Origin of the sequence: Hyphococcus aureus, assembly GCF_042643165.1 — a bacterium.
GTDB lineage: Bacteria > Pseudomonadota > Alphaproteobacteria > Caulobacterales > Parvularculaceae > Hyphococcus > Hyphococcus aureus.
Genome location: NZ_JBHRSH010000001.1, coordinates 1,793,138 through 1,849,519, shown reverse-complemented (window position 1 = coordinate 1,849,519; position 56,382 = coordinate 1,793,138). Strand labels below are relative to the sequence as shown.

The window sequence follows — 56,382 nt, the reverse complement described above, 5'->3', positions numbered from 1 at the left end:
GCGTTTCCCCGAGGATCAGCGCCGCCATGGCTTCCGCCGCCGCTGGGGCGTGGAGAACTCCGTTTCGATAATGGCCAAGGGCGAGATAACGCCCGTTTTTATCTTGGCCCATGATCGGGGCACCGTCGGGCGTGCCGGGCCGCAACCCCGCCCAACGCTCCAGCTCTGCGGCCATCCCTAGCGCCGGGACGGCGCGAGCCGCATTGGCCCGAAGACCTGCGACCGCCGCCGGAGAAACCGAATGATGATCGAACGGGCCAATCTCTTCTGTCGCGCCAATCACCAGCCTGCCCTCCGCCTTGGGACAGAGATAAGCCCCCGGCGCGCGCAAGACACGGGTGATGACGCTCTCGCTCGCAATCGCTGTCGCCTCACCCTTCACCGGATAGACGAGCCCCCTTGATGTCAGACCGCCAACGGCGCCCGTTGCGAGCACTTTTCTGTTCGCTTCGTAGATATCGCCTTCCGCAGTCACAAATTGCCGGATCGTTTCACCATCGCCGAGCGAGAGCACCCGCCCCTGAATTATTTCCACGCCACGCCGATTAAGCGATACCTTCAGCGCCGCCATCACCCGGCGCGGATCGACTTGTGTGTCTTTTGGCGCATGGAGCGCGGCGGCGATATCAGCCGAAAGCGCTGGCTCCAGTTCCCGCGCCTCATCGCCCGAAATCATTTCAACGTCGCCGCCCAGCCTCTTGACCTGCGCCGCCTGCTCGGCGAGCGCCGCCGTCTGCTCGTCGCGATAGGAAAGACCCAGGGCGCCGTCGCTGCGATAATCGACAAAAACGCCCGTCTCTTGTTCCAGCGCCGCTGCGTAGTCAGCCCACATGGCGAGGCTGCGTGCGCCGAGATGATAAACCGCTTCTGCAGGGCCGCCGAACTCTTCGCCATATTCAAAGGACGGGGCAAGCATCCCGGCGGCGGCCCGCGTCGCCTGGGGGACATCGGCGCCGGCGTCAAAGACAGCGAGTTTGGCGCCTCGGTCGCAAAGCGCGCGGGCGAGGGTCAGGCCGATCACGCCACCGCCAATAATCGCAATGTCAAAACCCTTGGCTGTCATCTTGTCCTTGTGGGCGCTGCGCGTCCGGTTGTCATCCCGCGCTTGTGCGCTATTTCTTCGCGGGCGGCTCCATCCCTTCGGGAAGCGGAAAAGCAATAAGCCGCGTCTTTTCCCGTGAGCCGGCGGAAGATCCGAAGAAATAATTGACGACCGCCGCCGTCATGGTGGCGAGCGCGCCGAGCATGATCGAAAATTCAGTTTCGGCGCCCGCCGGTAATTTTTTCGCAACCATAATGCCAAGCACGGCGAAGAACCCGAGAATGACAACGGCGCCCAACACCGAAGGTGTCCAATCGTTCATCTTGATCTGGCGTTCGCGCGCGCTTGACCGATCCGCCGCCGCAATGCGCAATTCCTCTAAGCCCGCTTGGCGCAAGGCGATCTGAAAATCCTGTTCGGCTTTTTTGATCGCCAATATCTGTTCAGGCGTCGCGGTTACAAGCGCTTCGGCGAGCGCGTCTTCGTCAACGGCGCCGTCCCCGAAAATGGCGCGCGACAATTGTTCAACAGCCGCGCCCGCAAGCGGACCGCCCAGTGCGCGGGCAAGCCCCGGCGCCGCGCGCGCAATCGCACGTTTGATCTTTCCTCTCGGTTTCGATGTTTTGTTCTCGTCTGACGGCTTGTCCATTTGCGCCTCTTTGAAAATTAAATTCGCGCAAAGTCTAAGGCCGAAAAAAAACCCGTGAAAAATTATCCACCACCAAAGTTTTCGTGGTACACTGGAGCAGCACCGGCTACCCCCCTGTTACGCATTCGAGAATGCATTCCCGTTTAAGGCGAAAAATCCGCCGTATGCGGTCTATTCTTGCGAAAAATTCAATTTGCAATTGTTCCCGGATCAATTCATCTTCTCGGCAAATGATTCGGCGCCCGTGCAAAGCCCCATAACAGCGCTGAATCGCAACGGCGGTCAAAAAAATCCCTATGGCGTTCGCAGGTGCGGCGGCTCTCCTTGCCGCTTTATTTTTGATTCTTGGAAAGTCCCGAGGCGCAGTGCTGAAGGCGGTGGATGCGGGCGCGCGGGCGCCGGCCCTCCTTCTAGCGGTTGGCGCCGCTGGCTCTCTCCTCTGGCGCTTTTCCGGCGGCCCCTTCGCGCCGTCCGAATGGACCGCCGCCGGGGCGGACGCTCTGCTCGCGGCGCTCGCCTTCGCCGCCGCCGCCCAATTCCGGATCACCCGGCTCGCCAGCGTCTGCCCGGCCTCCTTCCGGCTGACCATTGGCGGCGCCCCCCTGTTCCTGATCGTCTGCGGATTGGCGGCATTCATTCTGGCGCCGCAGCTCTCCTTCAGCGCCGCTTTCCTGCTGGCGGGCGCGCTGACCCTCAACGGCGCGGCCTTCGACCGCCGGGCCGTGACCGGGGCGCCGGCGCCTCAGACCATCAAGGCCGCCGTCCGGCTTGAGAGCGCGGCGATCCTTGCGCTCGGCCTCCCCGTCGCTGTCATGCTCGAAGCCGTCGCCACCGCCGCGCCTCAAGGCATGCCCATTGCGACGCCTTTGTTCGAAGCCTCACGCAGTTTCCTGATTGCTTTTGCGCTGGGCGGCGCCTCAGGCCTTGCCGCAGCTTTTTATGGCAACAAGCTGAAAATAAAGAAAAAAGCCGCCGAACTTGCGATCCTGTCCGGCGTTGTTTCCTTCCTCATCGCGCCGCTGATCGGCGGGCACCCGGTGCTGGCCGCCGCCGCCGCCGGTCTCCTCTGGGGGGAACAGACGACAGCGCTTTCCGTCACAAGGGTCCGCCTTCGGCGCATGGCCGAGCGGGTCGTGGCGCCGCTGGCCTATATCGCTTTCGGCGTAGCGCTCGCGCCCCGGGTGTTTCAGGCGGACCTCCTGACTATCCTCTTCGCCGCCGCCGCCGTGACCATCATGCGGGCCGGCCCCCGCCTCGCCGCGCTGAAGAAAACCAGCCTCCCGCGCGAGAGCCAGATGTTCCTCGCCTGGTTCGGCGGCGCGCCCGGCGCAGCCTCGGCCCTGTTCCTGATTTCCCTGTTCGACGCCCCGTCGATCATGGCGCAGGACGCAATCCTGACCGTCGGCGCCGTCGCCGTCACTTTCGGCGTCTTCGCCGCGCGCCTGACCTCGCGCCCGCTCGTGAAGCTATTCCTGAAACAGTCGGCGCTGGCGAAAAGGCGGGCGAGGTTCGCGGACTAAGCCGCGAACACGGCTCTCACCACTCGAAGGTCTCCAGATGCGCCCGAAGATGAAACACCGTCGGGAATTTTTTGAGGATCAAGTCCGAGCGGTTGCCCATGCAGATGTCGCGGACCGCGGGAGGCTGTTTCTTGTAATGCTCGCGCCCGCCGACAATGTCATAGAGCAGCCGCGCCAGGCATAGAATATCGGCGCGACGCTCCACCGCCGGGGTGCGGCCCCAGTCGTGGAAATCGATCGTGCGCAGGCGAAAGAAGACGCCGTTGCGCTCCACGAAAATGTTGCCCTTGTGCAAATCGCCGTGGAACTCTTTTCGGGCGTGGATTTCTTCAATACCGACCGTCAGGGCGTAGATCAGGTTCAGCGCCTCGAAGGCCGGCATCCGTCCGCCGCGATAGGTTTTAAGCAAATCCTCAAGCAAGGCGCCCTCGAAATATTCCGAGATCATGCAGTAGATGAAGCGATCATTGATCCACACCTCTTCGGCGTGGAGATATTTGACGACGATATCGCAATCCCTCAACGCATCGAGCTTGCGGGCGTGGCGAATGAAGACAGGCCCGCTCTTTTCCTTGCTCTCGAAATAAAGCTTCGCCGCGCGAGTGAGCCCAGTCGATTTTTCGCGGATCTTGTAGACTTCGCCTTCCGAGCCGGCGCCGATCCGCTCCATCACCTCATAGCGCCAGGTCAGCCGGTCGCCTTTGGAAAGGCCGAAACTGTTTTTCTTGGTCATGGCGGCGAAAGTCGCATTTTTTGCGCCCGGCGAAAAGCGGGTTTCCGGGCGCTTTTCCGAGCGGCCTAAAAGCTTTTGCGGATCGCGATTTCCCAGCTGCGCGGCGGGCCGACAAAGACATTATAGCCGATGAAGCCATAGCCCGAGACGGCGTAATCCTTGTTGAGGAGATTGCGGCCCCGAAGCGCAAGCTCCAGACCATTGCCAAAGACCAGCGCAGCCTCGGCGTCCGCGATCGTATAGGCTTCCTGCCGGCGCTCCGCGAGGCCTTCGGCGTCGAGATAAAATGCGCTTTGATATTTGGCGTTGGCCTGCAAAGCGAGGCCGACGCCGGCGCCAAGTTCTCGAACATAGCGTGCAAAACCTGTCGCCGACACGTCGGACGCGAAGGGCAAGGGATTGCCGTCAAACAGCGCCGCATTGCCGCCAATATCCGTCGTCTGGCTGATTTCGGTTTCAAGCAGCGTCACCGCCCCGCCAAGAGTGAACGCCTTTGACGCCGCCCAGTCAAAACCGCCTTCAACGCCATAGGCCTTCGCCTTGTCGAGATTGGAGAGCGAATTGGACGTGATCGACCCGCCGCCCGGCAGAGCGAAATTCACGAAGATGCGCGCCTGCGGCGCGTCATAGTCCTGATAGAACGCGGCGGCGCGCAAGGAGAGGCCAGGCGCCGGCTCGCCCTTATAGCCAAGCTCATAGGCGTTGACGGTCTCGGCGCGGAAAAGGCCTTCATCGCGAAAATGCGCGGCGTTGTTTTGCACCTCGCCATTGAAGCCCCCGCTCTTATATCCGTTGGAAAATGATGCGTAGATCATCGCCGCATCGGAGAACCGATAGGAAAGCGCAGCATTACCGCTGAAGCGATTCTCCTTGATGCGGTTTTCGCCGATTGCAGGGCCGAGGCCATCACGGTTGTTGAAGGCGACGACGCCGTCATCAAAAATATGAACGCCCTGCCCTTCACCCTTGATATTTTCGTAGGTGTAGCGCGCGCCAAGGGTCAGCGTCAGTGTATCAGTGAGATTGATATCATTATAGGTGAAGATCGCAGCGGTTTTGCGGGTCTGATCGATATCGTTGACCAGCGTCGTCGCGACGCCCGCCGAAGCCGGGCTCGGCCCAACGCGGCCCGGCGCGCCCACATAACGGCATGTTCCAAGACGCGTCGCAGGATCGAGCTCACCGCACCAGATCAGATATTCCTGTTCGAAATCCTCGCCCGCCGCCGAAACGCCAATCAGGCTGTGGCCAAGCGACCAGTCGCCTTGCAGGCGGATCTCTTCGCTCCATTGCAGGAACTCCCGGTCATAATGGAGATTGGCGTTAAGCGTCGGATCGCCGAAAGGCGCCGGCGCGCCGTCAAAATCGAAACCGTAATCCTGACCGTAGCCTTCAATCGCCGTCAGGGAGAAAAGCTCCCAATCGCCGACTGGCGCCGCCGCTTCGATCGAAGCGCCGTAAAATTCATTGTCGGTGTCCTGCACACCGTCTGCGCCGACGGAGATTTCATGTTCGCCGAGATCAAGATTGAGATTTCTCGGCGCAGCGTTGACGCCATTATCTTCTTCATAATGCGCGCGTAAAAGAAAACGCGCGCCCTCACCTTGCCATTGCAAAGATCCGCGCAAACCGAATTCGTCGCGTTCGCCGCCGGCGCGCGATGGCGCCGCAATATTAGGGTTGGTCTGAATGTTTTCGAGCGCTGCATCCTGTTTCAGATAGCGCCCGGCGATGCGGCCGGAAAAACCACCGCCTAGCGAACCGCCGAGTGCGCCCGACGCATCGAGCCGGTCAAACCGGCCATAGGACCAGCCAAGATAACCAGACGTTTCTTCGCTTGGCGCCGCGGAAATGAAATTGACCGCCCCCGATGACGCATTGCGCCCATACAGAGAACCCTGCGGACCTTTCAACACTTCAATCCGTTCAAGATCGTAAAGCAAAGGCCCTGTCTGCACATTGGTGGCTAAGAAAACCCCGTCCATGTAAACAGCCGCCGCTGTCGGCGTCAGCGCCTGATGGTCAACGGCGCCGATGCCACGAATTTGAAATGCGATCTGATTGCCATTGGCGACCGCAGCCTGAACCCCTGACAAAAGCTGCGTGATTTCCTCAGCGCTGTTGAAGCCATTCGCCTTGTCTATTTGGGCGCCGCCGATGACGTCGACGCTCGCCGCAATATCGCTCAGGCTTTGCGCGCGCTTTGATGCGGTCACGGTGATGATATCGGCTTCAGCAAAGGCCGGCTGGAACGCGCCAGGCGCCGAAATCGCCAAAAAAAGAGGTAGACTGATTAGTTTTCTACGCAACGTCAAAACCGTTTCAAACTGCGGGATGAAGGCCTATCCGCATCCCCTCGCCATGTCCATTGCAGAAATTCTGATGACACAGGAAACGGAAGGCTTACGCTCCAGAACAATCAAATGTGATCGCAAACATGTTGCTGTTGCATACGATTAACTGCGCCGCGCGAGTTCTTCCCGCAACGCAGCGATCTCTCTCAGGATCGCACGCTGATTTTCCAGCACGTCATCGACTACAGGCTCTGAATCCTCCTCGACGACGCGCACGACAATCGCGACGAAGAGGTTGAGCATCGTGAAGGTGGCGATCATCACAAAGGTCAGAAAAAATATCCATGACCGCTCATGGGTTTCGGCGACCTGCGAAGCGATATCCGGCCAGCCTTCCAGGGTCATCACCTGAAACAGGGTGTACATGGCCTGAAACACATCGCCGAAAAGTTCCGGATGGTCGGGCCCGTAAAGATTGGCGGCGATCACCGCGAAGACATAAACGATCAGCGCCAAAACGACCCCGACCGACGCGATACCGGGAATCGAATCCAAGAGCGCTGAGACCACCACCCGCATGCGCGGGATGACCGTGATCACCCTCAAGACCCGCAAAACCCGGAAAGCCCGAAGCGCCGCAAGCCCTGACGTCGCGGCGCCGATCGAAATGGCCACAATCAGGAAATCGAAGAGGTTCCAGCCATTGCGGAAATAAGCGCCGCGCCACGCGATGATTCTCATCCCGATTTCCACAACAAAGGCGTAGACGATGATGCGGTCGATGATTTTAAGGAGCGGGGCGCCCTCAAAGGCGGAAAAAGTCTCCGCACCCAGAATGACGGCGTTGATGATGATCAGGCTCAAAACCACCGCCTGAAAAGCCGAACTTTCCACAAAACGCTGTAAGGACGTTCGTTTCGGTTCCGTCATCCGTCTGCAGGCCTTTAATCGCACCAATTGGGGAAAACCCGGTCAGCTTCCCTCATGTCCTTGCTAGGCGGATTCTGCGCCAGCCGGAAAGCGCTGGAACAGCAAGGCCCTTCTCTCAGGCTTCGGGTTGCGCAATCATTGCTAAAAGGAAAGCCGCCGATCTTCCGGCAATTGGCCGCAAATGATTGGCTGGCTTCACAAAATCAGCTATGCGGGGCGTTTGCGGCGCATTTGGGGCGAGCCCCCGTGAGGTGAGCGAAGACGTGAGCGATCTCGACAAAGACCATGAAAACCCCGAAGGCGATGAGACGGGCGAGAGCGCCCGGCGCATGCGCTTCAAGGGCATAGTCGAGGCGGAGGGCCGCGACCCCGCAACAGACGGCGATGGCGGGCTGATTTATTTCACGTCCAACGAGCAGCGATGGAACGCGCGCAGCCGCCAGATCTGGCACGCCGCGCGCATGACGGCGGTGTTCGTCTTCTTCTCAACCCTTGTGGGTCTGCCGCTCGGCAACTGGTTCGCTCATAAACAATTGACGGCGTTGACTGGCGTTGACCGGCCATGGAACCCGCTCAGCGCTTTTGAAGTTGAGACAGTGCTGTTCGCCTTCATCATTCCGGCGCTGGTGTTGTTCATTGGCTACGCCGTTTCGAGACTGATGGAGATGATCCGCGCCGCCGAAGCGATCGCCGTCGCGGCGCAGCGCTTCGTGACGCCGGACGTCACGGCCGCGCAGAATATCGAAACCGTCGGCGCCGTGGTGCAGACACATGTAAACGCCCTCAATCAGGGATTGGACGGCGCCCTCTCCCGCCTCGCCTCGGTGGAGGCGATGATCCGCCAGCATGTGGAAGCGATCGAAATCGCCGGCGAGGCTATTGAAGCCAGGGCGACTGGCGCGGCGGGCCGTGTCGCCGATGAACGCTCGCGGCTGATGGAGCTCACCGAAAGCCTCAACGCCCATGCCGACAGTTTTGCCGCAGCGATTGCGGAAAAAGCGACAGCGGCGATCTCGTCGCTTGAGTCAGCGGAATCGACCTCGCTTCAAGCCGAACAGGATTTCGACGAACGCCTGCATCGTCTTGAGACGGCTGCGGAGCGCGCTTTCAATTCCTTTGAGTCTTTGCGTGACGCGCTGAGCGATGTGGATGAATCCATGCGCGCCTCGGCAGCGTCAGTCGATCAGTCCGCGGAAGAAACCCGCGGCGCGACCGAGCGAGCCAAAGCCGCCGCCGACGCCGCTGCGGAATCGGCCGCCCGCAACGCCGCCAATATCGGCGCGGCTGCGCGCGCCGCCGTGGAGCAAGCGAAAAAAGCAGCTGATGACGCCGTTGAGGCGGCGCGGGCTGAGGCCGAGCGCACAGCAACCGGCGCCGTCGATGCAACGAACGAAGAAGCCATGCGTGTGCAGGATGCGACGTCGAAGGCGCTGAAAGACATCTCCGGCTCCACCGCTGACGCGCTCGCCGCCGCGGCGGAAGGCGCCGCGAAGGCGACCCGCGCCGCCGAAGACGTCACCGAAGCCGCGCGCCGCACCGGCGAAGCGGCGGAAAAAGCATCCAATGATGTCACCGCCGCCAGCGAACGCGCACGCAAATCCTCGGAAGACGCTATGAAATTCTCGGAAACCGAAGCCGCGCGCATCGAAGAACGCAACCAGGCCCTCGCCGAGGCGCGCGCGGCGCTGGAAACGGAAAATGCGCGGCTTGAATCCCTGATCGACGAACAAAGAAAACGCGCCGATCGTCTGGCTGAGGCCATCGCATCGCAAACCGACCGCCTGTCGCGCCTCGCCGAAGCCCAATTGCGCGAACAGGAAGCGGCGGCGCGCCTTGCCGAAGCGCAAAATGAAATGCAGGCCCGCGCCGACCGTCAGGCGGCCGAAAAGAAAAAGGCCGCAGAAGAAGACCGCAAGGCGACGGCCGACAAAGAAAAAGACGACGTTGAGAAGCAGGCGCAAGAGACTCTCGATCTGACGCCCGCTGCAAAGCGCAAGGAGCCGCCCCTCACCGCAAAACCAGCGGAAGCGGCCCCGCAACAGACCACGAATAAGTCCAATGGCGGCGGCGCCGCGCGTCTTGATGAACTGGCGCGTGATATCGCCGAACGCCGCCCAAGCAAGCAGGCGCAGCCGAAAGACCAGCCGCTGACGCTCGGCAAGGACGCCGTCTCGCCGCCGGGCAAGCGCCTGAAAAGCGATGTATCGTGGAAAGAAATACTCGACGCCGCCGATGACAGCGCGCCGCTCGAACTCGGCAAGGCGGCAAAAAAGCAGACCGAAGCGGAAGACGCCGCGCAGCGCGCCGCCGACAATGCCATCCGGATCATTGCCAGCCTGCAGGATTTCACGCAGGAACTCGAAACACGTCTTTACGGGGATCCGCCGCCTGCGCTTCAGGAGCGGTTCGATCGCGGCGATCGCAATGTCTACGCCAATCGCCTTCTGCGCCTGAATGAAGCCGATGTGAAACGCCGCATTCGCTCCGAATCCGGCCGCGACCGTAATTTCGAAAACGGCGTTCATGACTTCCTGCAAGGGTTTGAGCAATTGCTGGAAGACGCCACTACGTCAGAGACCGCCGATGAGGAGTTGGAAGAATACCTCTCCTCACCGCTTGGCCGGGTCTATCTGTTAATTGGCGCGACTGTGGGGTATTTTGCCTGATGCCGAACGCCGCTCCAGCTGTGAGGGCGGAGAAATGGCGGCGCATAAATGAAACCTGTTCCGGTTTGGGTGTAAATCATGCGCGAAAAACTTCACCGCATTAGACTGCCACGCAATATGAGCTTCATCTGGAAAGCGGTCGTGTTGTTTATTGCAGGCATTGTGGCGATCGAATTGCTTTATCTTCGCCATGAACAACAGCGCAGCGCCGAACTACGAGATCTCCTCACCGAGACTTACTCGATCAGCTTGGAGCTGGAAAACGAGATCGGCTATGGCGGCCTGATCCATAATTTCAAAAACTACCTCCTTCGACCGGCTGAAGAGCGCTACTACATAGCCGCACGGAGCAACGCAGAGAATGCCACTACGCTCATCGACAACCTTGAAGAAAACGCGCAATCGCTCGGCCTGTCGCTAACGCTGACCGATACGCGTAAAATGATCGCAGCCTATCGCGACAGGCTGGAGACAATCTCCTCAATGGCTGAGGACGGCGACACCGCAAGAGATATGGATAACGCCGTACGTTACACAGATGATTTCGCACTCGCAGAAATCAACAAAACGATGAACACTGTCAGCGGCGTAGTTATTGACCGTCTTACGAACCTCGCCAAGACGAGTTACCTGCAATTGCAGGTGATCTTCGCCTTGATCGCATTTGGCGTTATATATTTCAGCGTGACGCTGAATGGATTGATTGGTCAAGCAACAACAATCAGCTACAAAAACAAGGCTCTGCATAAGAGCAACGCTGACCTTTCCCGCTCGAACCTTGCTTTACAACAATTTGCCGGGCTTGCTTCGCACGATCTTAAGTCACCAGTGAGACGCATCGCGTTGCTTGCCGATATGGCCAGACAACATATGAAAGAGCCTCAAACAGTCGAAGGCTATATTCTCCAGATCAAGGGCGTCGCCGAAAGGATGAATGTCCTGGTTTCGAGTCTCCTCGATTTCACCAAAACGGGATTTCGCGCACCCCGTCTCCAGCATGTCGATGTGAACGCCATCCTATGCGAAACGATCTCCGATATGTCCGAACAGATAGAAGCAAAAATGCCGACATTATCATCAAGGAAACGCCCGCTATAAAGGCCGACCCTGAATTGATACGTAGAGTGTTCGCCAATTTGATCGCCAATAGCCTGAAATATTCAAAGCCCGACAATGCGCCGGTCGTCACGATTTCATCGGAACGCCAAGCGGAAAAAGTCACCTTCTCGATTGCGGATAATGGAATCGGTATCGAAGCACGACACGCAGAGAAAATTTTTGAGCCAATGCAGCGCTTACATGATCACGATAGTGAATATGACGGCGTTGGCATCGGCCTGCCGCTCGTCAAGGCAATCATCGAAAGTCACGGCGGCGCCATTTGGCTTGACAAAGACTATGCGGAAGGCGCTAGGTTCTGCTTTTCGGTCCCCACTGATGAAGTCGACAATAGGGAGCTTCCATGAGGCGTGACGAAGGTAAAACAGTTCTAGTGGCTGAAGACGATGACATTGACGCGATTGCGATCGAAAAGGCTATCGAGCTCTACTCGAACAACATCAAAATCATCCGCGCAATAGACGGAGAGGATACGCTAAATCGTCTCGCCTCCGCCACGCCCGACCTTGTTCTCATGGATATCAAGATGCCCCGCATGGATGGGCGCGAAGCGCTTGTCAAAATCAAGTCAGACATAACATTGATGAGAATGCCGGTCGTGATGATGTCAACATCAGACGATGAAAGCGACATAAACTACTGTTATCAGAATAACTGCAACGCCTATGTCGTCAAACCCATCGGATTTGATATGAGCACCGCTGTCGTAAAGAGCATTCTCGATTTCTGGTTGAAAACGGCAGTCCACTAACCCGGCGATTATGCGGTTGTAGGCAAGATTAGTTATGGGGCGTAATGATGACCGCCAAGAAAACCCCTGACGCCTATTTCAAGAACGCCGACAAATGGCGTGAAGAACTACTCTCCCTGCGCAAGCTGTTGCTCTCAACCGGCCTGACGGAAGAACTCAAATGGGGTTCGCCGTTTTACACGGCTGACGGCAAACATATTGTCGGCCTGACCGCGTTCAAAAATCACTTCTGCCTCTGGTTCCCGCAAGGCGCCCTGTTGAAAGACACCCAAAAAGTCCTGATCAACGCACAGGAAGGCGTGACCCGAGCACAGCGCCAGTGGCGTATGCATGACGCAAAAGACATCAAGCCCGCGCTCGTCAAAACTTATGTGAAGGAAGCGGTGAGCCTCGCCAAGGCTGGCAAAGAGATCAAGCCGAAACCCAAGGGCGTGCTGGTGCTGCCCGAAGAGTTGAAAACCGCGCTTTCCAAAAACAAACGCGCGGGCGCGGCGTTTGAAAAGCTGACGCCTGGCAAGCAGCGCGAATATGCGGAATATATCGCCGAAGCCAAGCAGGCGGCCACGAAAGAGCGCCGGCTGGAGAAAATCCTGCCCATGATCGTCGCCGGCGCCGGGCTCAATGACAAATACAAAAATTGCTGAAGCGCGCTATTGCGCTGTCACGACCGCATCGATGGTCGCGAGCGGCGCGCCGCCGCACATCACGATGACGCCGCCATAGGTTTTCGTCAGCGCCGGCCCTTCATAGGTGACGGTTTCAGTCGTGATGACCTGCGTAACCATGCCTTCGGGCGGCGTGAGGGTCAGCATCAGGCGCTGCACAGGCGTCGCGCTGCGGTCGGCCATGCCTTCGCGCCACGAGACTTCATAACCCGGCGTCGGCAGGTCCACGTCGCCGGTCACATGCAATGTCAATTTGGCGTCCGGCCCCGGCATCGCATTGACCCAGGCCGACCAGTTGCGGCTTTCAATCACCGGACAGTCAGTCTCCTGCGGCGCGGGCATCACCATCTCCTCTCCCTCGCTGACGACCACAGCGCCAGTGTCTTCTTCCGGATCGTTAGCGGGGGCGCAGGCGGCCAGTGACAACAGGGCGGCGCTCGACAATGACATCGCAAACTTCATGGGGACAGCTCCTTTAAGCGTACACCCAAGTTAAGCGCGCGGCGCGGCGAAGTCTAATGAAGAGAGATGAATTCCGGTTCAGGCGTGAGATCACACGTTGGCGCGCGCATCGGCGCCGGCGTCAAACGTCCACGCCACAATCTCTGTAATGACCTGGTCGAAGGCCATTTCGAAAGCCGAGTATACTGCATCGGGCTTTGTTGATGCTGCAGAAACACGGGCGTCGAATTTGCGGGCGGCGTAAACCGTCCCCTTGCCGTTGGAAAGCCGCGCATAAACGGACACGACGGCCGCGTCAGCGCCTTCCACATCGACCTCAAGACGGCGAATGTCTGTTTGCAGAACAAGATCAGCGACGGGAATGGCGACGCGGTCGCCCACGGCGAGGATACGTCCGGCGTCTTCGAACGTCTGGACCATCGCTGTCTGGAACAGGCGCGGCGCGCGGTCAGCCCACTCGGCGCCGGGAAGATATTCGATCCGGCCTGGCGCGGCGGAAACGGCGATGCGTACCGAATCGTAAACCCGCGTCGCGCGCGGGTCGTCAACGACCAGAGAAAATGCCAACGGTTCACCGGCCAGCGCATCCCCGTCAGCGGCGGCGATATGAAAACGCGGCTTCGCCGGCGCCGCTTCGGGCAGGATCGAAACGCAAGCCGTCGCGAGAACCGCAGAAAGGAGAGCGAAGCTTTTCAACAGCATCTTCATATCAATCGCCTCCAGCATATTCCGGCGCACGTTCGCCGAAGAAATAGGCATTGGGGTCGCGGTCAATTTCACGCAGCACAGCGTCAAGGGTGCGCATCAACCGGCGCGCCTCGCCAAGCGCCGGCGCCACCTGGCCGAGCCCCTGATCAGCAAACACGCGGATCGAGGCGCGGTTCTCATTTGTAATGGCGCGCAGATCCGTCACGAGCGCACGCGATTCCGACAACAGGGCTTCGACGTCTTCCATGGCGCCCTGCGCATCCTCTTCCATAAAGGTCTGCAGGGTCGTCGCCGCAGCGTCGAGTTTCGACGTCACCTGCGCAAGATCGGTGGTGATGGTGTTGAGATTTTTCAGCGTCGCCGTGATGTCGTCTTCATTATTGGCGAAGGCGGCGGTCAGGGTCTCCACATTGGAGATGATGCTGGAAACGCCATTGATATTGTCATCGGAAAGAAGGCGGTTCGCCTGGGCGAGCACATCGCCGGAACCCTCGAGAAAAGCGCCGAGGCCGGAGGTGTCCGCAGAAAGCTGGGGCACCCGCATATCGCTCACTTCTTTCAGAAGCGGTGCGTCGCGGCTGCCGCCGACAAACTGGATGATCGCGAGGCCGGTGAAGCCGACAAATTCAAGTTCGGCCTTGGTGTCGGTTTTAACGGGCGTATCCTTGTCGACGCGCACGCGCGCGATCACGATCGAAGGATTTTCCGGATCGATGGAGAGCGTTTCCACCTCACCTTTTTGAATGCCGTTAAAACGCACAGCGGCGCCGACGGACAATCCCGAAACGCGCTCTTTGAAGATCACGTCATACTGATCGTATTCGCTGCTCGTCTGCGACATCTGAATGATGATGTAAAACGCGAGCGCGATGGCGATTAACACCACCGACCCGATGACCACATATGGCGCACGCGTTTCCACTGAACTCTAACTCATCCCCTAGCTCGCCTTGACGGCGAGCGCGGCCCTGCCCCTGGGCCCTGAAAAATATTCCTGTATCCACGCGTGGTCGGTCTTGCGGACTTCGTCGAGCGGTCCACAGGCGATGACCCGCTTTTCAGCAAGCACCGCCACCCGGTCACAGGTCGCATGCAGCGTATCAAGATCATGAGTGACCATAAACACTGTTAACCCTAAGGATTCCTTGAGATTTACGATCAGCTCGTCAAATTTGGCCGCGCCAATGGGGTCGAGGCCGGCCGTGGGCTCATCAAGGAAGACGATTTCAGGGTCGAGGGCGAGCGAGCGCGCAAGACCCGCCCGCTTCTTCATGCCGCCCGAAAGCTCCGAGGGATATTTCGCGCCTGCATCCTCCGGCAAGCCGGACATGGAGATTTTCAGCGCGGCGATGTCCTTAGCCAATTCGTCAGAAAGGTTAAGATGTTCCCTGATCGGCGCCATGACATTCTGAGCGACCGTGAGCGATGAAAACAGTGCGCCGCCCTGAAACAGAACGCCCCAGCGTTGCTCGATCGCTTCGCGGGCCTTGTCGTCGGCCTTGTAGTAATCCTCACCGAAAACACGCACGGTTCCGGCGCTTGGCCGCTTGAGACCGATAATGGCGCGCATGAGCACGGACTTGCCCGTGCCAGATCCGCCAACGACGCCGATGATCTCGCCCGAGCGCACATTGATATCGAGATTTTCATGCACGACAAAGTCGCCGAACTGGGTTTTCAGTCCTTTGACTTCGATGACGTGATCATATGCTTTCGTCTGATCCGTCAAAAATCGATCTCCAGATAGAACATGGCGAAGAACGCATCGATGACGATGACAAGAAACAGGGACTGCACGACGGAAAGGGTTGTGCGCTGGCCGAGTGATTCAGCGCTGCCTTCCACTTCCATGCCTTGAAAACATCCGATGATCGCAATCACAAACGCGAAGAACGGCGCCTTGATAAGCCCCGCCCAGAAGTGATTGATGACGATTGTTTCCTGAAAGCGCGCAACAAACAGCGCCGGAGAGATATCCATCGCCGTCGCCGCCACAAGACCGCCGCCAACAACGCCCAGCACCGCCGCAATCAGCGCCAGTATGGGCAGCATGATCACCAGCGCGATCACGCGCGGCAGCACGAGCACTTCCATGGGATCGAGACCAAGCACCCGCATGGCGTCGATCTCTTCACGGATTTTCATCGAGCCGATTTGCGCCGTAAATGCGCTGCCGGACCGGCCGGCGATCAGAATCGCGCTTAACAAAACGCCGAACTCGCGCAGCACCGATATGCCGACAAGCTCCACCGTAAAAATATCGGCGTTGAACATGCTGAGAATTTTCGCGCCCATATAAGCGACGACGGCGCCGATCAGAAAGGACATGAGCCCGATAATCGGCATCGCGTTCAGCCCGGCTTCCTCCATGTGGTAGACGGTGGACGTCCAGCGCATCTTTTGCGGCTGGACCAGAACGCGCCCCGCCGTCGACAGGGTGCGGCCGACAAAACTCATGACTTCAAGCGCGGCGTAATAGGCGTCAGCGACGCCCTTGCCGAGACGGTTGACCACCGCGAGAAACGGATTGCCGTGCGCCATTTCCACATGGCAGGGCTGCAAATGGCCCTCGACCTGCGCGAGGAGCGCAGCCTGTGCGTCATTGGCGCCGGTGAATTGCGACGCCGCCCCGCGATTGGCGCAGCAATGCATGGTCCGCTGCAGCATCATCGCCCCGACTGTATCGAGCCGGTCCACATGGGACATGTCGATCACCAGATCGCGGCCAATCGAATCATCGGCGAAATCGCGAAGATCATCGTCGAGGGCGCCCAGAAAACGCGCACGCCAATCGCCCCACGGAACCAGTTTTAAAGTTCCCTGCGACATATCTATGTCGAAATGCGCCGCCGAATCCGCCATGGTTAACGCTTCCTTAAGGGGCTGGTCGCCGATCAGCGTAAACAGGCCCGCCCCTTGCAGTGTTATGGTTTAAAGCAGGATAATAAATTCATCCTGAAGAAAGGCTTGCAAGCGCTGGCGCAAGGCCTAAGCCGTATTTCGGGTTGAGTGGAAGGGGTCGTTCTTGACCAAACGTATGTTTTCCAAGCCGTTTCAGTGGCTGACTGCGCTGCCGCTCCTGGTGGTCACCGGCGCGCTCGCCGTGATCGCGCTCGGGACGCTGGCCGGGGCCCAGTCGCCCGACGCCCGCTGGCGCGAGCGTCTTTTTGATTATTTTCAACGGCTTGACCCGGCTGACGGCGAAGCTGTGGAAAACTTCCACCTCGTCCTGATCGACCGCGAGAGCGTCGATGCCGTTGGTCCCTGGCCATGGCCGCGCACCGTGCTGGCGGGGCTTGTGGAAGCGGCGAACGCCGCCGGGGCCAAAGGCGTTGTCCTGACTGAGGCTGTGGATGCACCGGACCCCTTATCACCGGAAACAATTGGCGAGTTCTGGCTTTCGGGCGCCCGGGACGAGGTTTTCGCCCAGCAACTCGCGCTGTTGCCCCGCACGGATGAGCGCCTCGCGCAAGCCTTCAAAAATGTTGACGGCGCCGTCGCCGTATCCCTCACCGCTCCGTCGGACCCGAACCGCACCTCCGCGTTTCAGCGCACCGACACGCAGCATGCAGGATGGCTCAGCGCCAGCGGTGCGGATTTTCTGGCCCTTCCCGCCGCCCGTTATTTCTACGCCATCAATCCCGACCTCGCTGCGGCCGCCCGCCCGGCGGTGTCATCGCTGGCGACGGACAGTGACGGCGTCTTGCGCCGCACGCCGCTTCTATGGTCGCTCGATAACAGGCCGGCGCCGTCCATCGCCCTTGAAGCCGCACGGCTCGCCGAAGGCGACGCCAGCGTGACCGCTATCGTCCAAGCTTCCGCCGCCAGCGCACAGGGTCGCACCGTGCACAGCCTGAAACTCGGCGAGCACGAGTTGCCCGTGTCGGAAACGACATCGCTTCGATTATATCTGCCGAAAAGTATTGCCGCGCCCACGACCTCCGCGTCGCGCCTGCTTTCCGGTTTCAATGGCGCGCCCGCGACGATCGCCGGATCAAATCCGCAATTGAAAGACACGGTCGTGCTCATTGGTCTGGATACGGAGCTTGGGGCGCCGGTGCGCACCGCCCGCGGATCAATCTCCCCTGCTGCAGCTCACGCACTCGCCGCGGCGCAAATTCTCTCTGGAGAGGCGCCGACCCGACCGGGTTGGGCCGGTTATGTGGAAGCGCTTGCGGTTATGCTGTTTGGCGCCGCTGCGATCATGACGGCGCAACGGCTTCAGTTCTGGCAGGCGGCGGGCTTCGCCGCACTGGTCTCAGTCATTCTGATGCTCGGCGCCTATGGCGCATTTGCATTTGGCGATCTGTTGCTCAATCCGATCCCGCCGGCCATAGCGCTCTTCCTCGGCGCCTTTTCGGTTGCGGGCGGCAAGTCCATCGGCGGCGTGTTGCGCGACGACAATCTGCGCGGCTCTTTCCATGACACCTTGCCTGAACCGGCGATGAAGCGCTTGCGCGAGGACGCCGGCAGCGAGCTGTTAAAGGGTGTGCGCCGGGAGATTACGGTGCTCGCCTGTGAATTGCGCATCGCCGACGAAGATTTGCGCACCATGGAGAACCTGCCCGACGACATCACCAAGCTGCTGGCGGCGGCGTCGCTCGATCTGCGTCAGACGATCATCGACGCCGGCGGCGCGGCGGACCAGGCAGAGGGCGGACGGTTGTTCGCCTATTTCAATGCGCCGCTTGAAAGCGCCGATCATGCGCAGGCGGGCTGCGCCGCTGCGCTGCGGCTGATTGAAAGCATGGACAAGGTCAACGCCGACCTCGACGCATCCTCACGCACGCGTGGGCTCCAGATCCATCTCGCCATCGGCATCGCCACCGGCCCATGCTTTGTCGGCCCTATGGGTCATGGCCGCAACAACCGTTATTCGGCCGTTGGTCCCGCCGTCGATCGCGCCACGTTCCTGCGCAATCAATCAGAATTTTACGGACCGGCGATGATCTGTGATGAGCAAGTTTACAAAGAAACCCATCATCATTTCGCGTTTCTCGAACTCGACAAGCTGAAACTGCGTGGCGAGACGCGGCCTGTCAGCCTCTATGCGCTGATCGGCAACCCATTCATCAAATCGTCAAAGGCATTCCGCGCCCTTGATGATGCGCACCGGCAATTGCTCGCTTCCTATCGTTCAGGCGACATGGCGGCGGCGCGCGCGAGCCTTGAAAAAGCGAAGTCTTCCCCCGGCGCCAAGATCGCCCTCTTCGACATCTATGAAGAGCGTATCAAGCAGTTCGCCGAAAAGGGTGTCCCGCAAGGTTGGGACGGCGCGCACACGGCAGGAGTTTGAACAGCCAAAGCCTTCCAAGGTTATTCTTCAATACAAGAACAAAAAAAAGGGCGGCAGAGAAATCTCAGCCGCCCTTTTGCATGATGCACGTGTCGTTATCTCAACCGCGACGCAATCCCATTCAGGGTTTCACTGAGCGCCGCCTGACGTTTGCCATCGCCGAGTTTGCCCGCCAGCGATTTCAGCTTCGACGCGACGGCTCTGTCGGACCCGCCTTTTTCAAGTGCGGCGTCCGCTTTATCGAGCGCTTCGTTAAGATCGCCGGTCACGGCGTCTGAGAGCGCTTCATCGCGCGCGAGCTGATCCATATAGGCTCGGGCGACGACAGGTTCCGCCGGCCATGTCACCGGATACTGATCCTGCGGATTGAAGATTGCGCCCTGATCGGCGAGCGCGGCGGCCGCAATCTCGTTCTCCGTCAGAAACTCGCTCGGCGTCAGCGCCAGCACGTCGAGACCGCGAGCGATTTCTGTGCCGTAAATCTTGCCGCGATACCAGTAAGTCGACCAGTAACCGCCCAGCACCAGTTTCTTTTCATGAAGCGGCCCGCGATCGAAATAGGCGATCTCAACCGGGTTCACGGAGTCGGTGAAATCCATCACCGAAACGCCGCCCTGATACCAGGCCTGCACGAAAATATCGCGGCCCGGCACTGGCACGACAGAGCCGTTATGGGCGACGCAGTTTTCCTGATCCGCCTGCGGCGCAGGTAGTTTGTAATAGCTCTGAAATTTCAGCTTGCCGTCTTCGATGTCGTAAATCGCATCGGCTCCCCACTCTTTAGGGTCGGCGGCGCGGCAGCGTGGCCGGGAGCCCCCGCCCCATTCATCGGTGAACAGCACTTTCGTGCCGTTATTGTTGAATGTCGCCGAATGCCAATAGGCGAAGCCCTTATCCAATACGGCGTCGATGCGCTTCGGCTTCAGGGGATTGGAGATATCGAAAATAATCCCGTTGCCGGAACAGGCGCCCGCCGCAATTTTTTGCGACGGAAACACGGTGATGTCATGACACTGATTGGTCTGACTGGTGGTCTGTGTGTCGTCGCCATGATCGCCCCCTTGCCACAGACCCGCAAGCTGTCCGGTTTCCGGATCGGCGAATACGGCGGGGCTGTCGATGATGCGCGCCTTGGACGGATCGTCGACGGGAATTTCAATCACATCGATACGGAAAAGCGCGGTGCGGTTGTCGCCGGGAATGGCGCCGATGCAACCGGGAAGCTCTTTTTCATTACGCACGGAAGATGTGCCGGAATTATAGACAATGATCTTACCGCCTTTGCCTGTGGGGCGCGACACAACCGAATGCGTATGCGATCCGCGGCAAGTCTGAACCTGTCCGACCTGCACGGGTCGGGCGAGATCACTGATGTCGAAGATGCGCAACCCGCGGAAGCGCTCGGCGCTCACATCATCGGCGACGCCCTGTAGTCCACAGTCTATGCGCCCGCGGGTCTGCTCCACTGACATGATCAGAAGATCGCCGACAATGGAAACATCGCCCTGCCCGCCCGGACAGACGATGGAACTGAAGAGTTCCGGCGCGCCGTCCGCTTGCAATTTATAAATATTGAAGCCGTGATAATTCCCGGCGACGAGCACATCTCCGGCGAACGCCATATCCGTATTGGAAAAGCTCAATAGCGGCGAACGCTCGCCCCATTCGGTCTCATCATTGTCTTGTGCGTTCTTTTTCTCGCCTTCCTTTGCCGGCAACTCCGGGGGCAATCCGGCAGGGTTTTTCGGATCGACAAAGCCGGGCGGTTTCGGCAACGCGACCACAAGCTCCATATTGTTGATCGCTTCGCCAGCATCATGATAGCCGGGCTTCAGCCCGACGCGCGCATCGGCGGACAATCCCGCAAGCAGCGCATTCATACGCTCGATCTCGGTCGTCTGTCCGTTTTTGACTTCATTGACAAAGTCAAAGAGCACCGGGTCATAGGCGGACCCCGGTTGCAACAGAAGATGATCGACCATTTTCACCGCGCCTTCATGATGCGTGATCATCAGCGTCAGGAACATTTTGTCGAAGTCGGTTCCTTTCGCGGCGGCGAGGGCTTTCATCTGTTCCGGCGTCGCCATGCCCATCATCTTATGAGACATGTGCATGCTGTGCGCTTTCGGATCAGGCGCCGTCTCCCCGCGCTCGCGCAGCCAGCCTTGCATGAAAGCGATTTCATCGGCCTGAGAGGCGTTGATGCGCCCCGCAGCATCGATCAGCTCCTGGCGGTTGGTGCGGTCCTTGACGAGTTCGGCCATTTCCACGGCCTGATAGTGATGCGGAATCATGTCCTGCATGAATTTAACGTCGTCCGCCGAATAGCTGGTGTCGGCGATCTTCACGGCATCATCGGCGCTCAATTCGCGGGCGGCCTGCCCCGGGGCGCCCGGCTGTATGATGACCGGTCCCTGGGCTATTGCCGCGCTCGACAGCCCGAGCAAGCTGGCGCTGGCGCAAAAAAAACTAAGCCGTCGTCTACAAGACGAAAGACATGCGATCATTGATTTGCTCCTATGCGATTGTCCTGTGCTGGCGAACGCCGGACTGATTTTTCCCCACTGATTAACCCCTGCCTCATTATAATGCGTCGACGCGGGGCGGCGTCCGACGATTTCCCGCAGACCGGAAAACCGCCTTATATTATTAAGACGCCTCAAACTCTCAAATGGACAAAAATGCGCATCAGGCCGCTATCGCTGACGGCGGCGCGTCTTCACTCAAACAGCTTTCCGCCATGCCACACGCGTCGCAGAAACAGCGCGAGGAAACAGGCGAGCGCGCCCATGGCCGCCATCAGGAAATACGCCGCCGCCGGCCCCGCGCCATCCCAGACATAGCCGGCGATAACGGTGGCGACGCCGGTGACAGCGCCGACGCCTGTCGTCGACATGATGGTCATGCCGGTGTTGACGAGACGCAGCGGCGCGGCGCGGTCGAGAAATTCAATGGCGCCGAGATAGGCGCTGGCGAAGGTCAGCGCGTGGAGAAGCTGTACAACGAAAAGGATCGGCAAAGGCGGCTCCAGCGCGATCACCGTCCATCGCAAAGCCGCCGCCGCGCCGCCAACGGCCAGCAAGGTCGCCGGGCCGAAGCGTTTGGCAAGCCCGCGGGCGCGCGCCAGCAAAAAGATTTCCGCGAGAACGCCCGTCGCCCACAGACAGCCAATGACAAGCGTTGAATAACCAAGCTGCTCCCACCGCAAAAATGAAAAGGCGTAATAAACCGCATGGGCGCCCTGAATGAGTCCTGCGGAGGCGAGCACGATCAGAAACGCCGGATTGGAGACGAGCTTGGGCGCCTCCCGCCAGGAAACGGGCTTCGCGCCGCCTCGCCCGCCGGCGCCTGCAGGCAGTATAAAGGTCATCGCGAAAGCAAACGCCGCCGCCATCGCCATCGCCGGCGCAACAGCAATCACGCCCGCGCCAGCCAGCAAGGCGCCGCCGAGGACATTAGTCGCCAGAAAAAACACCGACCCCGCCGCACGCGTCTGTCCGTAATGGAGCCAGCCATTGCGATCGGCGCGCAACACCGCCGTATCGGTCAGCGGCACGAGAAGGCCGAAGCACCACATCATCAGCGCCGCCGCAGCCCCGATCAACAATTTGCCTGGCGCGAAAATCAACACCGCTGCGCTGAGCGCGAAGAAAAAAGTCACGATGCGCAGGGAGCGGCGTTCATCGCTTTGATGATCGGCCCAATAGGCGACAAAGGGCCCGAACAAAAGCCGCGCAATCAAGGATGCGCCCGTGATCCATCCGATTTCGGCGGGATCAAACCCTTTCAGCGTGAGCCAGCCCGCAAAGAACGGCAGTTGAAAGCCGAGCAGGATGAATTGGCCGCCATAGTAAAACGCATAAAGCGGTCCGGCGGTTTTGTGAGAGGCTGCGGTCAATTGGCCTCGTCGCCGCGATAACCGGCCCAGCCCTTGGCGCGCAATTCGCAGGCGGGACATTCCCCGCAGCCATAGCCCCAATCGTGACGCCGTGCGCGCACGCCGCGATAACAGGTGTGGCTGTGCTCATTGACAATATCGACCAGCGCCGCGCCGCCCAACCGCTCTGCAAGACGCCAGCTTTCGGCCTTGTCGATATGCATCAGCGGCGTATCCAGTCCAAAATTTGCGTCCATGCCCAACCGCAAGGCTTCAAGCTGCGCGGCGAGCGCGTCGGACCGGCAATCGGGATAGCCGGAATAATCCGCCTCACACATGCCTGCGACGAGAACGCCGAGATTGCGCCGGTAAGCGAGCCCGCCCGAGAGCGCCAGAAACACCAGATTTCGTCCCGGCACGAAGGTGCTTGGCAATCCGTCATTGCCAAGGACGATTTCGGTCTCATGGGTCATGGCGGTCTCACCAAGGTCGTTGAGGCCGCGCGAATCCACCAGCGTGTCCCCACCGAGCCTTCCCGCCCAGCGGGGGAAAGCATCGGCGATGGCCTTTCGCACGGTCAGTCTTGCGCCAAGCTCAACAGAATGGCGCTGGCCGTAAATGAAGCCGACGGTTTCCACATGCTTGTAGCGGTCGAGCGCCCAGGCGAGGGAAATCGACGAATCCTGCCCACCGGAAAACAAAACGAGGGCGCGGGTGTTATCAAGCGTACGCATGCTATCCTGGCGCGCAAGAATGGCGCGCTCCATATTGCTGATGGCTGTTTAGGCTGGAGCCGCCAAAGCCGCAATGGGAGGACGGATCATGTCCGGGATCGTTTTTCTTTACGTCACCGCGCCTAACGCCGAGACCGCGGCGCGAATCGCCCGCGCCCTTGTGGAGGAAAAGCTCGCGGCCTGCGTCAATATTCACGCCGAAATGCGCTCGGTCTACGAATGGGAAGGCAAGGTCGAGATAGGGCTTGAAACCCCGCTGATCGTCAAGACGACAGCTGCCGCCGCCAATGCCGCCCGGGACCGGATTCTCGCGCTCCATCCCTATGGGGAGCCTTGCGTCGCCGCCCTGCCCGTCGCCGCAGAAGGCTCCAGCGCCAATTTCCTCGATTGGATCACGCGCGCGGTCTCCCCGGGTAAACACTCTTAGCCGGAGCCCTTTTCGTCACCTGTCCCTGCTCCGCTTGAGCAAGAGGGACCACAAAGCTGTGATGAGGACTTGCAGGCCCGCCGGTTCGGTCCTTTATGTTCAGTCAAAACAGGCTGGAGACTTTGTATGACTGAGACTGCTGTATTCGCCGCCGGCTGCTTCTGGGGCGTTGAACAGGTCTTTCGCGACACGGATGGCGTCGTCGCCACGGAGGTCGGCTATACAGGCGGGCAAAAGGAAAATCCCACCTACCGCGAGGTCTGCGCCAAGACCACCGGGCATGCGGAAGCCGTGAAGATCGAGTTCGATCCGGCCGCCGTCTCCTATGAAAAGCTTCTCGAGATTTTCTGGGCGAGCCATGACCCCACCCAGGTCAACCGCCAGGGCCCGGATGTGGGCGATCAATACCGCACCGCCATCTTCACCCTTAACGACGCTCAGCGCGAAGCGGCGCTCGCTTCGCGCGAAGCCGAAGACGCGTCCGGCCGTCACCCGCGCCCCATCGCCACCAAGATCGAGCCGCTAGGCCCATGGTGGAAGGCGGAGGAATATCACCAGCAATATTTCGAGAAAAATGGCGGCGGCGCCTGTCACATCGCGCCGCGTTAATCGGTGACGCGCTGACGCGACATCAGATTGACCCACCGAAAAGCCGCGGTGCCGTCGAACGGCGCCCGCAGCCTTTCTGTTTCAACTGTAATTCAGAGTGCAGGTTTCAGGGCGTGGCGCGCAGAAGCCGCGCCTGGCGCCGCAGCGCGCCTTTTCATCGGCGCGCTGCGCATCCTCCCACGAAGAAGATTCGAGCCTACCAGAAGACCTGTCAACAAAATGGCGAGCCCCAACACATCGCCAATTCGCTCCAGGGTTCTTTTCAGAAACATCGCGCGTCTCCCACTCGATTCGTCACGAGTATTTTGCCTGCGGCGTATGACAGTTGCGTGAAAACCGGCGCCTATTTTATAGCGCGCACGGGATGCGTCTTTTTCTACAATGCGAAAAACACTGAGTGCGAAAAGCCATCGCTTCTCTTGCTTTATTCCGTCCTCGGAGCGGTCTGAAAAAAAACATGCCGTTCACAACAAATGCAACAGGTACGCTTTTGTCACAAAAACTTTCCTTGAAGACCGGGCGCCGCTGACGCCAGAAAAACAAAGGGGGTCGCGAAGATCAGGCGGAGCGTAATTTTTGTGTCAGGACATCCGGCGTCGCTTACGCTCTGCGATTTAACCCAATCCTACGCCGCAAAGGGCGGCGGCGTAAAAACCTACCTGCTTGAAAAACGCCGGTTCATTCTTGACCGCACTGAAGCGAACCACTGCCTTATCGTGCCCGGGGAGCGCGACGCAATCACCCGGGACGGACGCGCCACAACGATTGAGATCGCGTCGCCGCAAGTGCCTGGCAGTCCGAATTACAGATTGCTGTTGCGCACCAACGCGGTGCTGGAGGCATTGCGATATGCGCAGCCAAATCTGATCGAATGTCAGGACGCTTATAACCTGCCCTGGACATCGCTCTATTACCGCCGGCGCAATCCGCAAACGGCGCTGGTCGCGGGATATCACACGGACTTTCCGACGGTTTATGTAGAGCGCTATCTGGCGCCGCGTGCGGGCGCCTACGCTGCGCGACAGGTCAAGCGTCTCGCCTATCGCTACGCGTCCAGTCTCTATAAACGCTTCGACGCATTCTACACGCTGACACAGATCGCAGCCGAACATTATGGCGCGCTCGGGATCGATGCCCCTTTCATCCTCCCCCTCGGCGCCGATACGAAGCTCTTCACTAAAGCGCGACGCTGCGATGCGTTGCGCACCAAGCTTGGCGCCGGACCTGCGACGCCTTTGCTGATCTATGCCGGCCGCATCGACCATGAGAAGAAAGCGCGCATGCTCGTGGAGGCATTCCGCAAATTGCCGCAAAGCTGGAACGCAAGCCTCGTCATGCTTGGCGACGGCAAAGACCGGCTCGCGCTGATGGCCGAATGCGCAGACGAGAATATTCATTTCCCCGGCTTTGTTGACGACAGGGAAACGCTCGCCTCTTATTTCGCCTCTGCAGACATCTATGTGTCGGCGATGGAGAATGAGACCTTCGGCATTTCCGTCATTGAAGCGCAGGCCGCAGGGCTCCCTGTTGTCGGGGTCAGGGCCGGCGCCATGCTCGACCGTGTGCCACCGTCGCTTGGCCGTCTCGGCCCGTGCGGAGACGCCGACGCCATGGGCGCCAATATCGCAGCGGTTTGGATGGATCGTCTTTCCGGGATGGGCGAGCGCGCCCGCGCGCATGCGCAGGAAAACTTCTCCTGGCCCAAAACATTTGAAAAACTCGTATTCGAAATTTACCCGGCGGCGTTGAGAAAACGTGCAGGCCAAGAATTCTCTGGCCTTCTGGAACAACCGCATAGCTCGCAGGCGCAGGCGAGTTAGCGCGTTGCGTTCATTCTGTGACTCATTTTTTCTCCCTCATTTTCCCAGGGGCGCTCGCGTAATTTCAATTCGTCATGCGCCCGCGCCGCCATGCGGGGGCCGAGAAAACGATAGAAATACCAGTCTTTCAGTTGAAACGGCGTCGCGTGATAGAGAAGGCGTTCGAATAACGTCCAGCGCTTTTGCAACGCCGCGCTGCGGCGGTCGCTCGCCAGACACCAAAGCGAAGGGTCGTGAATAACGCGCCCTTGTTTCCAGACGCGATGGATCAGTTCATGGTCTTTGCGCAAATGCGGCCAGATTTTCCGTGAGTAGCCGCCGGCGCGCTTCAGCGCGTCAGTTCGGAACGTATGTGCGTACCCTCCGGCATGGCATTGGCGACGTAAAAGCTGGGGCGCAATCCGCATTTTCAGACGCCGTAACCTGCTGTCCGCGCTATCCGGCCTGTTGTAAAGCGCTGTCGCCAGCACGGCTGCAATGTGCGCTCCCTCAGCGTCAAAACGCGTCTGCGCCCGCGCCAGATAATCCGGCGGATAAATCGTATCTGCGTCGCAGATTGCAGTGAAACGTGTCGAAGCATTTGCAATGCCTCGTTCCAACGCCGCCGCCTGTCCCGGCGTCGCTTCATGGAGGAACGTCACATCGACGCCATCCACTTCGGCGAGCGCCGCGCGTGCAACCTGCACCGATCCGTCCGTCGATGCATTGTCAACGAGAACGAGGCGTAGCGGCCGCACAGTTTGCTCCCTCAACGAAGCAATTGTCGCCGCCAAAAAACTTCGCTCATTATAATAAGGGATAACGACGGTCCAGCCTTCGCCTTGTTCTAGCGCCATTGCCACCTCTCAAACCCGTATAGGTTTCCTTAGGCGGCGAATATTCCAACTTGATGACATTCATCACGACTGCGACGCTCTATGCCGACCGCAAAAAGCGTTCATCGAGAACCTGAACGTCCGCGCACCCGAGCAGCGCCATATCCCGTTTCAGACCTTCCTTGAAAGACGTGAGGAAGGCTTTCACGGCGTTCTCGCCGCCCGCCGCCAGCGCATAAAGATAAGGCCGCCCGAAGGAGACGGCGTTGGCGCCAAGACACAAGGCTTTGATCAAATGACCTGGCCTGCGCACCCCGCCATCGACAATGAGTTCAAGCTTGTCCCCCACACGGTCGCGGATCGGGCGAACGCAATCGACGGGCGCCGGGGAGCCTTCAAGCTGGCGGCCGCCGTGATTGGACAGCATCAGGGCGCTGGCGCCGATTTCCACCGCCTGCGCCGCATCTTCCGCCGACTGGACGCCTTTGATGATGAACGGCCCGCCCCAGAGCGCGACGATCTCGGCGGCGTCATCCCATGAGATCGATGGGTCGAGCTGACTGTTGATATATTTCATGACGCCGAGCGTTCCGCTGCTGATCGCATCCACACGGTGAACGACATTGATGAACCGGAAATCGTGCTCGCGCAGGAAATTCAGTGTCCAGTGCGGGTGTGCGGCGAAGCTGGCCAGGCTTGCGAGCGTCAGGCGTGGCGGCACGGAGAAGCCATTTTTGAAATCGCGTTCGCGATTACCCGCAACCGCCGCATCCACCGTTAAACAAAGCGCATCATAGTTCGAGGCTTTAGCGCGCTCGACAAACTCATGCGTCAGGCCGCGGTCGCGATGCACGTAAATCTGAAAAATCTTCGGCGTCTTACAAATTTCGGCGATGTCTTCCATCTTCGCCGTGCCGACCGTTGACAGGCTGTAGGCGTAGCCCGTTTCCGACGCGGCGCGGGCGACGCCCAGTTCCTTGTGATGATGAAAAAGCCGGGTCATGCCGGTGGGAGAGAGCATGACCGGCAATTGATGCTCAGTTCCCAAAAATCTCGTCGCCAAATTGATCTCGCCAACGCCGGAGAGCTGATGCGGCCAAAGCTCATATTTGTCGAATGCGCTTGTATTGTTGCGCAGCGACCATTCGTCATCGGCGCCGCCATCAAGATAATCGAAGATCGGCTTCGGCAGGCGCCGTTTCGCCGCCTTGCGATAATCATGAACATTGAACAGTTTCGTCATGGCCCGGATAAAACGCGCAGTTGCGTTTATTGTCGATCCTGCGCCGCATCAATTCGGGCATAGATCCACGCGGCGCAATCTTCCCAGACCCGTTTCGCCTGCAGGTCACGGAACAACATATGCCAGCCTTGGGGATAGCGCCGGAAGGTGACATCCCCGGAAAGCCGCATCGCGGTTCTTTCCATGATTTTGAGAGGAATGATCTCGTCCTTTTCACCCATCAGAAAAAGGATGTTGCCGCTGACCTCTTTCGCGCCGCTATAGCCCGCCCCCATCACCCGCGTGACCCCCAGCACCGCATCAACGCGCGTTTCCTTGATGACGAGCGGGTCCTTACCCATTTCGCGCAAGGCTTCGATATTATCCGTCGCCTGGCGGGCCGCGCGCTCCCCCGTAAGGGTTTTGCCCGGCGCCACCATGGCGGCGAGATTGGCGCCGATGCGGTAAGGAACAGGCAGCGCCGCCCCGCCCCACACGCCAGGCGCGGCAAGAATAATTCCGTCGGCGCCAAGCGGCGCTTCGGCTTCGGCGGCGAGGATGACCCCCGCGCCCATAGAATGACCCGCGACGAAAATCGGCAGGCCCGGATGTTGCGACCGCGCCGCCGCAACCGCTGCGCGCAGATCGGCAATCATCGTTTCCTCGCCAACCCAACGGCCAAATTGCGGCGAGCGGCCAAAACCGCGTTGATCTATTGCGTAAGTAGATATCCCCTCGCCGGCCCAATAGCCTCCGGGCCCGTCATACATCTGCGAATAATCATTCATGCCATGCAGCGCCACGACGATGGCGCGTGGCGCATCCGCTTCCCAGCGCTGAACGCCGAGCACGGCGCCGTCGAGGGAGTGAAAGCTGTCTTCCTCAAAACGCGGCGCAAATTCCGCGGGCGGCGCATCGGGAAAGGACACGCAGGCGGCAAGCGATAGCGCCAACCACCCAACCACCGCCAGAGTTTTCAGATTTACACGCAACATCCCAACCCGCTCATCACTGCGCCGACTGCAAAGAGTTTGATGGCTTTGTCTGTAGGAAACAAGCTTGGAAAAGAAGCGAAAAGGCTACTCGCCGTTTTCTCGCGCCTTCTCTTCAAGCTTTTCGAGCGCAAGACGGAACGCCGCCGCTTCTTCCGGGTCGAGACTGGAAAGTAGGCTGTCTTCAAATTCGAGCGCCAGCGCCGCGACGCGGTCGAAGACTTTCCGGCCTTCCGTAGACAACGACAGCATGGAGACGCGCCGGTCGGTTTCATCCGGCGCGCGGCTAACGAATCCCTTTTGCTCAAGGCTGGCGACCGCACGGGAGACTGTCATTTTGTCCATGGGCGTGCGTTTGACGACGTCGCGCGCGGCGACGCGCTCCGCCTCGCCGATCACCGCGAGCACCCGCCATTCAGGAATGGTGATGTTTTCGTCGCGATAGGCGCGCGCCAGCCGTCCGGAAATCGCATGCCCCAACGCGACGATGCGGTAAGGCGCAAACTCGTCGAGAACGAGTTTGCGCTTGGCGCCGGGCTTGGTCTTGCGTGCTACGCAGGCGACGGTCATGAAACTCCCTTAGGCGGATTCTTTCAGAACGCCGCGGCGAATTTGATCTTCTTCAATCGATTCGAACAGCGCCTTGAAATTGCCCTCGCCGAAACCTTCATTGCCTTTGCGCTGAATGATCTCATAGAAGATCGGACCGATGGCGTCCTGTGTAAAGATTTGCAGGAGAAGCCCTTGCCCTTGCGTCGGCGCGCCGTCGATCAGGATGTTGTTTTTCTTCAGGCGATCGAGATCTTCGCCGTGGTCGCCCACGCGCTCATCGACTTTCTCATAATAGGTGTCCGGCGTGTCCTGGAAAGGAACGCCTTTGCCGCGCAACGCCTCGACCGTGGTATAAATATCGCCAGTGCCAAGGGCGATGTGCTGAATGCCCTCGCCATTATAGCGCTCAAGGAATTCCTCGATCTGGGACTTGTCGTCCTGGCTTTCGTTCAGGGGAATGCGGATCTTGCCGCAGGGGCTCGTCATCGCCTTTGAGACAAGCCCGGTCAGTTTGCCTTCAATATCGAAATAGCGAATTTCGCGGAAATTGAAGATGCTTTCATAATAGCTCGCCCACTTGTCCATATTGCCGCGATGGAGGTTATGCGTGAGGTGATCGATATAGGTGAGGCCCATATCGTTCTGCGACGGGTCCGCGCCTTCGATGGGCTCGAAGTCCACATCGTAAATTGAGCGCGCGCCATAACGGTCCACGAGATAGACGTTGAGCCCGCCGATCCCCTCAATGCCCGGAATGTTCAATTCCATCGGCCCGGCTTTGGCCTCAATCGGTTTGGCGCCGCGCTTGACGGCTTCCTTGAAGGCGGCTTGCGCATCCTTCACCCGAAACGCCATGGCGTTGGCGCCGGCGCCATGCTGTCCCCGGAAAACTTCCGGCTGGCCCGACTGTTCGCGGTTCAACAGAAAATTGATGTCGCCCTGGCGGTAATGGATGACGTCTTTCGAGCGATGCTTGCCCACCGCCGTAAAGCCAAGGCGTTCGAACAGCGCCGCCAGCTCGTCCGGGTTGCTGCTCGTATATTCAACGAACTCAAAACCGTCGGTTCCGATCGGGTTTTCGAACAGGTCAGCCATGGCTATTCCTTCCAGTCTGGGATGTGATTTGAGCGGATTAGTAACATATGTTACTAATTTGAATCAAGGACAGTCGACCCGCCCGCAAGAAAAGAGGCAACTATATGAAACTCTTCGGCTATTGGCGCTCGAGCGCGACCTATCGGGTGCGCATAGCACTGGCTCTAAAAAATCTCTCTTACGATTATGAGCCAGTGAATCTCCTCAAAGGCGAACAGCGCAGCGACGCCTATCTCGACAAAAACCCCACGGGGCTTGTGCCGACGCTGGTCGCCGATGAAGGCGCGCTGATCACCCAGTCTGTCGCGATCATCGAATATCTGGAGGAGGTTCATCCCGACCCCTCGCTGCTTTCCGGCAACGCCATCGCGCGCGCCAATGCAAGGGCGATTGCCGCAACCCTCGCCTGCGAGGCGCAGCCCTTCGGCAATGTGCGTATCCAGAATTATCTGAAAAACGAACGCGGCTTTGACGCGGACGCCATGAAGGACTGGATGAACCGCTGGCCCGGCGGCGCCATGGCGGCGGTCGAAAAAATGCTGGCGCGCACCGCCGGCGATTATTGCGTGGGCGATGTGCCGGGCCTCGCCGATTGCGTGCTTGTCCCGCAAGTTTACGCGGCGAAACGGTTTGGCGTGGAAATTGGCGCCCTTTCAAAACTGAACGAGATTTACGAGCGCTGTTCAAAACATCCGGCGTTCGTCAAGGCGCATCCGGATAACCAGCTTGATGCAGTTAAGAACTGATCTTTACTCATCGCCAACTCTTCTCTCCTAAAATTATCCGCATCGAAAACATGACTAATGAATGGTTACCCATTCGAGAGACGAACGATGCGGATAGAACGACGTTACGAAATTGTACGCGAGGCGCGGGCCGTCGAAGAAAGCCTGGAAGAAATGACGCGCGCCGTCATTCGCTCGGCGCCGGTCTGCGCACATGATTGCACGCGCGCTTGAACATGCCCCTGCACGCGCGACTGCCCGCACATCCCCGAAACGCTATCCAGCGACCCGCAAAACTTCCCGATTGAAAAAGGCGTGGCGCCCCTCGCCTTTGAGATCAAAAAGCTCGGCGTCTTTACGCCCTGCTGGTCCTGTGAGGGACACAATGACGCTGAAGGGCTCATGCGCAATGCGCCCGCAGTCTGGTTTTACGCTCATTCGGTGACCCATGTGCGCATCCTTGGCGATGCGATCGCCGATATGTTGTACGACAAGCGCCTTTCCTCGCCCTGGCAAGTTCGTCTCACTTTTTCTGATCCGGATAACCTCAGCGCCGCTTTCTCCTTAGAGCCGGTTCCGGGGGCGTCGAATCTCTCGGCGCTCCAGCTTGACCTCACGCATATTGCCGAAGACATTGACTGGCGTGTCTCTTCGCGTATCGCCGTGCTGAAACGCGCCATTGCGCCTCATGAGCGAGCGTGACAGGTTTGCGGTCGAAGCAAGCCCGAGAAGCCTCTCCGCATATGAAACCGCTCATTTTCGCCATTGGCGACAAGAAACCGAAAATCCACGAGACCGCCTTCGTCGCGCCCGGCGCCGTTATTTGCGGTGATGTGGAGCTGCATGAAAACGCGTCTGTCTGGTACGCTTGCGTCTTACGCGGCGACACCAACAAGATCGTTGTCGGCAAGGGATCGAATGTGCAGGACGGCACGATCATTCATGTGGACGATCCACAATGGGGCGGGCTGCCAACCGTCATCGGCGAGAATGCGCTGATCGGTCATAAATGCATGCTTCACGGCGCAACGGTCGAGGATGGCGGCTTTGTCGGTATGGGCGCGACCATGCTTGACGGGTCCGTGGTCCAGACGGGCGCCATGCTCGCGGCCGGCGCTTTCCTGTCGCCAAAGAAGATCGTGCCGACAGGCGAAATGTGGGCGGGCATGCCGGCGAAGAAATTCCGCGACTTGCGCGAAGGCGAGGACAAATTCGCCCTTGTCGGGTCAGGCCATTATGTCGAAGAAGCAAGAGCCCACGCCGAAGCGCTGAAGAAACTTTAAAGCTCCAGCATGTCGCGAATTTTCGCAACAATCTCCGGCGTCGCATCCAGCGGCCTGCGTCCGTAATAAGCCGCCTCGTCTTCAAATAGCTGCGCATGGCCTTCTGCGATGACCTGCGCGACGAACCAGTCGATTTTCGGGGATATGCCTTCTGGCCGCCAGATATAAACCGGCGCGGATGAAGCCAACGCTTCGCTCGTCATATTATGTGAGTCGCCGGGAACAATCAGCGCGCCCGCCCGCGCCAGAATATCCCTGTACGGATTGTCGCCCGTGCGGTCCCAGACAAAAACATGAGCGTGGACGAGATGCCGTTTCAATGTCGCAATGAATTCTTGCGGCGTCCGGCGCGAAGGCGTCACCGCAATCGCACCATAGGCCTCGCCCGCTCGCGACACCCGCGCAGCGAGATCACGGGCCGCAGCACTGGAATAATCGGCGCCGCCGGACGGCCCGCCCAAAATGACGCCCAGAAACGAAGGCGGCAATTCGGCGATCGCCGCACAAGGCGCACCCGGATCGGCCAGGGCAGCGCCCAAACTGTGCGGCGTCGTCAATGTTGTGATGACATTGCCGCCTTCTAGCTGGTCGTGCGCCGGCGCCCACAGGACATCGGGAATATCACGGCCAAAACGCGGATCCTTGAGCATGACAATGCGCACAGCCCCGCCGCTCGCTTTTTTGAGCGCGCGTCCGTGGGGAACCGCTCGTCGCCCCGAAATGATCGCAACATCAGGCAAAGGCCCTTCAAGCGGGCCGCCTTTTCGCCCCGGCGCCTCTCGCGGATCGACCGGCCCCCACGGCGCGACCCATTCCCAGGGCGGGCGCGGCGCGGTCTTTCTTTCTTCAAAAGGGAGCCCAAGGGCGAGCGCCACCGCCACGCATTGCACAGCGTCGCCAGCCTTACCGTCGGTTAACACCCACAGGCGGGGAGCAGTCCGCGATGTCCCATTGTTCTCTTGCAAAACATGACCTGCAATTTAAGGGCTAGAGCTCCAGACGCAGCCCGATCAAGGCGCTGTATGTCCGATAAGCCGACTCGACTTCATCCGCATTAGGAAACGAAGCATCGACATAATGGTCATCGCTGACGAAATAGGCCGCCGCCACATCCGCATATAGACCTTCGCGCAGCTGCAGAGCGACGCCAAGCTTGCCCTGCCACGATTTCTCGACATATCGCTGTTCCGGAAATCCGAAACCCTCATAGCGGGCTTCGGTTGCAATCGCTTCGACCGAAGCGTGATTAAAGCCCCCGCCCAGGGCCGCGTAAGGACTGATCGGACGATCAACGCCAAAAGGGTGATAATAGACATTCACCAGCCACGCCCATGCGCGAAAATAGCCTTCCGTATCGATGGGCGGGACACCGATGACATCCGATCCCCGGCGCGAAACGGAAAGCTCCGCCCTCCACCGTTCCTGATAGCGCACGCCGGCGGCAAGAACGCCGCCATAACCATTGTCAAAAATGAATTCATTGGCGTCGGCGTTTTCGAGCGTCGTCCTCACCGCGATATAAGGCGCAAAATCTTTTTCTTGCGCCATCGCCGCGGACGGCGCCGCCATTATGGGTGCAAAAGCGCATGCCATCAGTCGCCGAAGCCCCGTCACACCATTCCCCGCTCTTCGTTTTCGCCCAATGCTTCACACAAAGACACCGGCCAGCTTAAGATATTTCGCAACGGTCCTTATAACGCGCCCGCACCAAAGACGTCCGGCGTAGCACGGCCTCATTTAGCCTAAAATGTTTAGAAATTAGCATTTTTTGCCATTTTTTGTTTTTGGGGAAACATTTTGCGATTTGGGGCCCTTTTTAGATGCTGCGCCGCAATATTTTCTTGCACAGCCTCCGAATCTTAACGCAGACTATGGCGACACGACGGCGTGAAGGTTTTGCGCCGGCCGAAGTCTGTCGCGGAAAAAACAAAACAGGGGCTTAATGACCATGAGCGCAGAAGCCGTCCTTAGACGCATCAAGGACGAAAAAATCAAATTCGTCGACCTTCGTTTCACCGATCCCAAAGGCAAATGGCAGCATGTGACCTTCGACGAATCGCTCGTCGATGCGGACCTTATGTCCGAAGGCACCATGTTCGATGGCTCATCCATCGCCGGCTGGAAGGCGATCAATGAGTCTGACATGATCCTGATGCCGGATCCGGCGACAGCCATGATGGACCCATTCTTCGCGCAGCCGACCTTGTCGATCACCTGCGATATTCTCGAACCCTCAACCGGCCAGCCTTATAACCGCGATCCGCGCACCACGGCGAAAGCGGCTGAAGCATACCTGAAATCTTCAGGCGTCGGCGATACGGCGTTTTTCGGTCCGGAAGCGGAGTTCTTCGTTTTTGACGATGTCCGCTGGTCCACCGAACAAAACAATATGGGCTACGCCGTGGACAGCGTCGAAGGCCCCTACAATACGTCGACCGATTTCGAAGGCGGCAATCTCGGCCACCGTCCGGGGCCCAAAGGCGGCTATTTCCCGGTGCCGCCGATCGATAGCTGTCAGGACATGCGTTCTGAAATGCTGGCGCTGATGGGCGAAATGGGGCTGGAGCCTGAAAAGCACCACCACGAAGTCGCGCCGTCGCAGCATGAACTCGGGATGAAATTCTCGACACTGACGGTCATGGCCGACCGGCTGCAAATCTACAAATATATCGTGCATCAGGTTGCGGCAGGTTACGGCAAAACCGCGACCTTCATGCCGAAGCCGATCTTTGGCGATAACGGTTCCGGCATGCACGTCCACCAGTCGATCTGGAAAGGCGGGCAGCCGACTTTCGCCGGCAACAAATATGCGGACCTGTCCGATACTTGCCTGTATTACATTGGCGGCATCATCAAACACGCGCGGGCGCTTAACGCCTTCACCAACCCGCTCACCAATTCCTACAAGCGTCTGGTGCCGGGCTATGAAGCGCCGGTCCTGCTCGCTTATTCAGCGCGCAACCGCTCAGCCTCCATCCGTATCCCTTGGGTTTCCTCGCCGAAAGGCAAGCGTCTTGAAACACGCTTCCCCGATCCGGGCGCGAACCCCTATCTCGCCTTCTCCGCGCTCTTGATGGCGGGCCTTGACGGCATCGAAAACAAGATCCATCCGGGCGACCCGATGGACAAGGATCTTTACGATCTGCCGCCTGAAGAGCTGAAAGACATTCCGACGGTCTGCGGTTCTCTTCGTGAAGCGCTTGACGCGCTCGACCAAGACCGCGCCTTCCTGAAAAAAGGCAACGTCTTCAACGACGATCAAATCGACGCTTATATCGACCTCAAAATGGAAGACGTCCTTCGCTTCGAAACGACGCCGCACCCGGTCGAATTTTCCATGTATTATTCCGTCTGATATTCATCAGACAAACGTCAATATGCGGGGTCCCGAGAGGGACCCCGTTTTTTATGCGCAGATTTTGCCGCTTGCCTGCTGAGCGCCGCGACCGCTGAACCGTCGAGGGGTTTGCGCACAGCCGCCGCAAATTTCTCATGATAAAGCGGGTGCTCAGTGCCCATGAGGCGGTCCCACCAGGTGAAATAGAGACCGTAATTCCAGCCGGCCTGTGCATGGTGCAAGTCGTGGTGAGTAACGCTCGTCATCCAGTCGAAAAGAGGCCGTCCATCGCGGCGGCTCGGGAACAACTCATAACCGCAATGGCCAATGGCGTTGCGCAGGATCATATGCACAAGAAACAGGATGATCGCCTGCACAGAGGTCGGCATGAGAAACAGGATCAGCGGCAAATAGGCGGCGTTGATCGCAGCTTCCGCCATGTCAAAGGAATAAGCTGTCCAGGGTGACGGGTTATGCGACTTGTGATGCGTGCGGTGAACGCGGCGGAAAAGCCGCGGATGGTGGATGAGCCTGTGCGTCCAGTAGAACCAGGCGTCGTGAGCGACGATCAGCATGACCAGCGTAAACGCAAAATACCCCCAGCCGCGCTCTGCAATGACATAATAAGTATCGAGCCAACCGGCTCTGGCCGCCATGACGGAGGCGACGCCAGACAGCGTGAAGATCAGCGTCGTGCGCATGGAGATCGCGAACTCCCGCCGCATCTGCCCGGGCTTCGGCGAGGAAGGCCTGATCTTGCGGCCCGCCAACCGGCTGGCGAAGAGCACATTCACCATCAGAAAAACGCCGCCCGCCCCCAACAGATAACGGGCGAAATCATTAGGCAGGATATGCAGAAAAATGCCTATAGCGGCGGTCATCGGGTCGGCGGCGGCGATCAGGCTGGCTTGGTCTTCCACGTCTTTCTCCATGATTTGCGATGGACGAAAGATGGCGAAAGACGCGCCAAACCTCTCCGCAAATCCAGAAAACATGCGGCTTTTTCAAAAATGATCAGGAATTTTCGGAACTGACCAGCGCGCTTCCAAGCGCCGATTTGCGATATTCCGTCGGCGTCTGACCGGTCGCCTGTTTGAAAGCGCGGTTAAAGGGCGCGATGGAGCCGTAGCCGAGATCAAGCGCGATCTGCAGGATCTGTTTTCTGGCGTTTTCGCCATCAGCAAGCTGCGCCTTGGCGTCCTCAATGCGGCGGGCGTTGAGAAATGAAGAGAAGTTCCGGAAGCCAAGGGCGCCGTTGATCAGCTTTCTGAGTTGGTGCTCGGGGACACCGACTTTTTCAGCCAACCCCGCCACAGTCAGCCCCTCCTCGCGATAGACGCCGTCGTCCATTAACGCCAATAGCCGGTCATAGGCTGGCTGGTCCGCGGCGGGCACGCTCGTCGTTTGCGCCGCCCAGCCTGTTTCTCCCGCCAGCGCTGCTGGAGGGTCTGCGAAAAGAGCGGCACGCGGACGCAGAAGCCATGCGCCGAAAATCAGGTTGAGGACACAGATTGCAATCGCATGCAGCATGCGCAGCGTGTCGGGCAACAAATAATTGCGCTCGATGGTTTCGGCGCTGGCGATGAGCAGCCCGAAGACGCCCACGGTCACGGCGATTGCAAAACGGAAGCGACGGCGCGGCGTGACAAGATCATCGGCGGCGTCAACAAGCGCGAGACGCAGCGCATCCAGAAAAATGAGCGCATTGAGGCCGATATGACTGTACCAGAGCGCTTTCTCGAGCACGCCCGGCGGCGCAACAATATGGCCGATATGCAAGAACGGGATCATCACCGCCGGAGCGATCCGCCACCAGCGCCAGCGAAAATCATCGTCGAACAGCGCTGCGGCGAACCACCAGAAAAAAATCGTGCCGTAGATCGCAATAAACGAAACCGGAATAAGCGCCGGCCCGAACAGCGCGCGCGAAGCTTCTCCCGAAAGGAGAACATAAACACCGGTTGAAAAGATAAACAGCGCGCCAAGACGGCGAACCTGCGCGCCCTCTCCGCCCCTCAAGGCAAATACAAAAGCGAGCAGGAAAGAGGTGCCGGCGCCCGCCCCCCGCAACGCCGTTTCCAGTATGTCCGCAAGGTCAAACATCGCGGTCGGACGCTGGCCGCAACCCCTTAATATGTCAACGCAAAACGGGACGATGCGAATGCCGGGCGGGCCGGCTTGACGGAAGTCATTTTTTATGTAACCAATACGTTACATATGATAAACACCAAAGATATGGACGCCGTTTTTCAGGCGCTCGCCCATGAAAGCCGAAGGCGCATGCTCGACATCGTCAAAGAAGAACCGGGAATTGGCGTTGGCGCGCTCGCCAGCGAATTCGATGTCAGCCGCATCGCGGTGATGAAGCATCTAAACGTGCTCGAAGATGCGAACCTCATCATCTCGGAAAAAGACGGCCGCACGCGCAAACTCTATTTCAACGCGGCGCCGATCCAGATGATCCATGAACGCTGGACGACACAGTACAGCGCCTATTGGGCGGGACAGGTCACCCGGCTCAAATATCTCGCCGAGGCGCGACATGAAACCGAAACGGCGAACAAGAAAAAGGGGACCGGCAAATGAACGGCAATAAAAGATATATCGATAAACAGTTCTACCGCGTTGTGATCGAGGCGCCGATCGAAACGGTCTGGTCGGAACTCGTCAATACAAAATCGCCGCGGCCGTTTTTCTGGAATGCGCGCTGGGATACGAAAGCTGGGATGGCTAAAGGCGCCCGGTACCGCATGGCGTCCAATGACGACAAAGTCGTGGCGGTCATCGGCGACATCATCGAGATGGACCCGCCAAACAAACTGGTCACGAGTTTCCAGCTCACCTCCCTGCCTGACCCGGCGTCCACGGTCACTTATCTTCTGAAAGAAGTCGATGGCGGCACGGAGTTCTCCCTTGTCACCGAACATATCGTCGCCGGCTCCAGGAGCGAAAAATCCATGGACAAGGGCGCCAAATTCATTGTCGAAAATTTCAAGGCTTATGTGGAAACAGGCAAGGTCACCTTTGGCGCACGCATGATGAACGCGCTTTACGGACTGATGGCGCCGATGACGCCGAAGCCTATGCGCGCGGAAAACTGGCCGCTAGATTAAGGGAGAGAAGACATGGCCAAATCACCGGAAGAAATGGCGAACGCCATGATCGCCAATATGAAAGAGAAGACCGGCAAAACGCTGGATCAATGGATCGCAGTCGCCAAAAAATCAGGAGAGGAAAAACATGGCCAGATCGTCAAGCATCTGAAAGCAGAGTACGGCCTCACCCATGGCTTTGCTAATCTCGTCGCGCATAAATTTCTGAAGAGCGACGCAGGCAGCGCCGAAGGCGGTGATGGCGCACTTGTCGATGCGCAATATGCAGGCGCCAAAGCGGATCTAAAACCGATTTATGACGCACTCATCAAGTGCGTTTCATCTTTCGGAAAAGATGTCGAGATCGCCCCCAAGAAAACCTATGTCAGCCTTCGCCGCAATAAACAGTTTGCGCTTATCCAGCCATCGACCAAAACCCGCGTCGATCTCGGTATCAATTTCAAAGACGAACCGGCCAAGGACCGTCTTGAAAAATCGGGGAGCTTCAACGCCATGGTCTCTCATCGCGTCAAGCTCGAAAAACCCGGCGACGTCGACAAGGACGTCAAAGCCTGGCTCAAAAAAGCGTATTCACAAGCGTAAAAATACAAATGGGAGATTATGTATGTCTGCAACAAAAACGACATGGCCCTTGTGGTTCAAAATAGCCGTGGGCGCCGCAGTTTTGTGGTCACTCGCTGGCGTCGGCGCCTATATCGGCGATGTTACCATGAGCGAGGAAACGCTTGCCGGTATGCCGGAGGCGCAGCGCGCGCTTTATGAGACGCGGCCAGGCTGGGTTGTGGGCGCTTACGCCATTGCGGTTTTCGCCGCGCTGGCAGGCGCAATCCTTCTGGTCTTGCACAACAAGCTTGCAACGCCGCTTCTGGGCGTTTCGCTCCTCGCTGTAATCGTCCAGATGGGTTTCGTTCTTTTCGGCATGAACGCCATCGCAACGCTTGGCGCTTCCGCCGCTGTTTTTCCGGTGGTTATTGTCATTCTCGGCGCCGCGATGCTGTGGCTCTCCATGACCGGCGCGAGCCGCGGCTGGATCGGCTGACGCGAACTGCGGTTTGCTCTTGCGTGTAAGGACTCCTCGTCCGACCATAGCACCCATGAGCGGAGAGCCCTCTATCCTCACCGAGACTGACGGGCCGGTGTTGATCGTCACGATCAACCGGCCCGATCGGCGCAACGCCGTCGACAGCGCGACCGCGAAGGATCTTTTCGAAACATTCAAAGAGTTCGACGCCAATAAAAATCTTTCCGTCGCGATCCTGACCGGCGCGGGAGGCAACTTTTGCGCCGGCGCCGATCTCAAAGCGCTCGCGTCCGGAGACCAGCGCGACCTCTCCACCGACAAGGCGGCGATGAACACACTCGCCCCGATGGGGCCGACGCGGTTGCGTTTTACAAAGCCGGTCATCGCGGCGGTCGAAGGCTACGCCGTTGCAGGTGGGATTGAACTTGCGCTCTGGTGCGATCTTCGGGTTGCCGCAGAAGGATGCGTGTTTGGCGTTTTCTGCCGCCGCTTTGGCGTGCCCCTGATTGATCTCGGCACGGTGCGCCTGCCGCGTCTTATCGGCCATTCACGGGCCATGGATCTGATTCTCACAGGACGCCCCGTCTCAGCGCAGGAAGCTTTCGATATCGGACTTGCCAATCGCATGGCGCCGAAAGGCGGCGCCCTCGCGGCAGCCAGAACGCTCGCCGGGGAAATCGCCGCCCTACCCCAGAAATGCCTGCGCAATGATCGCCAATCTGCGTTTGAGCAATGGGATCTTCCCGAAGAAGACGCCATGCGCAATGAAATGCGCCGCGGTCTTCAAACCATCGCCTCCGGCGAAACCGCATCCGGCGCAGCCGCCTTCACCGGCGGCGCGGGCCGCGGCGGCGCCAAGCGGGACTGACTTTTCCCCAGCACTTTGCGCGGCGGCCAGAACCGGGCTAGATCGTGCGGACTTTCCACCGCGCCCGAGAAGTAGCGAGTTCCCATGGCAAAACGCGCCGCCAAGAAGCAAGATTCCGACCTGTTCGGCGATTATTCCGCCAAGGACATCGAAGTCCTTGAGGGGCTGGAGCCGGTGCGCAAACGCCCGGGGATGTATATTGGCGGCACCGACGAAAAGGCGCTGCATCATCTCTTCGCTGAAGTCCTCGACAATTCCATGGACGAAGCGGTCGCCGGGCACGCGACACGCATCGAGGTGGAGCTGCATGAGGACGGCTATCTTTCCGTTGCGGATAATGGCCGCGGCATCCCCGTGGACCCGCACCCGAAATTCAAGAACAAGTCGGCGCTCGAAGTCATCATGACGACGCTGCATTCGGGCGGGAAGTTCGAGGGCAAGGCCTATGTCACCTCGGGCGGTCTGCACGGCGTCGGCGTTTCGGTGGTCAACGCCCTTTCCGATGATCTGATCGTCGAAGTCTGCCGCGCGCGCACCATGTTCCGCCAGTCCTACGCCGAGGGCCATCCGCGCTCCAAGCTCGAAAAAGTCGGCCCCGCGCCCAACAAGCGCGGCACCATGATCATGTTCCATCCGGACCCGAAAATTTTCGGGCCAGCCGCGAAGTTCAAACCGGCGCGCCTGTTCAAGATGGCGCGCTCGAAAGCCTATCTCTTCGGCGGCGTCGAAATCCGCTGGAAATGCGCACCCGCCCTGATCAAGGATGACACGCCGGCCGAAGCTGTTTTTCATTTCGAAAGGGGGCTTACGGACTATCTGAAAAGCCTCGCTGGATCGAAGCCGACCGTCACCGAGGACATCTTCTCCGGCCGGGTCGAGAAAAAAGACGATGGCGGCCACGGCAATGTGGAATGGGCCGTCATCTGGGGCGCAGCCGGTTTCGGCGAGGCCGATGGCTTTGTTCATTCCTATTGCAACACCGTGCCGACGCCCGAAGGCGGCACCCATGAAGCGGGGCTTCGCGCTGCGCTGACCAAGGGGCTCAAAGGCTACGCGGAACTCGCCGGCGTGAAACGCGCGTCCAACATCACCGCCGAAGACGTGCTCGGCACGGCGGGCGCCCTCCTCTCGGTCTTTGTGCGCAACCCGGAATTTCAGGGCCAGACCAAGGACAAGCTCGCCACGGCCGAGGCCCAGCGCATCGTTGAAAACACCGTGCGCCCGGCCTTTGACCACTGGCTCGCGTCGAACCCGAAACAGGCGGGCGCGCTTGTGGACTGGGTCGCGGACCGCGCCGATGAACGCATGCGCCGCCGCAAGGAAAAAGAAGTCAGCCGCGCCAACGCCACGCGCAAGCTCCGCCTACCCGGCAAGCTCGCCGATTGTTCTTCCGCCAATCGGTCGGGCACGGAGATTTTTCTGGTCGAGGGCGACTCGGCCGGCGGCTCGGCGAAACAGGCGCGCAACCGCGCGACACAGGCGATCCTTCCCCTGCGTGGTAAAATTCTCAATGTCGCCTCGGCGTCGCGCGACAAGATCATGGCGAACCAGGAAATCGCCGACATGGTGCAGGCGCTTGGCGCCGGGCTCGGCGCGAAATTCGACCTCGATAATCTGCGCTATGAAAAAGTCATCATCATGACCGACGCCGATGTGGACGGCGCTCATATCGCGGCGCTTCTCATCACCTTCTTCCATCAGGAAATGCCGGAGCTCATTCGCGCGGGCCGCCTTTACATGGCGCAACCGCCGCTGTTCCGCCTCTCCGCCGGAGGAAAGTCCGTATACGCCATGACTGAGGAAGAGCGCGAGAAGCTCCTCAAAACCGAGTTCAAGGCGAACCAGAAGGTGGAGGTGGGCCGCTTTAAAGGTCTCGGCGAAATGATGGCCGCGCAGCTTAAAGAGACCACCATGAACCCGGAGACCCGCACCCTCGCGCGCATCGTCATCGCCGAGGACAGCGAAGAAGCAAGCAGCGATCTCGTCAATCGGTTGATGGGCAAGAAACCCGAAGCGCGCTTCCAGTTCATTCAGGAAAACGCCGCCTTTGTGCGGGACGAGCTGGATATTTAGGCGCCTCCTTCCTTTATCAGCGCAACACCTCTCCTCCCCCATTTATGGGGGAGGTGGCAGACCGAGCGACAGCTCGGGATGACGGAGGGGGCTTTGTTGCCGCCTCAGCCCCCATCGCCTCGCTCCGCTCGGCACTTCCCCCGTAAACGGGGGAAGAGAATTCGCCTTCCGCCCTCTCGCGCCTTTTTTCGCCCCCGTCTTTATTGGGCTGCAGCCGAGTCTGGCGCCATTTGACATTTTCTGCTCGCGCCTCTTTGGCGCCAGAACCTGCGCATAAGCTACGCCAACATGGAAGCATTATACGGCCATTAGAAAAGTGGTGAAAAGTTATCCACGCCTTCTGAAATGGCCTTATACTACAGCCCGCCGCCGTTTGATTCGTCGACTTCCAGCGACTTTTCTAGGGCAAAGCGGCCAGTTCTGTTTGAAGTTTTCTTTGGAAAAGCGCACGTTTTAATAAGGGGCAAATTGGATATTAAGGCTCGTAAACGTGAAACTCGACCAGTTCTTCAAATCAGTTTTTCAGCGAAAGCAAAACTCTCCGAACCTCGACTTATCTGGCTTTTCTTCTGCTCTCATAATCGATACGAATTTTGTTTTTCACACGAAGCCGATTTCCGAATTGCCGTGGAAGGAAGTAGACCCCATTGGGCCGATTATTCTACTCGCGCTGCCACAGCTACTTTCTGAGGTCGATTCAAAAAAGAGAGATGGCCGCCTTGCAAAGAAGGCACGTCAGTTCAATCGCTATTTTGACAGTAGCGACGACGTAAACTTACCGATTGAATTGTGCAAATCCGCCCCGAAGGTTTATTTAATTGCGCCGCCTATAAGGGGAATAGATTGGTCGGGGATTTCAGACCTTGACCCAAAGCATCCAGATGACATTTTAGCTGCGCAAGCCCTAAATGTAGCTGCGACTGGCGACGTCGAGCCTACGTTTTTCGGTTTCGACAATCGGCCTTGTAATAGTGTGCGTAGACATGGCGGCAAAGCACTTCGCCCGCCAAATCACTGGCTACTTGATAGCGAACCTCACCCAAAGGACAAGCTGGTCCAGCAGCTAAAAGCTAGGGTAGCAGAATTAGAAAGTGACAAACCAAAGTTTGAAATCCAAATACACTTGGATATACCAAATGGTATTGAGATCCCTCAGGCACAAGCATTGAGTGACGAAGATAGGAAAAAATTTCAAAAGTATATTCTGAACGAGCTAAAGCCGCCTAGGACAGAATACGGCCCGCAATCATACCTCAATTCTGAAAATGACAAAATCCATCGCGACTTCATAGAGAGCGTGCCCCGTTTCTTGGACGCCTTTCCTAACTTCCTGTCGATGTTCTTTAGCCAATTCCTGTGCACGGTCTGCATCAAAAATATAGGCAAAGTAACAGCCGATAAATTCATCCTCGAAATTTTTGCTAACGAGTGCGAGGTTAGGGAGCAGTTCCTTTTTGGCTACCCAAACGGCCCATCCCCCCAATACAAGACAGGCTTCGACATGCCGGCCTTACAAAGGCCAAATTTTTCAATAGCTCCGCATGAGTTTGTGTTGTCTGAAGACTTAACCACGGAACGCTATATGAACTACCGCTGCCAAGACTTTCGTCATGATACTCAATACGAAATCCAATTATTCATGCTCTTGCGCGCCAGCTTTGGTACTCCTGCAAAAATAACGGTAAGAGCAACTTCAGCAAACGGCATTGGTGAAACTACCGAAAATATTCCTGTTGATTTTTCGATCGTTCATCCCCCAGCGAGAGAATTGTTTGACTTTGGTAATAGAAAGTTTTTGCGAGAATTCCCGCTTCAAGAGTTCTTGGGAAAACGGATAAGTGAGCACGATTTTTCTATACTTACCTATCCGGATTTTTGATCCGGCCCAAACTATGACTCACCTCCACGGGCGCCATGTGAAAATACACGGTGCGCTGAAAAACTTTTTATCAACTTGACATCAGTCAAAATTGGCGTATTCACCCCTCCCCACGCGTGATGGTCACGCGAAAAGGATGAATGAGATGAAACCGGCTTCAAATATGAGCCTTAGGAACGAGCAAAGCGTCGCGCTGCAATATCTGCAGCCCGAATACGCACGCGCGCTCGCCGATGAGGCGGTTACGGAGGGTTTCGTCCTGATGCGGTAGTTACATCCGCATATTCCGGAGACGGATGTTCGAACCCTCCAAGGCCCCGCCTCGGAGGGTTTTTTGTTGCCCGAAGAAAGGCTTAGCGAGTGGACGGCCAATCCGCATCGTCCTTCGAGACGCAAATTTTCCTTCATCCTGAGGGAACCGAAGGTTCGTCTCGAAGGACGAAGGAAAATTTGCTCCTCAGGATGAAGAGCAACGCGGATTAGCCGGCCGGAAGTTTAGCCCCGCCAACCACAGGAGGTTCTAATGGCGGAAGATGTAAATTTTGACGTGATGGAAACCGGCGGCGCGCCGGTGAAAGCCTGGGTGCGCGGCGTTCCCGTGGAGGATAGCGCGCGGATGCAGCTCGCCAATGTGGCGCGCCTGCCCTTCATCCACTCACACGTCGCGGCGATGCCCGATGTTCACTTCGGGCGCGGCGCAACCGTCGGCTCGGTGATCGCCACAAAGGGCGCCATCATTCCCGCTGCGGTCGGCGTCGACATCGGCTGCGGGATGATGGCGTTGAGGACAACTGTCACCGCCGATCAGTTGCCGGACGATCTGTCGATGATCCGCTCGGACATCGAACGCTCGGTGCCCCATGGCGGCGTCGGCAAGAAAGGCGGCTGGATGAAAGGCGTGCCGAACGCGATCGCCTCGCGTTTCGTCGACTCCGGTCTCGCCGATCGCCTGACGGTGATCGAGGACAAGCACCGCAAAATTCGCGGCGCGAACCACGTGATCCATCTCGGCTCGCTCGGCACGGGCAACCACTTCATCGAGCTTTGTCTTGATGAGGAAAATCGCCTCTGGGTGATGCTTCACTCAGGCTCTCGCGGGATCGGCAACCGGATCGGGACGTATTTTATCGAACGCGCCCGTGAAGAGCTGATCAAGCGCGGTTACGGCGTGCCCGATAAAGACCTCGCCTGGTTCGAGGAAGGCGAAGAGCTTTTCACGGACTATGTGGAGGCCGTCCACTGGGCGCAGGACTTCGCGCGGGAAAACCGCGAGGCGATGATGGAGCGCGTGCTGGCGTCGCTGCGTTACCGCCTTCCGAAAAAGGTCGGGAAGTTCCGCATCGAAAGGCGCGCCGTCAACTGCCACCACAATTATGTGGCGCGTGAACGGCATTTCGGCGCGGATGTCTGGGTGACCCGCAAAGGCGCAGTGCGCGCCGGCGAAGGCGAGCTTGGCATCATTCCGGGATCGATGGGGGCGAAGTCCTACATCGTCTCCGGGCGCGGGAACGAACAGTCTTTCTGTTCGTGCTCGCACGGCGCGGGCCGCAAGATGAGCCGGACGGCGGCGAAGCAAACCTTCACGCTCGCCGACCACCGCGCGGCGACCGAAGGCGTTGAATGCCGGAAGGACCGCGGCGTCATCGACGAAACGCCCGGCGCCTATAAGGACATTGACGCCGTCATGGCCGCGCAAACCGACCTCGTCGAGGTCGTGCACACGCTGAAGCAGATCGTGTGCGTCAAGGGATAGGGTGAGACGGAATCCGCCGTCTCCCCTCAACGGGGACCGGCGGCGAATGCAGGGGGCCGCCGGTCCCAACGATTTTGGAGATTTGAAAATGAAACTCTGGCGGCCCGTCGGGCGGAATGAACTGGACAAGATCGAAGCTTCCGGCATGCGCGAGTTTCCTCCTCGTTTGCCGGAGCAGCCCATCTTCTATCCGGTGCTCACTTTTGAGTATGCAGAGAAGATTGCACGGGACTGGAATTCGGTGCGGCAGAACCACGACCATGTTGGTTATGTCGTCGCATTCGAGATCAATGATTCTTATGCTGCGCGATTCCCTGTTCAGATCGCGGGTGGTTCAGAGTGCAAAGAACTCTGGGTTCCCGCGGACGAATTGGGCGCCTTCAACAAGCACATTATCGGTAAAATTGAAGTTGTCGCCCGGTACGACAAAGGCAAGCGCGTTCATAGCACCTGAAACGCTGTCAAGGCGCTTGCCATCCTCTCCCCGCGCCCCATATTTCGCCCCATGAACATCGCATTCATCATCCTAGCCGCCGCCGCCGGCCTTTTCATCGGCGGGCGCTGGGCGTTGCAGCGCCGCAAGACGGAAGCGCTGCTCGCCGCGCCTCTGCCGGGCGCGTTCCGCCAGATCCTGCGGGCGCGCGTGCCGGTCTACAACGCGCTGCCTCATGACTTACGCAAGCGCCTCGACGGGCTGATCAATCGTTTTCTTGCGGAGAAAAAGTTTTACGGCGCGCAAGGATTTGAAATCACCGATGAGGTGCGCGTCGTGATCGCGGCGCAAGCGTGCCTGTTGATCGTCAACAAGGAAAACCGCTGGTACAATACGCTCCACACCATTCATGTGTACCCCGCCGTTTTTACAAGCCAGATGCGGCGCGCCGAAGGCAATGTGATGATGGAGCACCGGCCCGTCCGCTCCGGCGAGAGCTGGGCGCGCGGACCGGTCATCCTGTCATGGGATCAGGCGGCTTATGGCGCCTTTGCGGCCCATGACGGGCATAATGTGGTGATGCATGAATTCGCGCATCAGCTCGACAATGAAACCGGCGTCACCGACGGCTCGCCCCTGCTCGACAAGGATCAAAGCGCGTCCCGCTGGGCGCGCGTGTTTCAGGACGCCTACGAACGATTACGCGAAGATGCGAGCGCCGGCCGAGGCAACGTCCTCGACGCCTATGGCGCCACCAACCCGGCGGAGTTTTTCGCCGTCGCGACGGAAGTTTTTTTCGAACGCCCGCGCGATCTGCGTGAGGCGGAACCCGATCTTTATGACGAGCTTAGCGCTTATTACCGGCTCGATCCGGCGGATTGGTTTTAACTTAAATATGCAGCGCGTGACCTAAGGTGCGCAGCGCCGCTTCCTGAAACGCTTCGCCGAGCGTTGGATGCGCGTGAATCGTGCCGGCAATGTCTTCAAGCGTCGCGCCCATTTCGATGGCGAGACCGAAGGCGGTCGAAAGTTCAGAGACGCCTTTGCCGACGGCCTGCACACCCAGCACCAGATTATTGTCCGCGCGCGCGACGATACGGATGAAGCCGTCTTCGGCCTCCATGGACATGGCGCGGCCATTGGCGCTGAACGGAAAGTTCTGAACCTTCACCTCGCCTTGCGCTTTCGCTTCCTCCGGCGAGAGGCCCACGGAAGCGATTTCCGGATCGGTGAAACAGACGGCGGGGATCGCCCGCTTGTCCCAGCGGCGGTTATGGCCCGCGATGATCTCCGCGACCATTTCTCCTTGCGCCATGGCGCGGTGCGCCAGCATGGGCTCGCCGGTGACGTCGCCAATGGCGTAAACGCCGCTCATGGAGGTTCTGCACTGATCGTCGATCTGGATGAACTTGCCTACCATATCGAGCACAAGTTTCTCGCGGCCCCAGCCTTCGGTCTTCGGCGCACGGCCCACCGTGACGAGAATTTTTTCCGCTTTCACCGTTTCCGCCTCACCCTTCGCCGTTTCGATATCGAGCCCCTTTTTCGACGCGCCCTTGGCTTTTGCGCCGAGCAACACTTCGACACCGAGGCGCTTCAATGTTTTCTCGACGGGGCGCGTCAGTTCCTTGTCGTAAAGCGGCAGGATCTTGTCCATCGCTTCCACGACGGTGACTTTGGTTCCGAGTTTTGCGAAGGCGATCCCAAGTTCAAGACCGATATAGCCCGCGCCGACAACGGCAAGCGTTTTCGGCGGCGCAGACAGGGCCAGCGCTTCAGTCGAGGAAATAACATTCTCGCCAAACTTCAGGAACGGCAGCTCCACAGGAACCGAGCCCGTGGCGATGATGATGTTCTCCGCGCGGATGCGGTAGGTGTCATCGCCGCCTTTTACATCGACGGTCTTGCCGTCGATGAACGTCGCCCAACCATTGATGGCGCGCACCTTGTTTTTCTTTAGAAGTCCGCCGACGCCGGTCGTCAGACGTTTGACGATGCCGTCTTTCCATGCGACGGTTTTTTTGAAATCGATTTCCGGTTTCCCGGCCTTGACGCCAATGGCGCTGTCGCCCGCAAAATGCGCCGCCTTCTCGAATTCGTCGGCGGCGTGAATGATCGCCTTCGACGGGATGCAGCCGACATTGAGGCATGTTCCGCCGTGATAGGCGCCCTCGACAATCACCGTATCAAGGCCGAGCTGGCCCGCGCGGATCGCCGCGATGTAACCGCCGGGCCCGGCGCCGATGACGAGCACTTTGCAGGAAATGTCTTGCATCATCTCTTCTCTAACTATCTTCATGATTTTCTGGAAGGCGCTGAACTTTCAGCACTTCATCATGAATATCCAGCGCATGGGTGATTTCAGCTTCACCTTCGTCGTCATATAGCACCGTTAAACCTATGAATGACTCACCTGCCCTTAGGATCGATTCAACACTGTTGATTTTATAGGAAACTTTCATTGCGGAATTTAACGGAACTAAAATCGACATTCCGACTTCTATAACTCCCTCTTCGATTGTGCCGAAAAAGACCAACCATTTTCTGGATGGGAGAGTGAACGTATCGAAAGCCCGGAACAGTGGCACGTCAGCTCTCAATAAAGATCATCGCAGGCGTTTCGAGGAGCGCTTTCAAACGCTGCACGAACACCGCCGCGTCCCAACCGTCGATCACGCGATGATCGAAGCTGGAGGAAAGGTTCATCACCTTGCGCGGCATGAACTCGGTTCCATTCCAGCGCGGCAGGGTCTGCATCTTGTTGACGCCGACAATGGCGACTTCCGGGTGGTTGATCACCGGCGTCGTCACGATGCCGCCCATGGCGCCGAGCGAGGTAATCGTAATCGTCGATCCCGAAAGCTCATCGCGCGACGCCTTGCCGTCTTTGGCCGCCTCTGACAGACGCGCCATTTCCGCTGCGCAATCCCACAGGTCGCGCGCTTCGGCGTGTCTGACGACCGGCACCATGAGGCCGTTCGGCGTTTGCGCCGCAATGCCGATATGCACGCCGCCATGTTGGCGAATGACGCCCGCCTCATCGTCATAGATGGCGTTCAGATGCGGCTGTTCCGAAATCGCCTTCACCATGGCGCGCATCAGAAACGGCAGGATCGTCAGTTTCGGTCGGCCTTCCTTGCGTGACTTGTTCAGTTCGGCGCGCAGATCCTCAAGCGCCGTGACGTCAACTTCATCCACATAGGTGATGGGAACGATGCGATTGTTCGCCGCTTCCATCTTTTCCGCGATCTTGCGGCGCAGACCTATGACAGGAATGTCTTTCACTGACGTGTTGCGCCGCAATCCGGCGCCGGGCGCTGATGCGGTTTGTCCGTCGCTATTGAAAAACGCGTCGAGATCTTCATGGGTGATGCGGCCCGCGGGACCGGTTCCCGGCACGCGGCGCAGATCGACGCCGGCGTCGGCGGCGCGCTTACGGACGGCGGGAGACGCCAGCGGTTTTTCGCCTTCTGCGCGAGGCACAGCGGATTTGGCGGATGCAACCGAAGCAGTTGAAGCTGCGGCGACGCTGTTTGCCGCGCCATTTGCGCTTCCGTTTGTCTTCGGTTTTTCCGTTTTCTGCGCAGGCTTTTCAGCAGGCTTTGCTTTCGCCTTCTTTTCTTCTTTTTTCTTTTCCGGCTTCGCTTCAGCAGGCGCCGCTTCGCCCGGCTTCACATTGCCGGCGCCGTCGACTTCGAGGCGCACCAGCGGCGATCCAACGGCGAGCACTTCGCCAATCTCGCCGCCGCGCCAGATAATCTTGCCTTCGACCGGCGACGGGATCTCCACTGTCGCCTTGTCGGTCATCACCGAAGCGATGACTTCGTCCTCACGCACATTGGCGCCAATCTCAGCGAGCCATTCCACAAGCTCGGCTTCCGCCACGCCTTCCCCCACATCGGGAAGCTTGATGACATGTTCCCCCATCAGGCGGCCTCCATCACTTTTTTCAGCGCATCGCCGACGCGCTTGGGTCCGGGAAAATAATCCCACTCATGGGCATGAGGATAAGGCAGATCATAGCCCGTCACGCGAATGACTGGCGCTTCGAGATGATAAAAACAGTTTTCAGCGACGATGGCCGCGAGTTCCGCGCCATAACCGCAAGTGCGCGTCGCCTCGTGGACAATCACGCACCGACCGGTTTTCCGAACAGACTCTTCAATCGCTTCCATGTCGAGCGGCAGGAGCGTGCGCAAGTCGATAATCTCCGCATCGACGCCGGTTTCCTGCGCCGCGGTTTCCGCGACATGAACCATGGTGCCATAGACCAGCACCGTCACATCCGAACCTTCGCGTCGGATCGCCGCTTTGCCCAGCGGCACGGTGTAATGATCATCGGGAACCTCGCCGAGTTCATGCTTCGACCATGGCGTCACCGGCCGGTCGTGATGGCCGTCGAAAGGTCCGTTATAAAGCCGCTTCGGCTCCAGGAACATCACCGGATCATCGTCTTCAATCGAAGCGAGGAGCAAGCCCTTCGCATCATAGGGGTTCGACGGGATCACCGTTTTAATGCCCGAGACATGCGCAAAGACGGCTTCCGGGCTTTGACTATGGGTCTGGCCGCCGAAAATCCCGCCGCCCGTCGGCATGCGCACGACCATCGGCACCGTGAAATCATTATTGGAGCGATAGCGGATGCGCGCCGCCTCCGACACAATCTGGTCGTAACCGGGATAGACATAGTCCGCGAACTGAATTTCGACGCAGGGGCGAATGCCGTAAGCGGCCATCCCTACGGCAGCGCCGACAATGCCGGTTTCGCTGATCGGCGTGTCGAAGCAGCGATGGCGGCCGTATTTTTCCTGCAAGCCTTGCGTGCAGCGAAAGACGCCGCCGAAAAAGCCCACATCCTCGCCAAAGACGACGACATTGTCATCGCGGCCCATGGCGGTGTCCATGGCGCTGCGGATCGCCTGAATCATGGTCATGCGCGACATCGTTTAAAACCCCGCTTCCTGACGCTGACGGCGAAGATGCAGCGGCATTTCCTTATAGACATCGTCAAACATACTGGCCGAGGAAGAATGCGGCCCGTCATGAAGCGTGCCGTTCTTTTCCGCCTGCTTTTGCGCCTCGGCGACTTGCGCCTCCAGCATTTCCTTCATCTGGTGATGCTGCGCATCGGACCAGACGCCGCGCTTGATGAGATGGTCTTTCAACCGCTCCACCGGATCGCCCAGCGGCCATGACGTGGATTCTTCTTTTGCGCGATAGGCGGAAGGATCGTCCGATGTCGAGTGCGCGCCAATGCGATAGGTGACATGCTCAATCAGCGTCGGCCCCAGTCCCCTGCGCGCACGCTCAGCGGCCCATTTGGCGACAGCGTAAACCGCGAGATAGTCATTGCCGTCAACGCGCAGGGACGGAATGCCGAAGCCGAGCCCACGCGACGCAAAGGTCGCGGCGCCGCCGCGCGCAATCCCCTGAAAGGTTGAGATCGCCCACTGATTGTTGACGATGTTCAACACCACGGGCGCGCGATAGGTGGAGGCAAAGACGAGCCCGGCGTGAAAATCATTCTCGGCCGTCGATCCCTCGCCGATCCAGGAGGTGGCGATTTTTGTGTCGCCCTTGATCGCCGACGCCATCGCCCAGCCGACGCCCTGCATAAACTGGGTCGCCAGATTGCCGGAGATGGTGAAGAAGCCATGCTCCTTCGAAGAATACATGATCGGCAATTGCCGGCCCATGAGCGGGTCGGCGGCGTTGGAGTAAATCTGGTTGATCATGTCGACCATGGGATAATCAGTCGACAAGAGCAGACCCTGCTGGCGATAGGTCGGAAAATTCATATCGCCCGGCTTCAGCACCTTTGAGAAGGCGCAGGCGATCGCCTCTTCCCCGAGGCACTGCATGTAGAAGCTGGTCTTGCCCTGACGCTGGGCCATGGTCATGCGCACATCGAAAGCGCGCACACGCAACATATCCTCAAGACCCTCTTTCAACTGGGCGTCGTCGAGCATGTCCGCCCACGGGCCAACCGCCTCGCCTTCCCGGTTCATGACGCGGATGATCGTGTAAGCGAGATCGCGAATCTCGCCCGCATCCACATCCACTGGCGGCATTATCGCGGCGCCGGCCTGAGGGATCGGGACATTGGAAAAATCCGGCTTGTCGCCGGGGCGGAATTCAGGCTCTGGAACGTATAACGATAGCGGCGGGGTGTCGCTCATCCGTCTCTCCGGTTTCCTCCCGCCCATCATACGCAACCCAAATGGACGGTTCGTTTACGCCAATCTTAAAGGCTTGTTTTCCGGGCGGTTTACCGCGCCGGGCATGAACCGCGCAATGGTGACGGAGCACTATGGCGAAAAAGAGCGCTGACGCGTTTCTTCCCAGGATTTCAAGGTTGAATCTGCCACCCCTCCCGGCGCGCGTAGCAGAAGATGCATCACATCTTTACCAGCCGCCGCCGCCGCCGCCTCCTCCTCCGCCGCCGGAAAAGCCGCCGCCGCTCGATCCCGATGAGGAGGAGCTTTGCGGCAATGCGCTCGAAACGCCCGATGACATGCCCGCCATCAGCGCTTTGTTAACGCCATGGATGGAGCCGTAATGGCGCCCATGCATATTGGCCCAGCGCGGCTCATAATTGCGCGCTTCTTCCGGGATCAGTTTTTCAAAATGACGCGTCCATGGTTCTTCGACGCCGAGGGCAGCGGCATAGGGAAGAAACCGTTCATAGCGCTCCACAGTCATGGGCGGCGGCGCATCGCTGCCCGGTTTGACGGCGTTAAGCTGCAATTTTTCCGCCGTTTTCAGATAAAGGCGAAAGCCCTCGATCTCCGTACGCACAGCCTGGCCGCGCTCCGTCGGCGCCGGAAGGAAATAGGAAAAGACAGCGCTTAAAATCGCGAGCGCCCCCACCGCCACGCCATGCCAGAGCGTCCAGCCAACGGAGAGGTTAGCGGCAAGCACGACGGCGATGATGGTAAGGACGACGCCCAGAATCAGGAAGCCGCGATTCCATTTGAAAAACGGTTTGCCGAAATCCTTGCCGACGTCTTTTTGAAACTGCCGGTATGCGCTGGTGAAAGACGCATCATAGTCATCGCCGAGGGTGAAGCTTTCCCGGCGGTTGAAAACGCTTTTCAGGAAACTTTCCTCTTCCGGCGCTATCGCCGTATCCACATAGTCTTCCTTCGTAAGTTTTGTTTTCTTCTTGTCTTTCGCATCGATCTTGATGCGGTATTTGACGGCGAGATTGAGCAATGTCGCGATGAGCGCCTGATGCCCGGCGAAACGGCGATGATAGATGTGGTGAACAGCGGCCGGCGACAGATCGTCCGGCGGCGCGTAACGCGGGAACACAGGCCCCTTCACCGGATCGCGGCCAACCCGGTTATAGGTGAAAAGATAGAAACCGGTCAGCAGCGAGATCGCAGCAGCGAGGATCAGCGCCGAAGCATTGCGCCGCAGCCACTCCGCGCGAAGATCAGCGGCGGAAGGCGGATCGACAACACCCTTTTCAAAACCGACAGCAACCGTCAGGCCTTGCTGGTAAGAAAGCGGCGCTGTGGTGGTGAAAACATGCGCGCCGTTCTCGTAGGCATATGCGTAGTTGCGCTCCACATCACCGAGCGCGCCGGTATAAGCCGCCGTCGAGATGGCGCCTGCGCCGCCTGGCAAACGCATAACCGCCCGCGCCTGCTCAATCGGAAAATTCCAGTAATTGCCGGTGGCGTTCCAGTAGACCTCGTCATAGCCGTCGAAATATCGAACCTGGTTTTTGACCGCATATTCAATTTGATATTCATGGACGCCGTTATCGAGAAATATATCAGCGTCGCCAATGCGAATCCGGAAGGCGTTGCCTACACGCTCGATAGCGTATGGCTCGCGTCTTCCGTCACGTTCTACGCTTTTCACATCATAGCTATAGGGCAGATCGGCGCCGTTCTTTTTATAGGTGCGCGGCAGGTCGCGGAAAATTCCACGGCGTATCTGGGCGCCTTCCGATGTGACATTGATGGTTTCCGAGACAATGATGTCGCCGTTCTTCAGGACCGTAATATCAACGTCAAACTCGTTGATCTGCTCCGCAGCACCGGCAAAGACGGGCCATAACAACGCAAACAGCGCGATCATGAGTGTGCGCAGGCTCATGCGCCAAGTCCCACGGAAGGAACCGCGCGGTCAGCCGTCTCAATCTCGAAATAATCGCGTTTTGAAAAACCCAGCGGCGCTGCAGCGATATTGACGGGAAAGCTTTCGATGAGCGTGTTCAGCTCGCGCACGGCGCCATTATAAAACCGCCGCGCCATTTCGATCTTGTCCTCAGTGTCCGCAAGCTCTTTCTGGAGTTCAAGAAAATTACCGCTGGCTTTGAGATCGGGATAATCCTCCGCGACGGCGATCATCCGGCGCACCGGCGCTGACAGCGCGCTTTCCGCCTCGCCCCGCGCCGCCGGATCGTCGCCCGCCGCCAGCGCGGCGTTGCGTTTTGCGATCACATCTTCGAAGAGCTGGCGCTCATGCGCCGCATAGCCTTTCACGGTCGTCACCAATTGCGGGATGAGATCGGCTCGGCGTTTCAGCTGTACGTCGATATCGGCCCAGCCATTATGGGTCATTTGCCGCTTTTGAACGAGAAGATTGTAGAGAACCGCCAGCGCAACAGCCAACAGGACAATCAGTCCAAGGACGATGAAACTCATATTCATGATAATCCCTCCCGCCTGAGCTTATATATAACCGCGTTTCAGGGAATTTTAAGGGCGCCGCGCGCTTATCCGTTCGCCAGTTTGGCCCATTCTTCTTCGGTCAGCACCGTAACGCCCAGCTCTTCGGCTTTTTTCAGCTTCGAGCCCGCCTTCAACCCCGCAACAAGATAGTCCGTCTTCGCCGAAATGGAGCCGGAGACTTTCGCGCCGAGGGTTTGCGCCCGCGCTTTCGCCTCGTCGCGGGTCATGGTTT

General features: G+C 58.7%; 57 protein-coding genes (2 of these 57 only partly in view). 27 read left to right on the top strand and 30 right to left on the bottom strand.

Going from position 1 to position 56,382, the window contains the following annotated elements:
* On the bottom strand, window positions 1-1,063 hold the 5' portion of the coding sequence (gene thiO / locus ACFOOP_RS09075) for a glycine oxidase ThiO (protein WP_379880597.1). It extends 59 nt beyond the left edge of the window; only the first 1,063 of its 1,122 coding nucleotides appear in the window; the start codon lies at window positions 1,061-1,063; its stop codon lies beyond the left edge, outside the window.
* A gap of 49 nt (window positions 1,064-1,112) precedes the next feature.
* Window positions 1,113-1,691: a hypothetical protein gene (locus ACFOOP_RS09070; protein ID WP_379880596.1), complete on the bottom strand. Its 579-nt coding sequence runs from the start codon at window positions 1,689-1,691 to the stop codon at window positions 1,113-1,115.
* A gap of 296 nt (window positions 1,692-1,987) precedes the next feature.
* Here ACFOOP_RS09070 and ACFOOP_RS09065 point away from each other — a divergent pair, with 296 nt between their 5' ends.
* On the top strand, window positions 1,988-3,211 hold the full coding sequence (locus ACFOOP_RS09065) for a cation:proton antiporter domain-containing protein (protein WP_379880595.1): 1,224 nt from the start codon (window positions 1,988-1,990) through the stop codon (window positions 3,209-3,211).
* Between the two features lie 16 nt (window positions 3,212-3,227).
* Here the strand turns inward: ACFOOP_RS09065 and ACFOOP_RS09060 are convergent, their stop codons facing one another.
* From ACFOOP_RS09060 to ACFOOP_RS09050, 3 genes are all read right to left on the bottom strand, one after another.
* On the bottom strand, window positions 3,228-3,944 hold the full coding sequence (locus ACFOOP_RS09060) for a lipopolysaccharide core heptose(II) kinase RfaY (protein ID WP_379880594.1): 717 nt from the start codon (window positions 3,942-3,944) through the stop codon (window positions 3,228-3,230).
* Between the two features lie 65 nt (window positions 3,945-4,009).
* Window positions 4,010-6,253 (bottom strand): TonB-dependent receptor, encoded by a 2,244-nt coding sequence (locus tag ACFOOP_RS09055; RefSeq protein ID WP_379880593.1) that lies wholly within the window; start codon window positions 6,251-6,253, stop codon window positions 4,010-4,012.
* Window positions 6,254-6,400: 147 nt separating this feature from the next.
* On the bottom strand, window positions 6,401-7,168 hold the full coding sequence (locus tag ACFOOP_RS09050; RefSeq protein WP_379880592.1) for an ion transporter: 768 nt from the start codon (window positions 7,166-7,168) through the stop codon (window positions 6,401-6,403).
* Between the two features lie 251 nt (window positions 7,169-7,419).
* Here ACFOOP_RS09050 and ACFOOP_RS09045 point away from each other — a divergent pair, with 251 nt between their 5' ends.
* The 5 genes from ACFOOP_RS09045 to ACFOOP_RS09025 all read left to right on the top strand — a co-directional run bounded on the left by ACFOOP_RS09045 (window position 7,420) and on the right by ACFOOP_RS09025 (window position 12,348).
* Window positions 7,420-9,834, top strand: coding sequence for a hypothetical protein (locus ACFOOP_RS09045; protein ID WP_379880591.1), 2,415 nt, complete (start codon window positions 7,420-7,422; stop codon window positions 9,832-9,834).
* Window positions 9,835-9,912: 78 nt separating this feature from the next.
* Complete coding sequence (locus ACFOOP_RS09040; RefSeq protein WP_379880590.1) at window positions 9,913-10,932, top strand: histidine kinase dimerization/phospho-acceptor domain-containing protein; 1,020 nt, start codon at window positions 9,913-9,915, stop codon at window positions 10,930-10,932.
* Window positions 10,854-11,300, top strand: coding sequence for a sensor histidine kinase (locus ACFOOP_RS09035; RefSeq protein WP_379880589.1), 447 nt, complete (start codon window positions 10,854-10,856; stop codon window positions 11,298-11,300). The genes ACFOOP_RS09040 and ACFOOP_RS09035 overlap by 79 nt, the downstream gene beginning before the upstream one ends.
* A complete protein-coding gene (locus ACFOOP_RS09030; RefSeq protein ID WP_379880588.1) occupies window positions 11,297-11,704 on the top strand; it encodes a response regulator in 408 nt (135 codons plus the stop codon). Before ACFOOP_RS09035 ends, ACFOOP_RS09030 begins: the two co-directional genes overlap by 4 nt.
* Window positions 11,705-11,748: 44 nt before the next feature.
* Window positions 11,749-12,348, top strand: a complete 600-nt coding sequence (locus ACFOOP_RS09025) for a YdeI/OmpD-associated family protein (RefSeq protein WP_379880587.1) — start codon at window positions 11,749-11,751, stop codon at window positions 12,346-12,348.
* A 6-nt stretch (window positions 12,349-12,354) separates the two neighbouring features.
* Here the strand turns inward: ACFOOP_RS09025 and ACFOOP_RS09020 are convergent, their stop codons facing one another.
* The 5 genes from ACFOOP_RS09020 to ACFOOP_RS09000 form a co-directional block, all read right to left on the bottom strand.
* Window positions 12,355-12,831, bottom strand: a complete 477-nt coding sequence (locus ACFOOP_RS09020; RefSeq protein ID WP_379880586.1) for a hypothetical protein — start codon at window positions 12,829-12,831, stop codon at window positions 12,355-12,357.
* A gap of 90 nt (window positions 12,832-12,921) precedes the next feature.
* Window positions 12,922-13,539: an ABC-type transport auxiliary lipoprotein family protein gene (locus ACFOOP_RS09015; protein ID WP_379880585.1), complete on the bottom strand. Its 618-nt coding sequence runs from the start codon at window positions 13,537-13,539 to the stop codon at window positions 12,922-12,924.
* Window position 13,540: 1 nt separating this feature from the next.
* Window positions 13,541-14,461, bottom strand: a complete 921-nt coding sequence (locus ACFOOP_RS09010) for an MlaD family protein (RefSeq protein WP_379880584.1) — start codon at window positions 14,459-14,461, stop codon at window positions 13,541-13,543.
* An 18-nt stretch (window positions 14,462-14,479) separates the two neighbouring features.
* Window positions 14,480-15,268, bottom strand: a complete 789-nt coding sequence (locus ACFOOP_RS09005; protein ID WP_379880583.1) for an ABC transporter ATP-binding protein — start codon at window positions 15,266-15,268, stop codon at window positions 14,480-14,482.
* Entirely contained in the window at window positions 15,265-16,401 is a 1,137-nt protein-coding gene (locus ACFOOP_RS09000) for an ABC transporter permease (protein ID WP_379880582.1), read from the bottom strand. The genes ACFOOP_RS09005 and ACFOOP_RS09000 overlap by 4 nt, the downstream gene beginning before the upstream one ends.
* Window positions 16,402-16,564: 163 nt before the next feature.
* On the opposite strand from ACFOOP_RS09000, the gene ACFOOP_RS08995 reads away from it, so the two are divergent.
* Window positions 16,565-18,835: a CHASE2 domain-containing protein gene (locus tag ACFOOP_RS08995; RefSeq protein WP_379880581.1), complete on the top strand. Its 2,271-nt coding sequence runs from the start codon at window positions 16,565-16,567 to the stop codon at window positions 18,833-18,835.
* Window positions 18,836-18,930: 95 nt separating this feature from the next.
* Here the strand turns inward: ACFOOP_RS08995 and ACFOOP_RS08990 are convergent, their stop codons facing one another.
* Entirely contained in the window at window positions 18,931-21,201 is a 2,271-nt protein-coding gene (locus tag ACFOOP_RS08990; protein ID WP_379880580.1) for a DUF305 domain-containing protein, read from the bottom strand.
* A 34-nt stretch (window positions 21,202-21,235) separates the two neighbouring features.
* Here ACFOOP_RS08990 and ACFOOP_RS08985 point away from each other — a divergent pair, with 34 nt between their 5' ends.
* Window positions 21,236-21,403, top strand: coding sequence for a hypothetical protein (locus ACFOOP_RS08985; RefSeq protein ID WP_379880578.1), 168 nt, complete (start codon window positions 21,236-21,238; stop codon window positions 21,401-21,403).
* A gap of 151 nt (window positions 21,404-21,554) precedes the next feature.
* Here the strand turns inward: ACFOOP_RS08985 and ACFOOP_RS08980 are convergent, their stop codons facing one another.
* Entirely contained in the window at window positions 21,555-22,733 is a 1,179-nt protein-coding gene (locus tag ACFOOP_RS08980; protein ID WP_379880577.1) for an MFS transporter, read from the bottom strand.
* Window positions 22,730-23,446, bottom strand: coding sequence for a 7-cyano-7-deazaguanine synthase QueC (gene queC / locus ACFOOP_RS08975; RefSeq protein ID WP_379880576.1), 717 nt, complete (start codon window positions 23,444-23,446; stop codon window positions 22,730-22,732). Before queC ends, ACFOOP_RS08980 begins: the two co-directional genes overlap by 4 nt.
* An 88-nt stretch (window positions 23,447-23,534) precedes the next feature.
* On the opposite strand from queC, the gene cutA reads away from it, so the two are divergent.
* The 3 genes from cutA to ACFOOP_RS08960 all read left to right on the top strand — a co-directional run bounded on the left by cutA (window position 23,535) and on the right by ACFOOP_RS08960 (window position 26,302).
* Window positions 23,535-23,873, top strand: coding sequence for a divalent-cation tolerance protein CutA (gene cutA, locus ACFOOP_RS08970; RefSeq protein ID WP_379880575.1), 339 nt, complete (start codon window positions 23,535-23,537; stop codon window positions 23,871-23,873).
* 126 nt (window positions 23,874-23,999) lie between these two features.
* Entirely contained in the window at window positions 24,000-24,482 is a 483-nt protein-coding gene (msrA, locus tag ACFOOP_RS08965; RefSeq protein ID WP_379880574.1) for a peptide-methionine (S)-S-oxide reductase MsrA, read from the top strand.
* A 578-nt stretch (window positions 24,483-25,060) separates the two neighbouring features.
* Window positions 25,061-26,302, top strand: coding sequence for a glycosyltransferase (locus ACFOOP_RS08960; protein ID WP_379880573.1), 1,242 nt, complete (start codon window positions 25,061-25,063; stop codon window positions 26,300-26,302).
* Here the strand turns inward: ACFOOP_RS08960 and ACFOOP_RS08955 are convergent.
* From ACFOOP_RS08955 to hppD, 5 genes are all read right to left on the bottom strand, one after another.
* On the bottom strand, window positions 26,299-27,138 hold the full coding sequence (locus tag ACFOOP_RS08955) for a glycosyltransferase family 2 protein (protein ID WP_379880572.1): 840 nt from the start codon (window positions 27,136-27,138) through the stop codon (window positions 26,299-26,301). The two genes, ACFOOP_RS08960 and ACFOOP_RS08955, sit on opposite strands and share 4 nt — an antisense overlap.
* Window positions 27,139-27,217: 79 nt before the next feature.
* Complete coding sequence (locus ACFOOP_RS08950; RefSeq protein ID WP_379880571.1) at window positions 27,218-28,360, bottom strand: alpha-hydroxy acid oxidase; 1,143 nt, start codon at window positions 28,358-28,360, stop codon at window positions 27,218-27,220.
* Between the two features lie 26 nt (window positions 28,361-28,386).
* On the bottom strand, window positions 28,387-29,334 hold the full coding sequence (locus ACFOOP_RS08945; RefSeq protein WP_379880570.1) for an alpha/beta fold hydrolase: 948 nt from the start codon (window positions 29,332-29,334) through the stop codon (window positions 28,387-28,389).
* Between the two features lie 84 nt (window positions 29,335-29,418).
* Window positions 29,419-29,901 (bottom strand): MarR family winged helix-turn-helix transcriptional regulator, encoded by a 483-nt coding sequence (locus ACFOOP_RS08940; protein ID WP_379880569.1) that lies wholly within the window; start codon window positions 29,899-29,901, stop codon window positions 29,419-29,421.
* Window positions 29,902-29,910: 9 nt separating this feature from the next.
* On the bottom strand, window positions 29,911-30,978 hold the full coding sequence (gene hppD / locus ACFOOP_RS08935; RefSeq protein WP_379880568.1) for a 4-hydroxyphenylpyruvate dioxygenase: 1,068 nt from the start codon (window positions 30,976-30,978) through the stop codon (window positions 29,911-29,913).
* Between the two features lie 104 nt (window positions 30,979-31,082).
* Here hppD and maiA point away from each other — a divergent pair, with 104 nt between their 5' ends.
* The 4 genes from maiA (at window position 31,083) to ACFOOP_RS08915 (ending at window position 32,986) form a co-directional block, all read left to right on the top strand.
* On the top strand, window positions 31,083-31,724 hold the full coding sequence (gene maiA / locus ACFOOP_RS08930) for a maleylacetoacetate isomerase (RefSeq protein WP_379880566.1): 642 nt from the start codon (window positions 31,083-31,085) through the stop codon (window positions 31,722-31,724).
* 87 nt (window positions 31,725-31,811) lie between these two features.
* Complete coding sequence (locus ACFOOP_RS08925; protein ID WP_379880565.1) at window positions 31,812-31,937, top strand: hypothetical protein; 126 nt, start codon at window positions 31,812-31,814, stop codon at window positions 31,935-31,937.
* Between the two features lie 81 nt (window positions 31,938-32,018).
* Window positions 32,019-32,405, top strand: a complete 387-nt coding sequence (locus ACFOOP_RS08920) for a hypothetical protein (RefSeq protein WP_379880563.1) — start codon at window positions 32,019-32,021, stop codon at window positions 32,403-32,405.
* 41 nt (window positions 32,406-32,446) lie between these two features.
* On the top strand, window positions 32,447-32,986 hold the full coding sequence (locus tag ACFOOP_RS08915; RefSeq protein ID WP_379880562.1) for a gamma carbonic anhydrase family protein: 540 nt from the start codon (window positions 32,447-32,449) through the stop codon (window positions 32,984-32,986).
* Here ACFOOP_RS08915 and ACFOOP_RS08910 read toward each other — a convergent pair.
* Window positions 32,983-33,906 (bottom strand): mitochondrial fission ELM1 family protein, encoded by a 924-nt coding sequence (locus ACFOOP_RS08910; RefSeq protein ID WP_379880561.1) that lies wholly within the window; start codon window positions 33,904-33,906, stop codon window positions 32,983-32,985. The genes ACFOOP_RS08915 and ACFOOP_RS08910 overlap by 4 nt on opposite strands.
* 67 nt (window positions 33,907-33,973) lie before the next feature.
* Window positions 33,974-34,579 (bottom strand): outer membrane beta-barrel protein, encoded by a 606-nt coding sequence (locus ACFOOP_RS08905; RefSeq protein WP_379881545.1) that lies wholly within the window; start codon window positions 34,577-34,579, stop codon window positions 33,974-33,976.
* Between the two features lie 355 nt (window positions 34,580-34,934).
* Here ACFOOP_RS08905 and glnA point away from each other — a divergent pair, with 355 nt between their 5' ends.
* Window positions 34,935-36,341, top strand: a complete 1,407-nt coding sequence (glnA, locus tag ACFOOP_RS08900; protein ID WP_379881544.1) for a type I glutamate--ammonia ligase — start codon at window positions 34,935-34,937, stop codon at window positions 36,339-36,341.
* 17 nt (window positions 36,342-36,358) lie between these two features.
* Here glnA and ACFOOP_RS08895 read toward each other — a convergent pair whose 3' ends face one another.
* Together ACFOOP_RS08895 and ACFOOP_RS08890 are read right to left on the bottom strand one after the other, a co-directional pair.
* Window positions 36,359-37,318 carry a sterol desaturase family protein gene (locus tag ACFOOP_RS08895; RefSeq protein WP_379880560.1) on the bottom strand — a complete coding sequence of 320 codons (960 nt, stop codon included), beginning with the start codon at window positions 37,316-37,318 and terminating at the stop codon, window positions 36,359-36,361.
* 19 nt (window positions 37,319-37,337) lie between these two features.
* The gene (locus tag ACFOOP_RS08890) at window positions 37,338-38,426 is read right to left on the bottom strand and encodes a helix-turn-helix domain-containing protein (protein WP_379880559.1); all 1,089 of its coding nucleotides are present in this window, start codon (window positions 38,424-38,426) and stop codon (window positions 37,338-37,340) included.
* 114 nt (window positions 38,427-38,540) lie between these two features.
* Here ACFOOP_RS08890 and ACFOOP_RS08885 point away from each other — a divergent pair, with 114 nt between their 5' ends.
* From ACFOOP_RS08885 to ACFOOP_RS08835, 11 genes are all read left to right on the top strand, one after another.
* Complete coding sequence (locus tag ACFOOP_RS08885) at window positions 38,541-38,909, top strand: ArsR/SmtB family transcription factor (RefSeq protein ID WP_379880558.1); 369 nt, start codon at window positions 38,541-38,543, stop codon at window positions 38,907-38,909.
* The gene (locus ACFOOP_RS08880) at window positions 38,906-39,436 is read left to right on the top strand and encodes an SRPBCC domain-containing protein (protein WP_379880557.1); all 531 of its coding nucleotides are present in this window, start codon (window positions 38,906-38,908) and stop codon (window positions 39,434-39,436) included. The genes ACFOOP_RS08885 and ACFOOP_RS08880 overlap by 4 nt, the downstream gene beginning before the upstream one ends.
* Window positions 39,437-39,448: 12 nt before the next feature.
* Window positions 39,449-40,018, top strand: coding sequence for a DUF4287 domain-containing protein (locus tag ACFOOP_RS08875; protein WP_379880556.1), 570 nt, complete (start codon window positions 39,449-39,451; stop codon window positions 40,016-40,018).
* A gap of 22 nt (window positions 40,019-40,040) precedes the next feature.
* Window positions 40,041-40,475: a hypothetical protein gene (locus tag ACFOOP_RS08870; RefSeq protein WP_379880555.1), complete on the top strand. Its 435-nt coding sequence runs from the start codon at window positions 40,041-40,043 to the stop codon at window positions 40,473-40,475.
* A gap of 55 nt (window positions 40,476-40,530) precedes the next feature.
* Entirely contained in the window at window positions 40,531-41,325 is a 795-nt protein-coding gene (locus ACFOOP_RS08865) for a crotonase/enoyl-CoA hydratase family protein (RefSeq protein WP_379880554.1), read from the top strand.
* 84 nt (window positions 41,326-41,409) lie between these two features.
* Entirely contained in the window at window positions 41,410-43,398 is a 1,989-nt protein-coding gene (parE, locus tag ACFOOP_RS08860; protein WP_379880553.1) for a DNA topoisomerase IV subunit B, read from the top strand.
* Window positions 43,399-43,888: 490 nt separating this feature from the next.
* Window positions 43,889-45,277 carry a PIN domain-containing protein gene (locus ACFOOP_RS08855; protein ID WP_379880552.1) on the top strand — a complete coding sequence of 463 codons (1,389 nt, stop codon included), beginning with the start codon at window positions 43,889-43,891 and terminating at the stop codon, window positions 45,275-45,277.
* A gap of 145 nt (window positions 45,278-45,422) precedes the next feature.
* Window positions 45,423-45,548 carry a hypothetical protein gene (locus tag ACFOOP_RS08850; protein WP_379880551.1) on the top strand — a complete coding sequence of 42 codons (126 nt, stop codon included), beginning with the start codon at window positions 45,423-45,425 and terminating at the stop codon, window positions 45,546-45,548.
* A 252-nt stretch (window positions 45,549-45,800) separates the two neighbouring features.
* Window positions 45,801-47,030, top strand: coding sequence for an RtcB family protein (locus ACFOOP_RS08845; RefSeq protein WP_379880550.1), 1,230 nt, complete (start codon window positions 45,801-45,803; stop codon window positions 47,028-47,030).
* 88 nt (window positions 47,031-47,118) lie between these two features.
* The gene (locus tag ACFOOP_RS08840) at window positions 47,119-47,484 is read left to right on the top strand and encodes a hypothetical protein (protein WP_379880549.1); all 366 of its coding nucleotides are present in this window, start codon (window positions 47,119-47,121) and stop codon (window positions 47,482-47,484) included.
* Window positions 47,485-47,535: 51 nt separating this feature from the next.
* Window positions 47,536-48,351 (top strand): M90 family metallopeptidase, encoded by an 816-nt coding sequence (locus ACFOOP_RS08835; protein WP_379880548.1) that lies wholly within the window; start codon window positions 47,536-47,538, stop codon window positions 48,349-48,351.
* A gap of 1 nt (window position 48,352) precedes the next feature.
* Here the strand turns inward: ACFOOP_RS08835 and lpdA are convergent, their stop codons facing one another.
* From lpdA to ligA, 8 genes are all read right to left on the bottom strand, one after another.
* Window positions 48,353-49,738, bottom strand: a complete 1,386-nt coding sequence (gene lpdA, locus ACFOOP_RS08830; RefSeq protein WP_379881543.1) for a dihydrolipoyl dehydrogenase — start codon at window positions 49,736-49,738, stop codon at window positions 48,353-48,355.
* 10 nt (window positions 49,739-49,748) lie between these two features.
* On the bottom strand, window positions 49,749-49,955 hold the full coding sequence (locus ACFOOP_RS08825) for a hypothetical protein (protein ID WP_379880547.1): 207 nt from the start codon (window positions 49,953-49,955) through the stop codon (window positions 49,749-49,751).
* 97 nt (window positions 49,956-50,052) lie between these two features.
* Complete coding sequence (locus ACFOOP_RS08820; protein WP_379880545.1) at window positions 50,053-51,390, bottom strand: dihydrolipoamide acetyltransferase family protein; 1,338 nt, start codon at window positions 51,388-51,390, stop codon at window positions 50,053-50,055.
* Window positions 51,390-52,406 carry an alpha-ketoacid dehydrogenase subunit beta gene (locus ACFOOP_RS08815; RefSeq protein ID WP_379880543.1) on the bottom strand — a complete coding sequence of 339 codons (1,017 nt, stop codon included), beginning with the start codon at window positions 52,404-52,406 and terminating at the stop codon, window positions 51,390-51,392. Before ACFOOP_RS08815 ends, ACFOOP_RS08820 begins: the two co-directional genes overlap by 1 nt.
* A gap of 3 nt (window positions 52,407-52,409) precedes the next feature.
* Window positions 52,410-53,642, bottom strand: coding sequence for a 3-methyl-2-oxobutanoate dehydrogenase (2-methylpropanoyl-transferring) subunit alpha (locus ACFOOP_RS08810; RefSeq protein WP_379880542.1), 1,233 nt, complete (start codon window positions 53,640-53,642; stop codon window positions 52,410-52,412).
* A 226-nt stretch (window positions 53,643-53,868) separates the two neighbouring features.
* Window positions 53,869-55,572, bottom strand: coding sequence for a DUF2207 domain-containing protein (locus ACFOOP_RS08805; protein WP_379880541.1), 1,704 nt, complete (start codon window positions 55,570-55,572; stop codon window positions 53,869-53,871).
* Complete coding sequence (locus ACFOOP_RS08800; protein ID WP_379880540.1) at window positions 55,569-56,129, bottom strand: LemA family protein; 561 nt, start codon at window positions 56,127-56,129, stop codon at window positions 55,569-55,571. The genes ACFOOP_RS08805 and ACFOOP_RS08800 overlap by 4 nt, the downstream gene beginning before the upstream one ends.
* A gap of 65 nt (window positions 56,130-56,194) precedes the next feature.
* Window positions 56,195-56,382, bottom strand: the 3' portion of a protein-coding gene (ligA, locus tag ACFOOP_RS08795) for an NAD-dependent DNA ligase LigA (RefSeq protein WP_379880539.1). 1,987 nt of this gene lie beyond the right edge of the window; the window shows 188 of its 2,175 coding nt (coding positions 1,988-2,175); the start codon falls outside the window, past its right edge; the stop codon is at window positions 56,195-56,197.

Coding starts and splice junctions, on each gene's coding strand:
- ACFOOP_RS09025 (WP_379880587.1), top strand. CDS start 11,749: ATGATGACCGCCAAGAAAACCCCTGACGCCTATTTCAAGAACGCCGAC.
- ACFOOP_RS08880 (WP_379880557.1), top strand. CDS start 38,906: ATGAACGGCAATAAAAGATATATCGATAAACAGTTCTACCGCGTTGTG.
- ACFOOP_RS08950 (WP_379880571.1), bottom strand. CDS start 28,360: ATGACGAAACTGTTCAATGTTCATGATTATCGCAAGGCGGCGAAACGG.
- ACFOOP_RS09060 (WP_379880594.1), bottom strand. CDS start 3,944: ATGACCAAGAAAAACAGTTTCGGCCTTTCCAAAGGCGACCGGCTGACC.
- msrA (WP_379880574.1), top strand. CDS start 24,000: ATGACTGAGACTGCTGTATTCGCCGCCGGCTGCTTCTGGGGCGTTGAA.
- ACFOOP_RS09040 (WP_379880590.1), top strand. CDS start 9,913: ATGCGCGAAAAACTTCACCGCATTAGACTGCCACGCAATATGAGCTTC.
- ACFOOP_RS08835 (WP_379880548.1), top strand. CDS start 47,536: ATGAACATCGCATTCATCATCCTAGCCGCCGCCGCCGGCCTTTTCATC.
- glnA (WP_379881544.1), top strand. CDS start 34,935: ATGAGCGCAGAAGCCGTCCTTAGACGCATCAAGGACGAAAAAATCAAA.
- ACFOOP_RS08890 (WP_379880559.1), bottom strand. CDS start 38,426: ATGTTTGACCTTGCGGACATACTGGAAACGGCGTTGCGGGGGGCGGGC.
- ACFOOP_RS08985 (WP_379880578.1), top strand. CDS start 21,236: ATGATGACCGGTCCCTGGGCTATTGCCGCGCTCGACAGCCCGAGCAAG.
- ACFOOP_RS08805 (WP_379880541.1), bottom strand. CDS start 55,572: ATGAGCCTGCGCACACTCATGATCGCGCTGTTTGCGTTGTTATGGCCC.
- ACFOOP_RS09000 (WP_379880582.1), bottom strand. CDS start 16,401: ATGGCGGATTCGGCGGCGCATTTCGACATAGATATGTCGCAGGGAACT.
- ACFOOP_RS08955 (WP_379880572.1), bottom strand. CDS start 27,138: ATGGCGCTAGAACAAGGCGAAGGCTGGACCGTCGTTATCCCTTATTAT.
- ACFOOP_RS08915 (WP_379880562.1), top strand. CDS start 32,447: ATGAAACCGCTCATTTTCGCCATTGGCGACAAGAAACCGAAAATCCAC.
- ACFOOP_RS09070 (WP_379880596.1), bottom strand. CDS start 1,691: ATGGACAAGCCGTCAGACGAGAACAAAACATCGAAACCGAGAGGAAAG.
- queC (WP_379880576.1), bottom strand. CDS start 23,446: ATGCGTACGCTTGATAACACCCGCGCCCTCGTTTTGTTTTCCGGTGGG.
- ACFOOP_RS09020 (WP_379880586.1), bottom strand. CDS start 12,831: ATGAAGTTTGCGATGTCATTGTCGAGCGCCGCCCTGTTGTCACTGGCC.
- ACFOOP_RS08815 (WP_379880543.1), bottom strand. CDS start 52,406: ATGTCGCGCATGACCATGATTCAGGCGATCCGCAGCGCCATGGACACC.
- maiA (WP_379880566.1), top strand. CDS start 31,083: ATGAAACTCTTCGGCTATTGGCGCTCGAGCGCGACCTATCGGGTGCGC.
- ACFOOP_RS08850 (WP_379880551.1), top strand. CDS start 45,423: ATGAAACCGGCTTCAAATATGAGCCTTAGGAACGAGCAAAGCGTCGCG.
- ACFOOP_RS09015 (WP_379880585.1), bottom strand. CDS start 13,539: ATGAAGATGCTGTTGAAAAGCTTCGCTCTCCTTTCTGCGGTTCTCGCG.
- ACFOOP_RS08945 (WP_379880570.1), bottom strand. CDS start 29,334: ATGTTGCGTGTAAATCTGAAAACTCTGGCGGTGGTTGGGTGGTTGGCG.
- ACFOOP_RS08875 (WP_379880556.1), top strand. CDS start 39,449: ATGGCCAAATCACCGGAAGAAATGGCGAACGCCATGATCGCCAATATG.
- ACFOOP_RS09030 (WP_379880588.1), top strand. CDS start 11,297: ATGAGGCGTGACGAAGGTAAAACAGTTCTAGTGGCTGAAGACGATGAC.
- ACFOOP_RS08895 (WP_379880560.1), bottom strand. CDS start 37,318: ATGTTTTCTGGATTTGCGGAGAGGTTTGGCGCGTCTTTCGCCATCTTT.
- ACFOOP_RS09050 (WP_379880592.1), bottom strand. CDS start 7,168: ATGACGGAACCGAAACGAACGTCCTTACAGCGTTTTGTGGAAAGTTCG.
- ACFOOP_RS08940 (WP_379880569.1), bottom strand. CDS start 29,901: ATGACCGTCGCCTGCGTAGCACGCAAGACCAAGCCCGGCGCCAAGCGC.
- ACFOOP_RS08820 (WP_379880545.1), bottom strand. CDS start 51,390: ATGGGGGAACATGTCATCAAGCTTCCCGATGTGGGGGAAGGCGTGGCG.
- ACFOOP_RS08865 (WP_379880554.1), top strand. CDS start 40,531: ATGAGCGGAGAGCCCTCTATCCTCACCGAGACTGACGGGCCGGTGTTG.
- ACFOOP_RS08825 (WP_379880547.1), bottom strand. CDS start 49,955: ATGTCGATTTTAGTTCCGTTAAATTCCGCAATGAAAGTTTCCTATAAA.
- ACFOOP_RS08925 (WP_379880565.1), top strand. CDS start 31,812: ATGCGGATAGAACGACGTTACGAAATTGTACGCGAGGCGCGGGCCGTC.
- ACFOOP_RS08810 (WP_379880542.1), bottom strand. CDS start 53,642: ATGAGCGACACCCCGCCGCTATCGTTATACGTTCCAGAGCCTGAATTC.
- ACFOOP_RS08885 (WP_379880558.1), top strand. CDS start 38,541: ATGATAAACACCAAAGATATGGACGCCGTTTTTCAGGCGCTCGCCCAT.
- parE (WP_379880553.1), top strand. CDS start 41,410: ATGGCAAAACGCGCCGCCAAGAAGCAAGATTCCGACCTGTTCGGCGAT.
- ACFOOP_RS08800 (WP_379880540.1), bottom strand. CDS start 56,129: ATGAATATGAGTTTCATCGTCCTTGGACTGATTGTCCTGTTGGCTGTT.
- cutA (WP_379880575.1), top strand. CDS start 23,535: ATGTCCGGGATCGTTTTTCTTTACGTCACCGCGCCTAACGCCGAGACC.
- ACFOOP_RS08870 (WP_379880555.1), top strand. CDS start 40,041: ATGTCTGCAACAAAAACGACATGGCCCTTGTGGTTCAAAATAGCCGTG.
- lpdA (WP_379881543.1), bottom strand. CDS start 49,738: ATGCAAGACATTTCCTGCAAAGTGCTCGTCATCGGCGCCGGGCCCGGC.
- ACFOOP_RS08845 (WP_379880550.1), top strand. CDS start 45,801: ATGGCGGAAGATGTAAATTTTGACGTGATGGAAACCGGCGGCGCGCCG.
- ACFOOP_RS08905 (WP_379881545.1), bottom strand. CDS start 34,579: ATGGCATGCGCTTTTGCACCCATAATGGCGGCGCCGTCCGCGGCGATG.
- hppD (WP_379880568.1), bottom strand. CDS start 30,978: ATGGCTGACCTGTTCGAAAACCCGATCGGAACCGACGGTTTTGAGTTC.
- ACFOOP_RS09065 (WP_379880595.1), top strand. CDS start 1,988: ATGGCGTTCGCAGGTGCGGCGGCTCTCCTTGCCGCTTTATTTTTGATT.
- ACFOOP_RS09035 (WP_379880589.1), top strand. CDS start 10,854: ATGCGAAACGATCTCCGATATGTCCGAACAGATAGAAGCAAAAATGCC.
- ACFOOP_RS08840 (WP_379880549.1), top strand. CDS start 47,119: ATGAAACTCTGGCGGCCCGTCGGGCGGAATGAACTGGACAAGATCGAA.